Origin of the sequence: Xenorhabdus sp. BG5 (assembly GCF_015163665.1) — a bacterium.
GTDB lineage: Bacteria > Pseudomonadota > Gammaproteobacteria > Enterobacterales > Enterobacteriaceae > Xenorhabdus.
Map to the genome: position 1 here is coordinate 1 of NZ_JADEUG010000004.1, position 57,671 is coordinate 57,671.

Annotated in this window: 53 protein-coding genes, 1 tRNA gene and 2 pseudogenes (1 of these 56 running past the window's edge); 36 read left to right on the top strand and 20 right to left on the bottom strand. The window is 41.9% G+C overall.

Annotated elements, in window-relative coordinates; genetic code table 11:
* The first annotated feature begins 23 nt into the window (after nt 1-23).
* Together IQ209_RS03600 and IQ209_RS03605 are read left to right on the top strand one after the other, a co-directional pair.
* Nucleotides 24-100 (top strand) — tRNA-Asp (locus tag IQ209_RS03600).
* Between the two features lie 474 nt (nt 101-574).
* A complete protein-coding gene (locus IQ209_RS03605) occupies nt 575-1,405 on the top strand; it encodes an endonuclease/exonuclease/phosphatase family protein (RefSeq protein ID WP_339378898.1) in 831 nt (276 codons plus the stop codon).
* A gap of 101 nt (nt 1,406-1,506) precedes the next feature.
* Here IQ209_RS03605 and IQ209_RS03610 read toward each other — a convergent pair whose 3' ends face one another.
* Nucleotides 1,507-2,892, bottom strand: coding sequence for an amino acid permease (locus IQ209_RS03610; RefSeq protein WP_193849073.1), 1,386 nt, complete (start codon nt 2,890-2,892; stop codon nt 1,507-1,509).
* Nucleotides 2,893-3,059: 167 nt separating this feature from the next.
* Here IQ209_RS03610 and queE point away from each other — a divergent pair, with 167 nt between their 5' ends.
* The gene (gene queE, locus IQ209_RS03615; RefSeq protein WP_193849075.1) at nt 3,060-3,731 is read left to right on the top strand and encodes a 7-carboxy-7-deazaguanine synthase QueE; all 672 of its coding nucleotides are present in this window, start codon (nt 3,060-3,062) and stop codon (nt 3,729-3,731) included.
* Between the two features lie 34 nt (nt 3,732-3,765).
* Here the strand turns inward: queE and queD are convergent, their stop codons facing one another.
* Nucleotides 3,766-4,128: a 6-carboxytetrahydropterin synthase QueD gene (gene queD / locus IQ209_RS03620; RefSeq protein ID WP_193849077.1), complete on the bottom strand. Its 363-nt coding sequence runs from the start codon at nt 4,126-4,128 to the stop codon at nt 3,766-3,768.
* A gap of 276 nt (nt 4,129-4,404) precedes the next feature.
* Between queD and cysJ the strand changes: the two genes are divergently transcribed.
* From cysJ to IQ209_RS03655, 6 genes are all read left to right on the top strand, one after another.
* Nucleotides 4,405-6,213 carry an NADPH-dependent assimilatory sulfite reductase flavoprotein subunit gene (cysJ, locus tag IQ209_RS03625; protein WP_193849284.1) on the top strand — a complete coding sequence of 603 codons (1,809 nt, stop codon included), beginning with the start codon at nt 4,405-4,407 and terminating at the stop codon, nt 6,211-6,213.
* Between the two features lies 1 nt (nt 6,214).
* A complete protein-coding gene (gene cysI / locus IQ209_RS03630; RefSeq protein WP_228005703.1) occupies nt 6,215-7,954 on the top strand; it encodes an assimilatory sulfite reductase (NADPH) hemoprotein subunit in 1,740 nt (579 codons plus the stop codon).
* Nucleotides 7,951-8,685 carry a phosphoadenylyl-sulfate reductase gene (locus IQ209_RS03635; protein WP_193849079.1) on the top strand — a complete coding sequence of 245 codons (735 nt, stop codon included), beginning with the start codon at nt 7,951-7,953 and terminating at the stop codon, nt 8,683-8,685. The genes cysI and IQ209_RS03635 overlap by 4 nt, the downstream gene beginning before the upstream one ends.
* 235 nt (nt 8,686-8,920) lie before the next feature.
* Complete coding sequence (locus IQ209_RS03640; protein WP_193849081.1) at nt 8,921-9,784, top strand: hypothetical protein; 864 nt, start codon at nt 8,921-8,923, stop codon at nt 9,782-9,784.
* 49 nt (nt 9,785-9,833) lie between these two features.
* Nucleotides 9,834-10,235, top strand: a complete 402-nt coding sequence (locus IQ209_RS03645; RefSeq protein ID WP_339378896.1) for a DUF1240 domain-containing protein — start codon at nt 9,834-9,836, stop codon at nt 10,233-10,235.
* 183 nt (nt 10,236-10,418) lie between these two features.
* On the top strand, nt 10,419-10,565 hold the full coding sequence (locus IQ209_RS03655; RefSeq protein WP_193849085.1) for a DUF1240 domain-containing protein: 147 nt from the start codon (nt 10,419-10,421) through the stop codon (nt 10,563-10,565).
* A gap of 10 nt (nt 10,566-10,575) precedes the next feature.
* On the opposite strand, the gene IQ209_RS03660 is transcribed toward IQ209_RS03655, so the two are convergent.
* A complete protein-coding gene (locus IQ209_RS03660) occupies nt 10,576-11,055 on the bottom strand; it encodes an Hcp family type VI secretion system effector (protein ID WP_193849087.1) in 480 nt (159 codons plus the stop codon).
* A 370-nt stretch (nt 11,056-11,425) separates the two neighbouring features.
* Between IQ209_RS03660 and cysG the strand changes: the two genes are divergently transcribed.
* The 12 genes from cysG to rpoS all read left to right on the top strand — a co-directional run bounded on the left by cysG (nt 11,426) and on the right by rpoS (nt 22,372).
* Complete coding sequence (gene cysG, locus IQ209_RS03665; protein ID WP_193849089.1) at nt 11,426-12,847, top strand: siroheme synthase CysG; 1,422 nt, start codon at nt 11,426-11,428, stop codon at nt 12,845-12,847.
* 10 nt (nt 12,848-12,857) lie between these two features.
* On the top strand, nt 12,858-13,766 hold the full coding sequence (gene cysD / locus IQ209_RS03670) for a sulfate adenylyltransferase subunit CysD (RefSeq protein WP_193849091.1): 909 nt from the start codon (nt 12,858-12,860) through the stop codon (nt 13,764-13,766).
* Between the two features lie 11 nt (nt 13,767-13,777).
* Complete coding sequence (gene cysN / locus IQ209_RS03675; RefSeq protein WP_193849094.1) at nt 13,778-15,220, top strand: sulfate adenylyltransferase subunit CysN; 1,443 nt, start codon at nt 13,778-13,780, stop codon at nt 15,218-15,220.
* The gene (gene cysC / locus IQ209_RS03680) at nt 15,221-15,820 is read left to right on the top strand and encodes an adenylyl-sulfate kinase (RefSeq protein ID WP_193849096.1); all 600 of its coding nucleotides are present in this window, start codon (nt 15,221-15,223) and stop codon (nt 15,818-15,820) included. It abuts the gene before it with no gap.
* 211 nt (nt 15,821-16,031) lie between these two features.
* Nucleotides 16,032-16,325: a cell division protein FtsB gene (gene ftsB, locus IQ209_RS03685; RefSeq protein ID WP_099141990.1), complete on the top strand. Its 294-nt coding sequence runs from the start codon at nt 16,032-16,034 to the stop codon at nt 16,323-16,325.
* A gap of 32 nt (nt 16,326-16,357) precedes the next feature.
* The gene (gene ispD / locus IQ209_RS03690) at nt 16,358-17,152 is read left to right on the top strand and encodes a 2-C-methyl-D-erythritol 4-phosphate cytidylyltransferase (protein ID WP_193849098.1); all 795 of its coding nucleotides are present in this window, start codon (nt 16,358-16,360) and stop codon (nt 17,150-17,152) included.
* On the top strand, nt 17,149-17,622 hold the full coding sequence (gene ispF, locus IQ209_RS03695) for a 2-C-methyl-D-erythritol 2,4-cyclodiphosphate synthase (RefSeq protein WP_099113361.1): 474 nt from the start codon (nt 17,149-17,151) through the stop codon (nt 17,620-17,622). Before ispD ends, ispF begins: the two co-directional genes overlap by 4 nt.
* A 19-nt stretch (nt 17,623-17,641) precedes the next feature.
* Nucleotides 17,642-18,688 carry a tRNA pseudouridine(13) synthase TruD gene (truD, locus tag IQ209_RS03700; RefSeq protein WP_193849100.1) on the top strand — a complete coding sequence of 349 codons (1,047 nt, stop codon included), beginning with the start codon at nt 17,642-17,644 and terminating at the stop codon, nt 18,686-18,688.
* A gap of 108 nt (nt 18,689-18,796) precedes the next feature.
* Nucleotides 18,797-19,561 (top strand): 5'/3'-nucleotidase SurE, encoded by a 765-nt coding sequence (surE, locus tag IQ209_RS03705; protein ID WP_193849101.1) that lies wholly within the window; start codon nt 18,797-18,799, stop codon nt 19,559-19,561.
* Nucleotides 19,555-20,181, top strand: a complete 627-nt coding sequence (locus IQ209_RS03710; RefSeq protein WP_193849103.1) for a protein-L-isoaspartate(D-aspartate) O-methyltransferase — start codon at nt 19,555-19,557, stop codon at nt 20,179-20,181. The genes surE and IQ209_RS03710 overlap by 7 nt, the downstream gene beginning before the upstream one ends.
* A 151-nt stretch (nt 20,182-20,332) precedes the next feature.
* Nucleotides 20,333-21,322 (top strand): murein hydrolase activator NlpD, encoded by a 990-nt coding sequence (nlpD, locus tag IQ209_RS03715; protein WP_193849106.1) that lies wholly within the window; start codon nt 20,333-20,335, stop codon nt 21,320-21,322.
* Nucleotides 21,323-21,376: 54 nt separating this feature from the next.
* Nucleotides 21,377-22,372 carry an RNA polymerase sigma factor RpoS gene (gene rpoS, locus IQ209_RS03720; RefSeq protein WP_193849108.1) on the top strand — a complete coding sequence of 332 codons (996 nt, stop codon included), beginning with the start codon at nt 21,377-21,379 and terminating at the stop codon, nt 22,370-22,372.
* Between the two features lie 354 nt (nt 22,373-22,726).
* Here rpoS and miaE read toward each other — a convergent pair whose 3' ends face one another.
* Together miaE and mutS are read right to left on the bottom strand one after the other, a co-directional pair.
* On the bottom strand, nt 22,727-23,491 hold the full coding sequence (gene miaE, locus IQ209_RS03725; RefSeq protein WP_193849110.1) for a tRNA isopentenyl-2-thiomethyl-A-37 hydroxylase MiaE: 765 nt from the start codon (nt 23,489-23,491) through the stop codon (nt 22,727-22,729).
* A 32-nt stretch (nt 23,492-23,523) separates the two neighbouring features.
* The gene (gene mutS, locus IQ209_RS03730; RefSeq protein ID WP_193849289.1) at nt 23,524-26,085 is read right to left on the bottom strand and encodes a DNA mismatch repair protein MutS; all 2,562 of its coding nucleotides are present in this window, start codon (nt 26,083-26,085) and stop codon (nt 23,524-23,526) included.
* A 377-nt stretch (nt 26,086-26,462) separates the two neighbouring features.
* Between mutS and IQ209_RS03735 the strand changes: the two genes are divergently transcribed.
* The 6 genes from IQ209_RS03735 to yjiA all read left to right on the top strand — a co-directional run bounded on the left by IQ209_RS03735 (nt 26,463) and on the right by yjiA (nt 33,866).
* Nucleotides 26,463-27,464, top strand: coding sequence for a Fic family protein (locus IQ209_RS03735; RefSeq protein WP_193849112.1), 1,002 nt, complete (start codon nt 26,463-26,465; stop codon nt 27,462-27,464).
* A gap of 99 nt (nt 27,465-27,563) precedes the next feature.
* Nucleotides 27,564-28,373, top strand: a complete 810-nt coding sequence (map, locus tag IQ209_RS03740; RefSeq protein WP_193849114.1) for a type I methionyl aminopeptidase — start codon at nt 27,564-27,566, stop codon at nt 28,371-28,373.
* 206 nt (nt 28,374-28,579) lie between these two features.
* Nucleotides 28,580-30,088: a phosphoethanolamine transferase gene (locus tag IQ209_RS03745; RefSeq protein WP_193849116.1), complete on the top strand. Its 1,509-nt coding sequence runs from the start codon at nt 28,580-28,582 to the stop codon at nt 30,086-30,088.
* Nucleotides 30,089-30,390: 302 nt separating this feature from the next.
* Nucleotides 30,391-32,544, top strand: a complete 2,154-nt coding sequence (locus IQ209_RS03750; RefSeq protein ID WP_193849118.1) for a carbon starvation CstA family protein — start codon at nt 30,391-30,393, stop codon at nt 32,542-32,544.
* 136 nt (nt 32,545-32,680) lie between these two features.
* The gene (locus IQ209_RS03755; RefSeq protein WP_099118661.1) at nt 32,681-32,884 is read left to right on the top strand and encodes a YbdD/YjiX family protein; all 204 of its coding nucleotides are present in this window, start codon (nt 32,681-32,683) and stop codon (nt 32,882-32,884) included.
* A 19-nt stretch (nt 32,885-32,903) separates the two neighbouring features.
* Nucleotides 32,904-33,866 carry a GTPase gene (yjiA, locus tag IQ209_RS03760; protein ID WP_193849120.1) on the top strand — a complete coding sequence of 321 codons (963 nt, stop codon included), beginning with the start codon at nt 32,904-32,906 and terminating at the stop codon, nt 33,864-33,866.
* A gap of 349 nt (nt 33,867-34,215) precedes the next feature.
* Here yjiA and IQ209_RS03765 read toward each other — a convergent pair.
* Nucleotides 34,216-34,782: pseudogene (locus IQ209_RS03765) on the bottom strand (tyrosine-type DNA invertase); the annotation flags it as partial.
* Between the two features lie 852 nt (nt 34,783-35,634).
* Nucleotides 35,635-36,960 carry an amino acid permease gene (locus IQ209_RS03770; protein ID WP_193849290.1) on the bottom strand — a complete coding sequence of 442 codons (1,326 nt, stop codon included), beginning with the start codon at nt 36,958-36,960 and terminating at the stop codon, nt 35,635-35,637.
* A 628-nt stretch (nt 36,961-37,588) separates the two neighbouring features.
* Here IQ209_RS03770 and IQ209_RS03775 point away from each other — a divergent pair.
* From IQ209_RS03775 to IQ209_RS03785, 3 genes are all read left to right on the top strand, one after another.
* Nucleotides 37,589-38,260: a CsgG/HfaB family protein gene (locus tag IQ209_RS03775; RefSeq protein ID WP_193849124.1), complete on the top strand. Its 672-nt coding sequence runs from the start codon at nt 37,589-37,591 to the stop codon at nt 38,258-38,260.
* Between the two features lie 68 nt (nt 38,261-38,328).
* On the top strand, nt 38,329-38,685 hold the full coding sequence (locus IQ209_RS03780) for a DUF4810 domain-containing protein (protein ID WP_193849126.1): 357 nt from the start codon (nt 38,329-38,331) through the stop codon (nt 38,683-38,685).
* On the top strand, nt 38,685-39,350 hold the full coding sequence (locus tag IQ209_RS03785) for a DUF799 domain-containing protein (RefSeq protein WP_193849128.1): 666 nt from the start codon (nt 38,685-38,687) through the stop codon (nt 39,348-39,350). The genes IQ209_RS03780 and IQ209_RS03785 overlap by 1 nt, the downstream gene beginning before the upstream one ends.
* Before the next feature lie 62 nt (nt 39,351-39,412).
* Here the strand turns inward: IQ209_RS03785 and IQ209_RS03790 are convergent, their stop codons facing one another.
* Nucleotides 39,413-40,753, bottom strand: coding sequence for an MATE family efflux transporter (locus IQ209_RS03790; protein WP_193849130.1), 1,341 nt, complete (start codon nt 40,751-40,753; stop codon nt 39,413-39,415).
* Between the two features lie 1,012 nt (nt 40,754-41,765).
* On the opposite strand from IQ209_RS03790, the gene IQ209_RS03795 reads away from it, so the two are divergent.
* Both IQ209_RS03795 and IQ209_RS03800 read left to right on the top strand, forming a co-directional pair.
* Complete coding sequence (locus IQ209_RS03795) at nt 41,766-42,464, top strand: hypothetical protein (RefSeq protein ID WP_193849132.1); 699 nt, start codon at nt 41,766-41,768, stop codon at nt 42,462-42,464.
* 270 nt (nt 42,465-42,734) lie between these two features.
* Nucleotides 42,735-42,898: pseudogene (locus IQ209_RS03800) on the top strand (IS1 family transposase); the annotation flags it as partial.
* Between the two features lie 112 nt (nt 42,899-43,010).
* Here IQ209_RS03800 and uhpC read toward each other — a convergent pair.
* The 3 genes from uhpC to IQ209_RS03815 all read right to left on the bottom strand — a co-directional run bounded on the left by uhpC (nt 43,011) and on the right by IQ209_RS03815 (nt 46,586).
* Nucleotides 43,011-44,306 carry an MFS transporter family glucose-6-phosphate receptor UhpC gene (gene uhpC / locus IQ209_RS03805; protein WP_370588385.1) on the bottom strand — a complete coding sequence of 432 codons (1,296 nt, stop codon included), beginning with the start codon at nt 44,304-44,306 and terminating at the stop codon, nt 43,011-43,013.
* A 66-nt stretch (nt 44,307-44,372) separates the two neighbouring features.
* The gene (locus IQ209_RS03810; protein ID WP_193849136.1) at nt 44,373-45,950 is read right to left on the bottom strand and encodes an MASE1 domain-containing protein; all 1,578 of its coding nucleotides are present in this window, start codon (nt 45,948-45,950) and stop codon (nt 44,373-44,375) included.
* Nucleotides 45,951-45,953: 3 nt separating this feature from the next.
* On the bottom strand, nt 45,954-46,586 hold the full coding sequence (locus tag IQ209_RS03815; protein WP_193849138.1) for a response regulator transcription factor: 633 nt from the start codon (nt 46,584-46,586) through the stop codon (nt 45,954-45,956).
* 545 nt (nt 46,587-47,131) lie between these two features.
* On the opposite strand from IQ209_RS03815, the gene IQ209_RS03820 reads away from it, so the two are divergent.
* Nucleotides 47,132-47,680, top strand: a complete 549-nt coding sequence (locus IQ209_RS03820; protein ID WP_193849140.1) for a cysteine hydrolase family protein — start codon at nt 47,132-47,134, stop codon at nt 47,678-47,680.
* Nucleotides 47,681-47,761: 81 nt separating this feature from the next.
* Here IQ209_RS03820 and speD read toward each other — a convergent pair whose 3' ends face one another.
* From speD to IQ209_RS03835, 3 genes are all read right to left on the bottom strand, one after another.
* The gene (gene speD / locus IQ209_RS03825) at nt 47,762-48,556 is read right to left on the bottom strand and encodes an adenosylmethionine decarboxylase (protein WP_193849142.1); all 795 of its coding nucleotides are present in this window, start codon (nt 48,554-48,556) and stop codon (nt 47,762-47,764) included.
* Between the two features lie 28 nt (nt 48,557-48,584).
* Nucleotides 48,585-49,448, bottom strand: coding sequence for a polyamine aminopropyltransferase (gene speE, locus IQ209_RS03830; protein WP_193849144.1), 864 nt, complete (start codon nt 49,446-49,448; stop codon nt 48,585-48,587).
* 118 nt (nt 49,449-49,566) lie between these two features.
* Nucleotides 49,567-49,914, bottom strand: coding sequence for a YacC family pilotin-like protein (locus IQ209_RS03835; RefSeq protein ID WP_193849146.1), 348 nt, complete (start codon nt 49,912-49,914; stop codon nt 49,567-49,569).
* A gap of 274 nt (nt 49,915-50,188) precedes the next feature.
* Here IQ209_RS03835 and hpt point away from each other — a divergent pair, with 274 nt between their 5' ends.
* Nucleotides 50,189-50,728 (top strand): hypoxanthine phosphoribosyltransferase, encoded by a 540-nt coding sequence (hpt, locus tag IQ209_RS03840; RefSeq protein WP_193849148.1) that lies wholly within the window; start codon nt 50,189-50,191, stop codon nt 50,726-50,728.
* 97 nt (nt 50,729-50,825) lie between these two features.
* Here hpt and can read toward each other — a convergent pair whose 3' ends face one another.
* Complete coding sequence (gene can, locus IQ209_RS03845) at nt 50,826-51,479, bottom strand: carbonate dehydratase (protein ID WP_099131552.1); 654 nt, start codon at nt 51,477-51,479, stop codon at nt 50,826-50,828.
* A gap of 185 nt (nt 51,480-51,664) precedes the next feature.
* Between can and IQ209_RS03850 the strand changes: the two genes are divergently transcribed.
* Nucleotides 51,665-52,588 (top strand): ABC transporter ATP-binding protein, encoded by a 924-nt coding sequence (locus IQ209_RS03850; RefSeq protein ID WP_193849150.1) that lies wholly within the window; start codon nt 51,665-51,667, stop codon nt 52,586-52,588.
* Nucleotides 52,588-53,358 (top strand): ABC transporter permease, encoded by a 771-nt coding sequence (locus IQ209_RS03855; RefSeq protein ID WP_193849152.1) that lies wholly within the window; start codon nt 52,588-52,590, stop codon nt 53,356-53,358. The genes IQ209_RS03850 and IQ209_RS03855 overlap by 1 nt, the downstream gene beginning before the upstream one ends.
* Before the next feature lie 69 nt (nt 53,359-53,427).
* Here IQ209_RS03855 and panC read toward each other — a convergent pair whose 3' ends face one another.
* The 5 genes from panC to gluQRS form a co-directional block, all read right to left on the bottom strand.
* Nucleotides 53,428-54,285 carry a pantoate--beta-alanine ligase gene (panC, locus tag IQ209_RS03860; RefSeq protein WP_193849154.1) on the bottom strand — a complete coding sequence of 286 codons (858 nt, stop codon included), beginning with the start codon at nt 54,283-54,285 and terminating at the stop codon, nt 53,428-53,430.
* A 39-nt stretch (nt 54,286-54,324) separates the two neighbouring features.
* On the bottom strand, nt 54,325-55,116 hold the full coding sequence (gene panB / locus IQ209_RS03865; RefSeq protein WP_193849156.1) for a 3-methyl-2-oxobutanoate hydroxymethyltransferase: 792 nt from the start codon (nt 55,114-55,116) through the stop codon (nt 54,325-54,327).
* Between the two features lie 68 nt (nt 55,117-55,184).
* Entirely contained in the window at nt 55,185-55,667 is a 483-nt protein-coding gene (gene folK / locus IQ209_RS03870) for a 2-amino-4-hydroxy-6-hydroxymethyldihydropteridine diphosphokinase (protein ID WP_193849158.1), read from the bottom strand.
* Between the two features lies 1 nt (nt 55,668).
* On the bottom strand, nt 55,669-57,030 hold the full coding sequence (gene pcnB, locus IQ209_RS03875) for a polynucleotide adenylyltransferase PcnB (protein ID WP_228005705.1): 1,362 nt from the start codon (nt 57,028-57,030) through the stop codon (nt 55,669-55,671).
* Nucleotides 57,031-57,342: 312 nt separating this feature from the next.
* Nucleotides 57,343-57,671, bottom strand: the final stretch of a protein-coding gene (gene gluQRS, locus IQ209_RS03880; RefSeq protein WP_193849160.1) for a tRNA glutamyl-Q(34) synthetase GluQRS. The gene runs 550 nt beyond the window's last position; 329 of the gene's 879 nt are visible here — the last part of the coding sequence; its start codon lies off the right edge, out of view — the gene reads right to left on this strand; it ends in the stop codon at nt 57,343-57,345.

The window sequence follows — 57,671 nt, forward strand, 5'->3', positions numbered from 1 at the left end:
CAGCAAGGATAAAGAAATTCGGTGGTGCGGTAGTTCAGTTGGTTAGAATACCGGCCTGTCACGCCGGGGGTCGCGGGTTCGAGTCCCGTCCGCACCGCCACCGTATTTAGGAAAAACCCTGAGAGATATCTCTCAGGGTTTTTCCTATTGCTTAATCCACAACTTATTGCTTATATCTTTATCAATGATTTTAAATTCATATTTTTCATTTAGTTGATAAATGAGCTTTATTTACGTTTTATTTTATTCCACTAGAGCGATGATCTTTTAATATATAGTGGAATAATTACAGATTTTATAAATTAATCTTATCCTTATATGTCCTTACCCTAGAGAAATTTATTTCATAAATATAGTATTTTTTGATACTTATCAAATATATTAATATTTATTTTTTTAATATTAAATAAATCAATCTACTAATTTTAATGAGTAATTGTTTTACCAATATGTTGTGTTGTTATTGTATAATTGCATAATCATGTTGGTTTTTTAAGCGTTGGCGATTGAAATCAATGACCAAGATGTCATATTAGTGGAGATAAAGGTGTTGAGGTAAGCTGGGGGAAACTTGATCAGGAACAGTTATTTAAGAAAAAGCTGGGCAAGAAAAGATTACGTTCAAAAAAATTTTGCCATGAGATATGTTGCTGGACAGCCTGTGGAACGAGTTTTTCCCACTTCTAAGCAATTACTTGAGAATGCATCGTTACCACGAGGAGAACCGCTCCTTGAGCATAATCGTGAGCTTTCTGTTGCCATCTGGAATATCTATAAACAACAGCGCCCATCATGGCAACATGTTTTGGCTTCTTTGATTGAGAAGAGTGACCTTGTCTTGCTACAAGAAGCACAAACGACGCCAGCCTTATTGCGATTTATTACAGACAGCGGTTTGGTCGCGGATCAGGTTCCTGCATTTGCTCTCCCTCAACACCCATCAGGTGTGATGACATTAGCATCGTCTTCACCCGTTTATTGTTGCCCGCTACGTGAAAAAGAACCGATACTTAGACTATCTAAATCGTCATTAATTACAATTTATCCATTGCCAGATAAACGCCAGTTGATGGTGATAAATGTGCATGCCATTAACTTTAGCCTTGGTGTTGATGTTTATAGTCGACAACTCAATAACATTGGTATGCATATCAGCTTACATAATGGCCCTGTTATTTTTGCTGGGGATTTTAATGCATGGAGTCGGCAGAGATTAAAAATATTGGAACGTTTTGCTCGCCGTATGCAATTGAAAGAAGTACATTTTAATGACGATCATAGGACGATTGTTTTTGGCAAGCCGTTAGATTTTGTTTTCTATCGTGAATTAAAAGTTTCCCGTGCAGCAGTTGTCATGACCGGTGCTTCTGATCATAACCCATTGATGGTGAACTTCTCTTTATGACGATTTCTCTGTGTGGTGATAAGCGACTTATTGATCTTGCAGAGAAAAGATAAAAAAAGCGTCGGAGATTACCGACGCTTTTTGAAACATACTTGAATAGTTTACTGGTTAGAAGTGCGTTTTGTGGAGAGTTTCTTCTTCACACCGAAGAAATAGGCTAGAGTCAGAATAAATACCCAACCCAGACCAACATATAGCGCGTCTCTTGTTTGCTCAAAATAGCCCAGCAATACGATGATACTGACCATGAAGACGAGTGTGATTGCAGGAGCGATAGGCCACATTGGGATTGGAAATTTCAATGTCTTAACTTCTTCCACACTCATTTGGCGACGCATGGCAACTTGCGAAATTAAAATCATCAACCATACCCAGACGGTTGCAAATGTGGCGACAGAAGCGATAAGAATGAAGATCTCGTCAGGGATCAGATAATTTAGCACTACGCCAAGTAACAGAACGGCAGTCATGACAAGAACCGTCATCCATGGCACGCCATTACGAGTTAATTTTTTGAATGATTCGGGCGCTTGTCCTTCTTGCGCCATGCCATACATCATCCTGCCAGCACCAAAAATATCACTATTGATAGCGGAAATCGCCGCGGTAATCACGACCACATTCAGAATATTTGCCGCTGAATTAATTCCCAAATTAGAAAAAATCTGTACAAATGGGCTGCCATCCTGACCAATTTGATTCCATGGATAGATGCTCATCAGGATACACAGAGTCAAAACATAGAAGATCAAGATACGAAACGGGACTGCATTAATTGCCTGAGGGATCGTTTTTTCTGGATTTTTCGCTTCACTGGCAGTGATACCAATGACTTCTATGCCACCAAAAGCGAACATAACAATGGCGAATGAAGCTATCACGCCACTGATACCATTTGGCATAAAACCGCCATGCTCCCATAAATTGGACAGACCGGTCGCATGCTCAGTTGCTTGTCCGAAACCGTAAAACATAATGGCAAGACCGCCGATAATCATGGCAATAATGGCAGTGACTTTAATGATTGAAAGCCAAAACTCCATTTCACCAAAGATTTTTACGTGACACAGATTCAAGGCACCAATAAAACAGACAATCCCTAAAACCCAAATCCACTGATCAACATGTGGGAACCAGAGCTTCATATACGTGCCGAATGCAGTAACATCAGCCAGGCAAACAAACAGCATTTCAAGAATATAGATCCAACCAGTTAAAAAACCGGCCAAAGGTCCCAGATAATGGCTGGCATATTGCGAAAAAGAACCCGAGACAGGATGGTGAACGGCCATTTCGCCGAGTGCTCTCATTACGATAAATACGGCAGCTCCGCCGAGTAAATAGGCCAGTAATACAGCAGGGCCAGCTTGCTGTATTGCTGCTGCTGAGCCATAAAACAGCCCCGTGCCTATTGCAGAGCCTAAAGCCATAAAGCGGATATGCCGCACGCTTAGACCCTGTTTAAGCTGATTTTCATTATTTTGCATTCGTTATTCCCATCTATCCTTTCAGCCTGAGAGTATTTAGGCATACGATGCTCTGTCTGGCGTGAGATGCCAGCAAAAGCAACCTGGTACAATACCATAAAGATGGATGTTCGCGGGATAGATATCTGTAATAATAACGGGCAGTTTATTAAGGCCAGAGTTTTTTTATGATTTACCCAATAAATGAAATCTTCCAAACTTTACAGGGAGAAGGCGTGTTTACCGGTGTCCCTTCGGTTTTCATTCGATTGCAAGGATGTCCGGTAGGGTGCAGTTGGTGCGATACCAAACATACGTGGGAAAAAGAGGCTGATAAACAGCAGCCGATGGAAAATATCTTGCTGAAATCGCAAGACAGCGATTTGTGGGGCGTTGCTAGTGCAAGGCAATTGTTGAGTATATTTACTCGCCAAGGTTACAGTGCGAAGCATATTGTCATTACCGGGGGAGAACCGTGCCTATATGATTTGCGTCCTTTGACTGAAACACTGGAAAGTGAAGGCTATCAATGCCAGATAGAGACGAGTGGTACACATGCGATTCAGTGCTCTGATAAAACGTGGGTGACGGTTTCTCCGAAAGTGAAAATGCGCGGAGGCTATCGGGTTTTGCCTGAGGCGATTAAACGTGCGAATGAAATTAAGCACCCTGTCGGGCGGCAGCGCGATATTGAAGCATTGGATGAATTATTGACTATGCTTGATGGAAAGCCTGTGCCGGTTATTGCCTTACAGCCGATCAGCCAGAAAGAAGAGGCTACCCGCCTGTGCATCGAAACGTGTATTGCCCGTAATTGGCGTTTTTCGATGCAAACCCATAAATACTTAAATATCGCTTAAATCTCATTCAGCACCAGGCTCTGGTGCTGAATCCTTATTCTCCCCGATAGATACAACCTGCGCTACAAGTCTCTTTAACCATAACAGCACTGAGTTGAGGCAACGTCGGTTTTAACTTCTCCCAGATCCACTTGGCCAACACTTCGCTGGTTGGGTTTTCAAGCCCAGGAATCTCATTGAGATAGTGGTGATCGAGCTGTTCCCAGACAGGTTTAAAGGCCGCTTTAACATCGGCAAAATCCATGAGCCAGCCACTAAACGGATCGACATCTCCGGTGACCTCCAGACGTACCATAAATGAATGCCCATGCAAACGCCCACATTTGTGCCCTTCCGGTACGTGTGGAAGGTGATGTGCTGCTTCGAATTGAAAATCTTTAAAGATGGTTGTACTCATTGTGCTTTCCCCTGATTTAAAAAGGTCGGCTATTCTACCTGAACTTTGCAAGCTTAACGTGATTTTTCTGGAAGTAAAAAGCACAACGCTTAACGACTTTATTGATATATTAAATCTGTAAATAAAGTTAGGCGTTTTGGTTATGAGATATTGCGATCCTTTCTTTAAATACAGCTCCCATTCTGGGATAACCTTAATCAATTCATGTTCATGACTGGATTGATTCCTGCATCTTGTACAACATGGATACTGGCTATAGCAAAAGGCACTGGGACAATGACCGCAAAACCACCTTCAATCGCATTACTACCTGTTTCTCCAGAACAATTATCACGCTTGCAGTCTGCAATTAGCGATTTTTCTCCCCATCAATTAGCCTGGTTGTCTGGTTACTTTTGGGGAATGGTGAATCATCAGCCACAAATGGGGGCGGAGGCACCTGCCGTTTCCGCACAGGAAACCGTAACTTTGCTTTCCGCATCGCAAACAGGCAATGCCCGTCGTTTGGCTGAACAGCTAAGAGATTCACTATTAGCTGAAAATATCAATGTAAACTTAATTAATGCGGGTGACTATAAATTTAAACAAATTTCCCAGGAACGTGTATTGATTATTATTGCTTCAACACAAGGTGAAGGTGAACCTGCTGAGGAAGCTGTAGCACTCCATAAGTATCTCTATGCCAAAAAAGCGCCCTCAATGAAAGAGACGGTATACGCCGTATTTGGTCTTGGGGATACGTCGTATGAAAACTTCTGTCAGGCAGGGAAAGATTTTGACAGTCGTCTGCATGAGCTTGGTGCTCAGCGTTTACTGGATCGTGTTGATGCTGATGTGGAATATCAAGCACAAGCTACCCAGTGGCGTCAGCAACTTACGGATATCTTAAAGCAACGTTTGTCAGTACAAGCAAATACTGTTACTTCTCCTGCCACTTCATCTACTATTTCAACGCATATCCAGGAACCTCAAATGTACACCAAAGAAAGCCCTTTAACGGCCTCTTTGTTGACTAACCAAAAAATAACGGGACGTGGTTCTGACAAAGATGTTCGCCATATTGAGATTGATTTAGGGGATTCAGGGCTGCGTTATCAACCAGGGGATGTTCTTGGCGTTTGGTTTGAAAACGATCCGGCTTTAGTGGATGAATTAATAGCCCTGCTTTGGTTGGAAGGTTCAGAGCAGGTCAATGTGCATGGAAAATCACTCCCATTGCGTGAGGCGCTGATTAACCATATAGAGTTGACCCAAAATACCGGTGTGATTGTTGGGAAATATGCAGCGTTGGCGAAAGATGAAAAACTGTTATCGCTAGCCGCTAACAAACAAGCCTTGCAGCAATATGCCCAGACAACGCCTATTGTCGATATGGTCAGGGCTGCTGCTTCACAGCCAGAAGCCCAACAATTTATTGATTTATTGCGCCCACTGACACCACGTCTCTATTCCATTTCCTCTTCACAATCTGAGGTGGAAAACGAAGTTCATATTACTGTTGGCGTTGTTCGTTATGACATTGAAGGGCGTGCCCGTACAGGTGGAGCGTCAGGTTATCTGGCGGATCGCTTGCAGGAAGATGACAACATCCGCGTGTTTATCGAACAGAACAACAATTTCCGTTTACCGGCCGATCCCAATACACCAATCATCATGATTGGGCCGGGAACGGGGGTTGCTCCATTTAGGGCATTTTTGCAGCACCGTGACAGTCAGGGAGCTGAAGGTAAAAACTGGCTGTTTTTTGGTAACCCCCATTTTGTGGAAGATTTTCTTTATCAGGTTGAATTCCAGCGCTATGTGAAAGAAGGCTTATTGACCCACATTGATCTGGCATGGTCAAGGGATCAGCAGCATAAAGTGTATGTACAAGACAAACTGCGTGAACAGGGAGGAGAAGTCTGGCGCTGGATTCAGGATGGTGCCCATCTGTATATTTGTGGCGATGCGAATCGCATGGCAAAAGACGTAGAACAAGCCCTATTGGACATTATTTCACAACATGGTGGCATGGATGCTGAACAGGCTGATGAATTTTTGAGTGAATTGCGCCTTGAGCGCCGTTATCAGAGAGATGTTTACTAATATGAGCAATGTGAGCAAAGAAAAAACAGGTCCTTTGATCGTTGAAGGCAAACTTGCAGACAGTGAACGTATGAAGTTGGACAGCAATTATCTGCGAGGAACGATTAGCGAAGATTTAAAAAATGGGCTGACAGGTGGATTTGAGGGGGATAATTTCCTCCTTATCCGCTTTCATGGTATGTATCAGCAAGATGACCGTGATATTCGGGCAGAACGTACAGAACAAAAACTCGAACCGCGTCATGCCATGATGTTGCGTTGTCGCCTGCCGGGAGGGATTATTACCCCAAAACAGTGGCTAGGCATTGATCGGTTTGCGACAGAAAATACGCAGTATGGCAGTATTAGATTGACTAACCGACAGACATTCCAGTTTCATGGGATCTTAAAAAATAATCTCAAACCCGCACATCAATTATTAGCACATATGGGCTTGGATTCACTGGCTACCGCCAACGACGTCAATCGTAACGTGTTGTGTACGTCCAATCCGGTGCAATCTGCTTTACACCAACAGGCTTATGAGTGGGCGAAAAAGATATCGGAACATCTGCTGCCTCGTACCAATGCGTATGCTGAAATCTGGTTAGATAAAGAAAAAGTTGCAACAACCGATGAAGAGCCGATTCTTGGCACCACTTATCTGCCCCGTAAATTCAAAACATCGGTAGTGATCCCGCCACAAAATGATGTGGATCTCCATGCCAACGATATGAACTTTGTTGCCATTGCGGAAAATGATCAATTAATTGGCTTTAACGTATTGGTGGGTGGGGGATTAGCCATGACCCACGGCGACAAAAAAACCTTCCCACGGCTGGCGACTGAATTTGGTTTTATTGCTCAGGAGCACACACTGGCCATTGCAGAGGCGATAGTGACCACCCAACGTGATTGGGGTAACCGGACTGACCGTAAGAATGCGAAAACCAAATATACCCTTGAACGTGTGGGTATCGAAACCTTCAAACAAGAGGTTGAAAAACGTGCTGGCGTGAAATTCGAAGCAATTCGGCCATATAAATTCACGGGTCGGGGCGATCAAATTGGTTGGCTAAAAGGTATCGATGGTCAATGGCACCTGACCTTATTTATTGAAAATGGCCGTTTGTTGGATTATTCCAACAAGCCATTAAAAACCGGGATTGCAGAAATTGCGAAAATCCATAAAGGCGATTTTCGTCTGACAGCTAACCAAAACCTGATTGTGGCAGGGGTGCCGGAGAGTGAAAAATCGCGGATTGAAGACATTGCCCGTGCTCATGGCTTAATTGACGATAACGTGACAACCTTACGTCACCACGCTATGGCCTGTGTTTCATTTCCTACCTGCCCATTAGCGATGGCTGAAGCAGAACGTTTCCTGCCGACTTTTGTCGATTATGTTGATGCGTTAATGGAAAAGCATGGCGTTGGTGATGAAGAGATCATATTGCGTGTTACAGGCTGTCCGAATGGATGTGGCAGGGCGATGCTGGCAGAAATTGGGCTGGTGGGTAAAGCACTTGATCGTTACAACCTGCATCTTGGTGGAAATCGTATCGGTGATCGAATTCCTCGTATGTACAGGGAAAATATCACCTCAGCAGAGATCCTTGAGATACTGGATGAATTAATTGGTTGTTGGGCATCGGAACGTCATGCCGATGAATGTTTCGGAGATTTCCTGATCCGCACCGATATCATCAAGCCAGTATTGAATTCAGCTGTCGATTTTTATGATTGGCAGGAGGCCGTATGAGCCGACTGAATTTATCGGAGCTGGTGGCACTGGCTCCAGAGCAGCAAATCGCGTCATTGGCAGACATCAATCAACAACTGGAGAAGCTGGATGCCCATGAACGTGTGAAATGGGCGTTGGAGCATCTGTCTGGTGAATTTGTGCTTTCTTCCAGTTTTGGTATTCAGGCCGCTGTTTGTTTACATCTTGTAACACGGGAATACCCTGATATTCCCGTCGTTCTTACCGATACGGGATACTTATTTCCTGAAACGTATCAATTTATTGATAAACTGACCGAAAAACTCAACCTAAACTTGAAAATTTTTCGTGCAAAACATTCTCCGGCCTGGCAAGAAGCACGTTATGGCAAATTATGGGAACAGGGGATAAAGGGAATTGAGCGTTATAACCAAATCAACAAAGTTGCGCCGATGAACCAGGCATTAAAAACGCTGCAAGCGCAAAGTTGGTTTGCGGGTTTGCGTCGCCAGCAATCGGAAAGCCGAACTAATTTGCCTGTGCTGGCAATTCAACGGGGAGTGTTCAAAATCCTGCCTATTATTGATTGGGATAATAGGCAGGTTCACCAATACTTGACCAAGCATAGCCTTGAATACCATCCATTATGGGAACAGGGCTACCTTTCTGTCGGGGATACACATACCACCCAAAAATGGGAACCCGGTATGAGTGAAGAACAAACGCGTTTTTTTGGCTTGAAACGTGAGTGTGGTTTGCACGAAGGTTAATTACCCCCGGCTTTATTTGAAAATTACAATTATTCCTTATGGATGAATTGGGAGTAATTTTATGCTTTTTTTAATGCATTATTGTTATGTAATTGATGTGGCGATTTTTTATATGAAAATGCTATATTCTAACTCTTCGTTAAGAATAGAATTTGAGTCAGGTAATTTAACACATTAAAGCCTTTTAGTTTCAGTGTGTGATTAATTACTTATGTGATTTTATAAGGAAATGGGTATGAAGAGAATTTCAGATGAATTTGTTGATGGTATGGTTGTATTTGATGATGGAAAATTAAAGCCGTTTTCACAGCAAGAAAAATACAGAAAGAAAAAAATTGCTGATCTTGAAAAGGAATTGAGTGAGAATGAAGATCTTTATGTTTTATTAACATTTGAAGAAGCTGCCCGTATAGTAAAAAACGCATGTGGACCTAACCCAAATTCATCATGGAAAGAAGCGGGTTTTTTATGTTTAGATGTTGCTACATCATTTACAGGGAATATCATTGATACCTATGGTTTGGGCCGATTGGCAAATGAACTTAGTAGTAATTTTAGCGTTAAAGTTACTGAGTTTGTTGATAGGTATGGTAATCGAAGCATCAAGTTAACCGGTCGAACGGGGATTAGGAAATTTTTGACAGCGGCAAAATATAGTGTGGGTAACTGGAAAATGATAGACATGGGAATAGGAACGCAAGGAATGCAACATGCGGCTATTGATGGAGCTAGGAAAGTTGTTTTTGTGGCCGCTGCTTATAGATTATTAGAGTTGGCATTTAGAGATGAATATGATGTTTATAATTTTTTTGGCAATATAACTATGGATGCTGCCAAAACAGCCGTTGGAGTTTTGGCGGGTATAGGGGTTAGTGCTCTTGCTGGAATGATCTTAACCACAGGTACCTATGCACTTGCTGTAGCTGTTGGAGTTGTTCTTGCAGGAGTTCTTGTTGCTAGTTTATTATATTATCTTGATAGTAAATTTGAAGTAAGTAAAGCTCTGATAGAGTATATGCGAAAAAAAGAGCTAAGTGTAGCCAATAAATTAGATTATCGTAAACAGCCATTTGTCTATCCTTATCCACGGATAAAATAGCAGTTTTATTTATTTTTATAAGGTTTAATTTAATATGAAAGGGGATATTGTGGATAATAAAAATAGAATTATTGTTATAATAAGCTCTGTGTCTTTTATTTTGATGTCGTTTTTACTTTATTTTTTTATTTTTGATGATATTGTGTCATTCATTAAAATGAAAGATGAAATAATTTTTTCTTGGAAGTTGTTTTTATTTTTCTTTGCATCCCCTCTTCTTTTGTATATGTGTGTTTGTACTTTTTATTATAGTGTTGCATCAAAACCGATGAAAATTAATAATAAAATAATGAAGGTTCTCACTATCAACTTTTTTGTTTTCTTAGCTCTGAGTTTCCCTGTATCCTGGTATTTAGATATAAAACTGAAGGGAGAGGGATATACTGTTTGTGAGAGATTGTCAGTTGGCTCACCGAATAAATATGTTAAATATCCGAAAACATGTCGATGATGATATTGTTTCTATTATTAAAGTGAGGGGTGAAATAATTTCCTATTGGAAATTCATTGCTATTTTATTCATGTTACCTCTTTTTATTTATATGTTCTCATGCGATTTTTATTATAGTGTTACATCAAAAACTATGAAACTTAATAATGAGCTAGTAAAGATACTTACTATCATTTTTTTGTTTTGAGTTTCCCTATATTCTGGTATTTAGATGCAAAACTGAGGGGGAAAGGATATACTGTTTGTGAGCGATTGTCAGTTGGCTCACCCAATAAATATGTTAAAGACCCCAAATTATGTTGCCAAGCATATAATTTAATATATGCTTAGCTTTTTTTCCTTAGTAAACCCGATCTTCCCATATGCTATATGCAGATGTACCTGCTGTTACGTGGTTCCATGAAATGGACTTATAATTGAGGGTAACTTTTTCATATGGCATTACATCATGATCATTTATAGAATGTGGGTAGACACAGGAAATATCCGCAATAGTTGCTTCCGTAATTTTCACTTCATAAAACAATTCTAACTGTCCTGTCTGGCTTGTCCGGTAGAAAATAAATGCACCATTGAGTGATTCGTTAGAATCTATCGTCATGGCTAATAGTGGCGAAGATTTGTCTATCGGTTTGACAAACTGTATAGGCTGATGAGAAACATTCTGTTGGCGAGATATTGCATGATTTAAACTGAGTACCTGTATTTGATCTTCATGCCCTTTTTGGTATCGATTCCCTATAGAGTCGAGCGTTGAACATCCTGCTGAAATTAAGCCTTGTTTTTTACCATTTAACGTTAGATATATCATATACGACATAAAAATTACCGCCTTAGTTTTTATTCAAATAATGTCGGCTACAGTGTGTAGGCCAGAGAAAGTTAATTTAACATATTAAAAAAACTTGTTATAGGCGCTTCAAGGCAAAAAAGATCTGCTTGAAAACCTTTTTGTCAGACGTAATGCACTGGGGCGAACGGTCTTTTTATGCATCGTTTAGGTGAAATAAGGGATCGAAGTTTTTAGCTTATGCGATTCAGGAACAAATAATTACTTTTTGTCATTTCATAACCTGATCACGGCCTCATATATTCATCTTCTGGTTATCATAATAATTAAGAGCTATATCCTTTGTGACTATGAAATCCATAGGGTAGAACATGAACAGGCTCTAACGCGGGATGGTATCGTGGATTATTTACCTTTATTTATTGAGCTCAAAGCCCGATCGGTACTGCTGGTTGGGGGCGGAGAAATCGCCTCTCGCAAAGCAGACTTATTACTTCGTACTGGTGCAGCGTTAACGGTTGTTGCTCCTGAATTACATGCAGACCTGCAACAACGCCATCAAACAGGAGAATTTGAATGGTTACAAGGAACGTTTAAAACAGAATATCTTGATGGTGTATTTTTAGTGATTGCCGCCACAGACGATCACAACCTCAATCAACATATTTTTGCCGAAGCCAATAAGCGCGCTATCTTGACCAACGTCGTGGATAACCAACCTCTCTGTTCGGCCATTTTCCCATCAATTATTGATCGCTCCCCGATTATCGTGGCGATCTCATCGGCTGGAAAATCTCCGGTATTAACCCGATTATTGCGAGAAAAGCTGGAGTCTTTACTTCCATTTAGCTTGGGTACGATGGCAAATATGGCGGGGCGCTGGCGCGAGCGCGTGAAACAACGTCTTACTTCCATACGTCAACGACGTCATTTTTGGGAAAAGGCGTTTAATGGGCGTTTTGCCACATTGATCGCCAATGGGCAATTACAGCAAGCAGAAGAGCAACTTGAACAGCAGTTGACACAAGGTGACTCTCATTCCCAAGGAGAACTTGCTCTGGTAGGCGCTGGGCCAGGTGATCCAGGGTTATTGACCTTAAAAGGCTTGCAAGTGATCCAGCAGGCTGACGTCATTCTTTATGACCATTTAGTGAGCGCAGAAATTCTGGAATTAGTTCGCCGTGATGCAGACAAAATCTGTGTTGGAAAAAGAGCGGGTAATCACTCCGTGGCGCAGGAAGAAACTAACCAACTTATCATCAACTTAGCGAATCAGGGGAAAAAAGTGGTTCGCTTAAAAGGAGGCGATCCCTTTATTTTTGGTCGTGGTGGGGAGGAATTACAGATTGCAGCAGCAGCGCGAATTCCTTTTCAAGTCGTGCCCGGCATTACGGCAGCAGTGGGCGCTTCTGCTTACGCAGGTATCCCATTGACTCACAGAGAACACGCGCAAAGCGTCACCTTTATTACCGGACATTGCCGTGAAAATGGCAATGAATTGGATTGGCCTGCACTCGCGCGAGGTAATCAAACATTAGCCATTTATATGGGGCTCATGAAAGCAGCCTTGATCAGCCAAAAGCTGATTTCACACGGTCGGGATAGCCATACCCCCGTTGCCGTGATTGGTTGTGGCACTCGTCCAGAACAGCAAGTATTGACCGGGACATTATCCGAATTGGAGCGATTGGCACAAGAAGCCCCATCACCCGCCTTGCTGGTCATCGGAGAGGTGGCTCAACTCCACCATCAGATAGGCTGGTTTGAACGCAGAAACGCTGTTGATCAAGTAAATCGCCCTGCTGTGATTGATTTAGTATAAGGAGTGCCCAATGGACAAAAAAAGACTGACACACTTACAGCAGCTTGAAGCTGAAAGTATCCATATCATTCGGGAAGTGGCGGCTGAATTTGCCAACCCCGTCATGCTCTATTCGATTGGTAAAGATTCCTCTGTGATGCTGCATCTCGCGCGTAAAGCATTTTATCCGGGAAAACTGCCTTTCCCCTTATTGCACGTAGATACCGGCTGGAAATTTCAGAACATGTACGACTTCCGTGATCGCACAGCGGAAAAATATGGTTTTGAGTTACTGGTTTACCGCAATCCACGAGGAGAGGCGTTGGGAATTAACCCTTTTATTCATGGCAGTGCCAAACATACCGATATCATGAAAACCGAAGGATTGAAGCAAGCACTGGATAAATACGGCTTTGATGCAGCATTTGGCGGAGCGCGGCGTGATGAAGAAAAATCGCGAGCCAAAGAACGAATTTACTCATTCCGTGACCGCTCCCATCGTTGGGACCCTAAAAACCAGCGCCCTGAACTTTGGCGCAACTATAACGGCCAGATTAACAAAGGGGAAAGTATCCGCGTCTTCCCGTTATCCAACTGGACAGAGTTGGATATCTGGCAATACATCTATTTGGAGCATATCGATATCGTCCCCCTTTATTTTGCTAAATTTCGTCCGGTTGTTCAGCGTGAGGGAACATTAATTATGGTTGACGATGATCGAATCGACCTGAAAGCCGGGGAAGTCATTAGCCAGCGTAAAGTGCGTTTTAGAACACTTGGCTGCTGGCCGCTGACAGGAGCAGTGGAATCAGAAGCAGAAACGTTGCCGGAAATTATCGAAGAAATGCTGATATCGACCACTAGCGAACGGCAAGGGCGGCTGATTGACAGTGATCAGTCAGGTTCTATGGAGCTGAAAAAGCGTCAGGGTTATTTTTAAGGAGTCCAGATATGCCAGCACTTGCATATAATGAAACTATTGCTAGTCAGATCAAGCAACAAGGCGGAGTTGAAGCCTATCTTCGGACGCAGCAGGAAAAAGGATTACTGCGTTTTTTAACCTGCGGTAGCGTGGATGATGGTAAAAGTACCTTAATTGGACGTTTACTGCATGACACTCGTCAAATTTATGAGGATCAACTCGCAACTTTACAAAGCGATAGCAAACGAATCGGGACACAGGGAGAAAAGCTCGATCTGGCCTTATTGGTTGATGGATTGGCGGCTGAACGGGAACAGGGCATCACCATTGACGTAGCATACCGCTATTTTTCCACGGAAAAGCGTAAATTCATTATTGCAGACACACCAGGGCATGAACAATATACCCGCAATATGGCGACAGGCGCTTCAACCAGTAATCTTTCCATTTTATTGATCGATGCACGCAAAGGTGTTCAGGAACAAACTCGTCGCCACAGTTTTATCAGCACCTTGCTGGGTATTCGTCACTTGGTGGTGGCAGTCAATAAAATGGATTTGGTTGGATATCAGCAAGAGATATTTGAACAGATCAAGCAAGATTATTTGCATTTCGCAGCACAATTACCGACTGACCTCACCCTCTATTTCGTCCCAATTTCGGCGTTGGAAGGGGATAACATTGTCACCCGCAGTGAAAAAATGGCGTGGCATACGGAAAAAGCGCTCCTGGATATCCTGGAGTCCGTGGACGTAAAAACAAAAGCGACAGAACAGCCCTTGCGTTTCCCCGTACAGTATGTCAACCGCCCTGATCTTGATTTTCGTGGATATAGCGGCACATTGTCATCAGGGATTTTATGGCAAGGCCAGCAAATAAAAGTGATGCCATCTGGTGTGATTTCTACGGTAGAAAGGATCGTCACGTTTAATGGCGATTTCACATTTGCCGTACCCGGAGAGGCTATTACCCTCGTATTAAAAGATGAAATAGATATTAGCCGTGGTGACTTATTGATTGCTGTTGACGATCAAATGAGCGTAACCCGCCACGCTTTGGTTGATATCGTCTGGATGTCAGAACAGCCACTGATTCAAGGGCAAAGTTTGGATATCAAAGTCGCGGGTAAAAAAAGCCGTGGCAAAGTCGATAATGTTCAATATCAAGTGGATATTAATAACCTGACACAGAAAGTCGCAGTTGAGTTACCCCTCAATGCCATTGGGCGGGTGGAATTTTCATTTGATGAACCTTTATTGCTCGACTGTTATGCGCAAAATGCAGATACCGGTGGCATTATCCTGATTGATCGTCTGACCAATGTGACCGTAGGCGCGGGATTGGTGCGTGAAATCCAGGCAGATGTTTATGAAGAGCCTAAAGAATACAGTGAGTTTGAACTGGAACTTAACCAATTAGTTCGTCGCCACTTCCCGCATTGGGGTGTCCGTGATCTATTGGGAGGAAAATAAGTGGCTCAGGATAATATTGTCTGGCATTCACATGTTTTGGATAGGGCACAGCGGGAAAGTGCAAATGGACATCCTGCACGGGTGATTTGGTTCACAGGGCTGTCTGGCTCAGGAAAATCCACGCTTGCAGGGGCCTTGGAGCAGGCATTGTTTGCACAAGGGATCAAAACGTATTTACTGGATGGCGATAATGTCCGTCATGGCCTGTGCCGTGATTTGGGCTTTTCTGAAATAGATCGGCAGGAAAATATCCGACGAGTCGGTGAAGTCGCAAAATTGATGGTTGATGCGGGGCTGGTTGTCCTGACTGCATTTATTTCCCCCCATAGAGCAGAACGGCAAAAAATACGTGAACTCATGGAAGAGGGGCGATTTATTGAGGTGTATGTCGATACGCCACTGGCGGTCTGTGAGGCCCGTGATCCCAAGGGACTATATAAAAAAGCACGAGCGGGAGAATTACGTAATTTCACCGGAATTGATGCTGCTTATGAAGCTCCCGAACAGCCAGAAGTCTATTTGGATGGTTCACAGTCTGTAGAATCTTCGATTGAAAAACTGCTTTTTGTCCTGAAAAGCGACAATATCTTGCCAACTTAACGACCAAACCCACCAAACTGTCATGAAACACATTATTATTGTCAGTGAAATAATGTGTTTCTACACTCATTGAATGCAATGCATTTCTATTATGTCGTGCAATCCTGTTTTGCAAGTGGTTTTTTGCGAATGGTTTTGTAAATGGTTTTGTGAGAGTCAGTGGCGTCACGCTTTCAGTTGTGGGATGATTAGCGGGTTTTCAGGGGGGGAGATGGGCAAACTAACGCTACTATTATTGGTTCTTCTGGGTTGGTTACAGTATTCGCTATGGTTCGGCAAAAACGGCATTCACGATTATGTGCGGGTTAAGGCTGAAGTTGATAAACAAGAGGTTGATAACCTAAAACTAAAAGCACGTAACGACCAGCTGTTTGCTGAAATTAAGGATCTTAAAGGGGGTCAGGAAGCGATTGAAGAACGCGCTCGTAATGAATTGGGCATGATTAAACCGGGAGAGTCTTTTTATCGTATGGTGCCTGATACCTCAAAACATAATGCGCAATAACCTTTAAATCAAAACAGTAAATAATAACCGAAATGAATAAGTCACAACTTCATTCCCCTGCTGGTGTTTCTCTTGCTGAAATTATCGCCTTGATCCCTGCTGCGGGTATTGGTAGCAGGATGAAATCAGATTGCCCAAAACAGTATCTGAGAGTTGCCGGAAAAACGATTCTTGAACATACCCTGGCAGCGCTGTTTGAGCATCCTCGTATACAACGCGTTATTATTGCGTTGAATCCTGCTGATACCCAATTTGCGCAATTGCCTATCGCTTCTGATCCCAGAATTACGACAGTTATTGGCGGTGAAGAGCGAGCTGATTCGGTTCTGGCTGGGTTAGATTATCTGGCTGGTTTGCCTACAGACAGGACAATCTGGGTTTTAGTGCATGATGCAGCCCGTCCTTGTCTTCATCGAAATGATCTCGATAGCCTGCTGCGGATTATTGATCACAATGCAGGATCTCCTGACATATGCGGTGGATTGTTGGCATCACCGGTGAGGGATACGATGAAACGCATGGTATCGTTGCCCGTCGCAGAGTCATCCACAATTAACCACACATTGATTGCGCATACCGTTGATCGTAACGGACTGTGGCATGCTTTGACGCCACAATTATTCCCTTTGCAGTTGTTGCGTGACTGTTTGATCAAGGCACTTGCAGATCAAGCCTGTATCACCGATGAATCTTCGGCACTTGAGTATTGTGGTTATCGTCCCGTGCTGATTAATGGACGAGCGGACAATATAAAAGTAACCCAACCTGAAGATTTGGCATTGGCTGAATTTTACCTATCCCAAAAAGCTAAGGAATCTATCGTATGAGAATTGGACATGGTTTTGATGTGCATAAATTTGGCGGAGAAGGGCCATTGATCATTGGCGGTGTCCGCATTCCTTATGAACAAGGATTAATTGCCCATTCCGATGGTGATGTTGCCTTGCACGCTGCTACAGACGCCCTATTGGGAGCGGCAGCATTGGGAGATATTGGCAAATTATTTCCCGATACCGATCCTGCTTTCAAGGGCGCAGATAGCCGTGAGCTACTGAAAGAAGCTTACCGCCGTATCCGTGCGAAGGGCTATCGGATAGGGAATCTGGATATCACCATCATTGCACAGGCACCGAAAATGTTGCCGCATATTCCCCAGATGCGAGTTAACCTGGCGGAAGATCTTGAATGCCACATGGATGATATTAACGTTAAAGCGACAACAACAGAAAAACTGGGGTTTGTTGGTCGTAAAGAAGGTATTGCCTGCGAAGCGGTTGCTTTGTTGGTAAAAGAATAAGTGGGTAAAAGAAATAAATATGACATTGAGTGAATTACATTGGCTTTATGGCCGACCGGAAGCGACCGGTATCGTTAAAGCCACACCAGAAGATTTTATTGTTCGCGAAGATTTGGGATTTTCTCCTGATGGAGAAGGTGAGCACTTAATGGTCCATATCCGTAAAACAGGATGTAACACCCAATTTGTCGCGGATCATCTTGCCCGTTTTGCCAAAATACCGGCTCGTTCTGTCAGCTATGCGGGGTTGAAAGATCGCAACGCAGTGACGGAACAGTGGTTCTGCTTACACTTACCGGGGAAACAAGATCCGGATTTAGCGGCATTTCAACTTGAAGGCTGTGAAGTGCTGGCAATTTCCCGCCAGAAACGCAAGCTACGAATTGGCGCATTGAAAGGCAATGATTTCACTTTGGTATTAAGAGATATTTCTGACCGACAATCGGTGGAAAAACGCTTGCAGCAGATAGCGCAAATTGGTGTTCCAAATTACTTTGGTGAACAGCGTTTCGGGCGGGAGGGACAAAATTTAGTTCAGGCTCAACGTTGGGCAGCTAATGAAATCTATGTCAAAGAACGCAACCGCCGCAGTTTTTATCTTTCTGCCTGTCGTAGCGCGATGTTTAATGCCATTGCCAGCCGACGTATTGCCCAAGGTGAACATCAAGAGGTAAAAAAGGGCGATGCATTACAATTAACAGGGCGGAGTAGCTGGTTTGTCGCTGATGAATCTGAATTGTCGGTATTGCAGCAGCGAGTTATGGGTGGAGAATTACAGATAACGGCTCCTTTACCGGGTGACAAGGCATTAGGAACACAGTATCAAGCCCTGGATTTCGAACAACAATGCTTATTGGATTACGAAGTGCTTTGGGCATTAGCCAAACGTGAACGCGTGGAGAGTGCCCGTCGGGCAATATTGGTGAAACCGCTGAACTTGCGTTGGGAATGGCAAAATGACCAAACTGTCATTCTGCATTTCTCTTTGCCATCTGGTAGCTTTGCGACCAGTGTTGTCAGAGAACTGATCAATCAGGATCTCGTCTCTTCCCTTGATGTGGCTTGAATGCAAAGCACTCTACAAAACTGTCAACGTCATGCTAAGATCAAACACACACAGGGTAATTTACATTATTAACCTATTTATTTTTAGTTAAATCAATGAGATATATCAATGCTGCGGATATTGCTGAGTAACGATGATGGTGTCACCGCACCGGGAATTCAAACCTTAGCGGCTACATTGCGGAAACACTATCATGTTCAGGTAGTTGCACCTGACCGTAACCGTAGTGGTGCATCGAATGCCTTAACGCTGGATCGTCCTTTGCGTATCAACACACTGAACAATGGTGATATTTCTGTTCAGGAAGGTACACCGACGGATTGTGTTTATTTGGGCGTGAATAATCTGGTACGTCCTCGTCCTGACATTGTCGTTTCTGGTATCAACTGTGGCCCTAACCTTGGTGATGACGTGATTTACTCTGGCACGGTCGCCGCTGCAATGGAAGGACGTCACTTAGGCTTACCCGCATTGGCGGTATCACTCAATGGTGACCAACATTACGAAACAGCGGCAGAAGTGACCGTGCGTTTATTAGCTTTACTGCAAAAATCCCCATTGAGAGCGGGCAATATTTTGAATGTTAATGTCCCTGATATTCCCATTGAACAAATCAAGGGATTTCGGGTGACGCGATGCGGTCGCCGTAGTGCGGCTGAGCAGGTTTATGCGATGGAAGATCCCAAAGGTAATATGCTCTATTGGCTAGGTCCTCCGGGAGAAAAAAGTGATTTTGGGCCTGAAACAGATTTTGCTGCGGTAGAAGAAGGATTTGTCTCCATTACCCCTTTGCAAGTGGACTTAACAGCTTATAAAGCCCAGGAGCTGGTAAGTGATTGGTTGGCAAAAGTCGGGGATATTGGGGAATGTTAAACCGATCAATGAAAAATTTGCTGGCGCAACTGCGTCAGCAAGGAATTCACAATGAGCCCCTGTTGGAGGTTATTGGCAAAGTACCTCGAGAATGTTTTGTTGATGAAGCTCTCGCACATAAGGCATATGAAAATACCGCACTGCCTATTGGTCACGGGCAAACGATATCCCAACCCTATATTGTTGCTCGCATGACTGAGCTGCTGAATTTAACCCCGGCATCCAATGTATTGGAAATTGGAACAGGCTCAGGTTATCAAACAGCAATCCTTGCCCACTTAGCCAAACGCGTTTTCTCTGTGGAGCGGATTAAAGGATTGCAGTGGCAGGCTAAGCGCAGATTGAAGCAACTCGACCTACATAATATCTCAACCCGTCACGGTGATGGCTGGAATGGCTGGCCATCAAAAGGGCCCTTTGACGCAATTATTGTCACAGCCGCGCCCCCAGAAATTCCACAGGCATTACTCCATCAACTTGCTGATGGAAGCGTAATGGTTTTACCTGTCGGTGAGCGAAATCAGTTACTGAAAGTAGTACATCGTTATGGGAATGATTTTCATAGCGACGTTATCGAACCTGTCCGTTTTGTACCCCTAATTCAAGGCGAACTAACATAATCAGCTAATTTATTTGAAGGGGGAGTTTCCAAATTAGCTGTTATTTTTTCTGAAATTAAGCAAAATGTTTCGCTTTAAATCTTTTGTAATCCTAAATTTTTATAAATCATTATTATTTTCACTTATATTTGCCTTTATGGGGGAATAAAGTATGAATCTAGAAAAACCAGTGAAAAAAATAAAGTGGATAATCGCCAGTACTGTCATGGGCGTTGTATTGATAGGTTGCAGTAATACACCAAATCGTCCAGCCCCAATTGTGAATATCGATACCAATCGTGTTTCAGATAATCATGCTATTAAAAATCGTCAGCTAGTGAATAGTGCTGCTAATAGCAGTTCATTTCAAGGGCGAATTATTTATCGCCGTAACTACGAAAATATTCCCAAGGGAAGCTACAACGGAAGCACTTATACGGTTAAACATGGAGACACTTTGTTTTATATAGCCTGGATTACAGGCAGTGATTTCCGTGATCTGTCTCTCAGAAATAATATTTCAGAGCCTTATAGCTTAAATGTTGGTCAGGTCCTGAGAATAGGTAATTCAACCTCCAAAAATGGTGTATTAATAGCATCAAATAGTACAGAATCAGAAATTAGTCAGGTTGATTTTCAAAAAATTAATGCGTATCCTGCAAATATTGATAAACCAAGGTCAGGAAAAATGTTGCCAAAGGCAACCATTTCTGATGACGATAATTCTGCCCCAAAAGTATCTATGGCAACAGGTACAGGGGTAAATAATGCTATTAATGGTACTGATACTATTAATAGCTGGAGATGGCCGGCAGAAGGAAAAATTCTTGAAGGCTTCTCTGATTCTCAGGGAGGAAATAAGGGCATTGATATTGCGGGGAATCGTGGCCAACCTGTATTTGCTACAGCCCGAGGAAAAGTGGTTTATGCCGGAAACGCATTACGTGGCTATGGAAATCTAATAATAATAAAACATAACGATGACTACCTAAGTGCTTATGCGCACAACGACACAATGTTGGTTCGTGAGCAACAGGACGTTCAAGCAGGGCAAAAAATTGCCACTATGGGTAGCACCGGAACAAGTTCAGTAAGATTACATTTTGAAATTCGCTATAAGGGAAAATCCGTAAACCCGCTGCGTTATCTTCCGCAGCGATAAACCGGGGCAGGGATCTGAAATTCCTGCCCGCATTATCATGGGTAGGAGCAGCTGATGAGCCAAAGTACGCTTAAAGTTAATGAGTTGTATGATGATGCGAATTTAGACGAAAATAGCATGGAAGCTGATGACTTTGATGAAGCGTTGCTGAAAGATGAGGATGATATAACTGGTCTTGATGAAGATTTGGATTTGTTGCAAGGAGTCAACCAACGGGTTCTTGATGCAACACAGCTTTATCTTGGAGAGATTGGTTTCTCACCTCTGCTGACGGCAGAGGAAGAGGTTCTTTTCGCCAGACGAGCACTACGAGGGGATATTGCTGCACGCCAACGCATGATTGAAAGTAACTTGCGATTGGTTGTAAAAATATCCCGCCGATATGGCAATCGTGGATTAGCACTGCTGGATTTGATTGAAGAAGGTAACCTTGGGCTTATTCGTGCAGTGGAAAAATTTGATCCTGAAAGAGGTTTTCGTTTTTCCACATATGCGACATGGTGGATCCGTCAAACTATTGAACGTGCCATTATGAATCAAACTCGCACAATTCGCCTGCCTATTCATATAGTCAAAGAATTGAATGTCTATTTACGTACCGCAAGAGAACTGGCACATAAATTGGATCATGAACCGAGTATCGAAGAAATTGCGGAAAAACTGGATAAACCGATTGAAGACGTAAGCCGTATGATGCGGCTGAACGAACGCATTACTTCTGTCGATACACCACTTGGTGGTGATTCAGATAAGGCATTATTGGATATTTTATCTGATGAAAATGATTCGGGGCCAGAAACAACTATTCAAGATGATGATATGAAACAGAGTATCGTGAAATGGTTGTTTGAACTGAATGCAAAACAGCGTGAAGTTTTAGCTCGCCGTTTCGGTTTGCTTGGATATGAAGCTGAAACATTGGAAGATGTTGGGCGAGAAATTGGTTTAACAAGAGAGAGAGTTCGTCAGATTCAAGTTGAGGGATTGCGTCGTCTTAGAGACATATTGCATACCCAAGGTTTGAATATAGAATCATTATTCCGTACTTAATTCTTTATTCCTGAGAACGTATACCTAAGAAATTTCAAATTGCAGCGTTAGTGGAAAATAGACGAATTTCCCAAAACAAAGATAATTAGACAACTTGGTTGATGGCAAGAGCGGAAGTAATTCCAAAAGTGACAATTGAAAAGATAAAGATATATACGCATTAAACTTCAAGTTGCAATTTACAACACGCTATGAAACGTGATTTCTCCCCGCGAAGTGGGGAGAAATCACACGCATCTTGAAGTTAGATTGGTATAGAGAAGATAGGCGGTAATCCTAAGGTGGGCTTATTTAGCCCACCTTTTATTTACTCATTTATATTTTCATTACCCTTTGGTGTGACATTTATCAATTTTAGATAATCGGAACACCACTATGAAATTTAAAATCATGATCGGGAGTTTGAATAAGTTCTGCTTCAACCTGGCCGAAATAATTCACTCTTTCTGTAATATCCTCTTTAGATATTGACTGAGCGAGCATCAAATAATCTTGGAAATGGCGAGCTTCTGAACGCAGCAGAGAAATATAAAACTTACCCAAATCCTCATCCAGATGAGGAGCCAATTTTGCGAAGCGTTCGCATGAGCGTGCTTCAATATAAGCACCAATAATCAATTTATCGACCAACGTATAAGGTTCATGATTGGTAACATGCTGAAATAGGGATTTAGCATAGCGGCTAGCATTGATACTGTCATAGCTTACCCCTCTGGCATCCATGATTTCTAATACTTGATAAAAATGATGCAACTCTTCCTTAATCAATAACACCATCTTATCGATGAGATCTTGACTATAAGGTGCTTTTGCCCGCGCGGTAATTTGCTTGGTGGCCTGATTTTTTCCTTTCAATAAATGAATATCGCCAATTTTTTTATAGGCAAAATCCTCATAGGGCTGAAACCAGGCCAACAGAGAATCAGCACTCTCAGGAGCAACGGCATATTTACGAATTAAGAACATAGCACTTTGTGCCGCTTTCAATTCACATAGCAGATGATCGCGCAATAAAATTGGCAAATTCTCAGGCAGCCGTGCCTTTTCTACCCATTGGTCGGGAGTTTCGCACTGTAAAAATTGATAAATGGGCGCTAACAGATTAGTATCAAACTTCATTGTTGTTCCATTCATGGCTGTTTCATTCATTGTTAAACCATATCTTTCAGACGATAAATCCACTCTAATGCCTGACGTGGTGTCAAGGTATCTGGATTAAGGTTTTCCAATGCTTCAACTACCGGAGATGTCTCTTCTGTCAGCAGGGTTAACTGTGGTGTATCGACATGGCCTGCTGTTGCATTATTGGAGAGTGATTCCAGCTCTTTCAATTTTTGGCGCGCACGTTTAATGACATCGCGTGGAACACCTGCCAGCGAAGCAACGGCTAGCCCATAACTCTTGCTTGCGGCCCCTTCTTGCACACTGTGCATGAAAGCAATGGTATCGCCATGCTCGACAGCATCAAGATGAATATTGACGACGCCTTCCAGTTTCTCAGGCAGTGTTGTCAGTTCGAAATAGTGAGTCGCAAACAGGGTCATTGCTTTGATGCGATTAGCTAAATTTTCAGCACAGGCCCACGCCAGGGATAAACCATCATAGGTTGATGTACCACGGCCGATCTCATCCATCAAAACCAGACTGTGTTCAGTCGCGTTATGTAAGATATTGGCAGTTTCGGTCATTTCCACCATAAAGGTAGAGCGTCCTGATGCCAGGTCATCGGATGCACCGACACGAGTAAAGATACGATCTACAGGGCCAATAACCGCTTTTTCGGCAGGAACAAAGCTTCCAATATAAGCCATCAACGTAATCAAAGCCGTTTGACGCATATAGGTACTTTTGCCCCCCATATTCGGCCCTGTAATAATCAGCAAACGGCGCTGTGACGAGAGCGTCAATGGGTTAGAAATAAACGGTTCGCTTAATACTTGTTCGACAACCGGATGCCGACCACCAGTGATCTGAATACCCACTTTATCGGTTAGTATTGGGCGGGTGTAATTTAGGGTTTCAGCACGTTCGGCGAGGTTTGCCAGTACATCCAGCTCTGACAGCGCTTCGGCACAGGTTTGCAAATCGGCCAGATGAGGCAACAATAGATCGAACAACTCTTCGTACAGGGCTTTTTCGATGGCAAGTGCTTTGCCTTTGGAAGTCAGCACCTTGTCTTCATATTCCTTTAATTCAGGAATGATATAGCGTTCTGCGTTTTTCAGCGTTTGGCGACGAACGTAATGGATAGGGACTAAATGGCTTTGTCCACGGCTGACCTGAATATAGTAACCATGTACCGCATTAAAGCCTACTTTCAGGGTATCAATGCCAAGTTTCTCGCGTTCGCGGATCTCCAGTTTATCCAGATAATCACTGGCGCCATCGGCTAGTGCCCGCCATTCATCCAATTCAGCATTATAGCCCGTAGCAATGACGCCACCGTCACGCACCAGAACAGGAGGCGTTTCGACAACCGCATTTTCGAGCAGAGTCTGCAATTCATCAAAATGTCCCACACGCTGCTGTAGCGTTTGGATATAAGGGGCATCTGAGGATGCTAGGATCTGATGAATATCAGGCAATTGCTGGAAAGCATGGCGCATTCTGGCCAGATCACGAGGGCGGGCAGAGCGGAGAGCAAGACGGGCAAGCACTCGCTCTAAGTCACCGACCTGCCGCAAAAATGGCTGTAATTCATAACCGATTTCTTGTAATGCGGAAATGGCTTGATGGCGATTTCCCAGCCTATCTTTATTACGGGTTGGTGCATGCAGCCAGCGTTTCAGCATTCGGCTGCCCATCGGTGTCACACATTGATCGAGTACCGCCGCCAGCGTATTCTCAGTGCCACCGGATAAATTTTGTGTTATCTCCAGATTACGACGGGTGGCGGCATCCATAATAACCGTTTCCTGCTGGCGTTCCATCGTCATGCTGCGAATATGGGGTAAAGTGGTGCGTTGAGTATCTTTGACATATTGCAGCAAACAGCCTGCTGCACGCAGGGCGAGCGTCGCTTTTTCCACTCCGAAGCCAATCAAGTCACGGGTGCCAAATTGCAAATTAAGTTGCTGTCTTGCTGTATCCAGCTCAAATTCCCACATTGGGCGTCGGCGCAAGCCATGACAACGTTCAATTAACGCCATATGCTCAAAGGCTTCAGGATAAAGTAATTCCGCGGGACGAGTGCGTTGTAATTCTGCGGCAATATTATCTTGATCGGACATTTCAGAAACGCGGAAACGGCCAGAAGTGATATCCAGCGTCGCGTAACCAAATCCCTGATTATCATGCCAGATAGCGGCGAGCAGATTATCCTGACGTTCTTGTAATAAAGCTTCATCAGTGACGGTGCCAGGAGTGACAATACGCACAACTTTGCGTTCAACAGGGCCTTTACTGGTTGCAGGATCACCAACTTGTTCACAGATCGCCGCAGATTCACCAAGTTGTACCAGTTTTGCCAGATAGTTTTCGATTGCATGATAAGGAACACCCGCCATCGGAATAGGTTGACCAGCTGATTGCCCGCGCTTGGTTAGGGAGATATCCAGTAACTTCGCTGCCTTTTTGGCATCGTCATAGAATAACTCGTAAAAATCCCCCATTCTATACAGCAGCATAATATCGGGGTGCTGTGCTTTCAGACGCAGATACTGCTGCATCATGGGAGTATGGCTATCTATATCCTTTGCTGGAGATTCTTTCATATTGACTTGATTCAATTCTATTATTCCTGTTGACTCAGTTGGGCCAGCGACGCTCAGTCAACCCATCTAAATGACAAAACCTAAATATAATCAGCTAAGGATGGAACGTTAATAGACCTCATCCTGGGCGAAAACGCTATCTTATCACTGATAATCTGTGTGATTCATCTGTGGATGCGATTAGAAGATTTAAATAGTAGGTTAGCAGGATTACTCACAGGAATGTATCAGATTTTTTCACAATTCAGCAGGATTGCGAAGCGGCTCGATTGTTGTTTGGCTTAAGCCATGCTATCAAATAATAAGAAAGCAGATAACATAAAGCACTTGAATGCTATAAGAGATATCAAGAATTGACGGACTTAGAGGAAATTATCGTGGCTATTTACCAACCCCCATACACTATTACCCCGGATATACTTAATCAAGTAGTAGAAATTGGTGAGCTATTAGGGCGTTGGTCAATGCAAGCGGAAACTTCTTCGCCTGTATTACGTAAAGAAAATCGCATTCGTACCATACAGGCATCATTAGCAATTGAACATAATAGCTTATCTACGGAACAGGTGACGGCAATTATTAATGGAAAGCGCGTGTTGGCACCAGCAAGGGATATTCAGGAAGTGCGCAATGCCATATTGACCTATGAAAAATTATCGGACTGGCATAGCTCCCGTGTAACGGATTTATTGGCTGCACATCGGCTACTGATGACTGGATTGGTTGATCGCCCAGGGCAATTACGTGGAGGAGATGTGGGAATTTATCAAGAAAAACAGTTAATCCATATGGCTCCTCCTGCTAGTCAAGTACCACGGTTAGTGGACGAATTGCTGACATGGCTGAAACAGACGGATATTCACCCATTGATCGCCAGTTCAATATTTCATTATGAGTTTGAATTTATTCATCCATTTACTGATGGTAATGGTCGAATGGGGCGCTTGTGGCAAACATTGATTTTGAGCGAATGGCGTCCTGAATTAGCGTGGTTACCGGTAGAAACGTTAATTCATTATCAACAACAGGACTATTATCGGGTGTTTAGGGAGTGTGACCGTACTAGCGACTGTACGCTATTTATTAATTTTATGCTGGAAAAATTAGCCGAAACGCTTAGAGAAAACCTGGATCTGCAAAAACAGAACTCTGTCGCAATGTCGGTAGAAATGTCGGTAGAAAATCCACAACCACTAAAGGCTATTGCACAAAAAATCTTATCGGTTATTACTGCTCGTCCTGCCATCACTATAATCCAATTAGCGGATGAATTGGGAGTAAGCCGGCGCACAATAGAACGAAATATTAAGATATTACAGGATAGCGGGCGTTTGATTCGTATTGGGGCGAAGAAAGGAGGCTATTGGCGTATTGGATAGTTCAGTAAATTTTAGATCAATGTTAGCTTGAATTATTCACTATTGCGGATGCATGATTAAAAAGGAACCTACAAACTTGTATTAAGAGAAAAAAATAATATGACGAGAAGCAGCGGAATACTAATAAAAAATAAGGACGAAATAGAGAAGATGGAAATAGCGGGGCGCTTGACTGGTCAAGTACTTGAAGCTGTCCGTCCTATTATTGTGCCTGGTGTTACGACTCTTGAAATTGATTCATTTTGCCATGATTACATTATCAATACCCTTGATGCGATACCGGGTAGCTTAGGACAATATGGTTTTCCTTATACAGTCAATACCTCAGTTAATCATGTTGTTTGTCATGGTTGGCCTTCAGAAAAGAAGCTGAAAAATGGGGATATTGTTAATGTGGATGTTACCGTCAAAAAAGAGGGATATTACGGCGATAGCAGCATCACATTTTATGTCGGGGATGTGCCGTCCCATGCCAAACGTCTGGTTAATGTGACTCAAGAGTGCTTATATAAGGCAATTAAGATCGTCAAACCGGGTATCACTCTGGGAGATATTGGTCATACAATACAGCAACATGCCGAAGCAAATAATTACACGGTGGTACGTGAATATTGTGGGCACGGTATTGGCTGTAATATGCATGAGGAACCACAAGTTCTGCATTATGGCGAGGCGGGAGACGGTATTATCTTGGAAGAGGGAATGACGTTCACCATCGAGCCTATGATCAACCAAGGCAAAAAGGATATAAAACTGCATAAAGATGGTTGGACAGTAACAACTAAAGATCGTCGGTTATCGGCTCAGTTTGAGCATACGATCTTGGTAACCCGTGATGGTTTTAACGTGTTGACGCTGCGGGATGAAGAACGCGACGTTTTTGCACGTTACCTGTCGATCATTCAATAAATTACAATTTATTATGTGATAGTTTTCCCAATACTGCATTGTGCAGTGTTGGGTTTTATTTGGCTAAAATAGCGCCATGTTGGGTTTATAGAAATTTAACTACGGCTATGTGAAATTACAGGGTGATTATGTCTTGGCTTTATAAAAACAAGAATCTCTCTTGTTTTATTGTTCTCTTTTTTCTTATTTTTCTGATACATAAATGTTTGGGGTATCAATTAAAACTAATATATGTCTTCAGTGCTTTTGCACTCTTTTTATTTTTGGCTGCTATCAGTAGACGAATATATATCTTTTTGATTGCTTTTTTTTCCTTGATAGGAGTGCTCTATACACCAATTGGCCTCAATTACGGCTATCCAGATATCAATGCTGTAGGATCATTAATCTATACCAATAGAAACGAAACAGTGGAATATATTAGTGGCCTTTCTGTTTCAACTTATTTAACTGCTATAGCTATTTTTGTTTTGATGATATTTTCACTTAAGCTAAATGTCAGCGTATCAGGCAAAAGTAAAAAGTGGTTGTTTACTCTGTTCTTTATTTCAGCGTTCTGGTCACCAGCCAAAGGATATATAAAATCGGGTTTTGAAGATAGCTCGGAACTTTTAAATACCAGTTTACCGGAAGTGCGCTTTTTTAGTGATGTCTATCAGAGTTACAAGCAAGTCATGTCAGAAAATCACCGATTTGCCAAGATTATTAAATATCGGGATGACTGGCAGCCAGTGGTGAAAGAAGATAAATACGACACCTATATCATGGTGATTGGTGAGAGCGTCCGAAGCGATTTTATGAGTGTCTATGGGTTCCCGGATAAAAATACCCCTTGGTTGGATAACGCGAATGCCACCGTGTTAACCCACTATATTTCTGCGGCACCATCGACACAGTTATCGTTGACTAACTCTCTGGCAGTTCGTGAAGCAAATGAAATTCAACTGAACAACAGTCTTGTTTCACTGGCGAAAAAAGCGGGATTTGAAACTTACTGGTTGTCCAACCAGGGAATGAAGGGAGGGTTTGATTCTCCTGTAGCACTGATTGGGCAGCAGGCCAATCATTATGCTTTTCTAAAAGAAGGTCATTCAGATGATCGTAGTTATATGCCGGATGAAAATTTATTACCTTATATTCGCAAAGCATTAATGAAGAATGAGCAGAAAAAGAAACTGATTATTATTCACTTAATGGGATCGCATCTACAACCTTGCACCAGAACGAATGATAAATACGGCACCTATTTTCATTCCAAAAATATTTCATGCTATCTTCAGAGTATTCATAATACGGACAGCCTGCTAGCTGACATTGAAAGTATTGCCAATAAAAATCAATTGCACTGGACAATGCTTTACTTTGCGGATCATGGTTTGTCACTTGTGAATAAGAACACCGATAGCGAGAATCTGACCCATAACGATAGTAATAAGCAGAATTATCAAGTTCCCTTTATTATTACCGGTTATGACTATATCATTAAAAATGCTAACAAGAACACCGCCAGCAAAAATATCATAGATGCTCCCCGCAGCGGTTTGAATCTACTGTCTATGTTATCCACATGGTTGGGAATTGAAGAACCTCGCCTGGTATCCAAATGTGCTTGGTTTTCCAACCAAGTGTGTCCAAACCAACATACAGTGATTTCATTCAGTAACGAATATAAAGACTTTAATCACCTAAAGGATGACGCCATTAACTTCGATTGATGAAGATACCTTCGTCTTGCAATTTATTGAGGAAGTGAGTTACCTCACAAAACTTGGTTCATGCTTTATGTGTATGAACCACTGATTGGGGGATTTTGACCGCTTAATGTTGGTATTCAACCGCTGAGTAAGATCCTCTCCCTCTTATCAGGGAGAGTTTTATATCATAGTGCAGTGTGACGAGGAGTATATACCTTTTATGGGTATCGCTTCCTGCCGGCTGTAGATGGTCGGTTTATGGAGAAGGAAGTAAAAATTAAATAATGACTTGCTGTTCGTCTTACTGTGGAAAAGGAAGTTTTATGAAGAATAATAAATTGTTAAAACATATCCCCTGGATGATATTGGGGATAATTGGCGCATTCTGTCTTGGAGTCGTTGCGCTGCGTCGGGGAGAACACGTGAGTGCTTTGTGGATCATTGTCGCTTCCGTAGCCGTTTACTTGGTTGCTTATCGGTATTACAGCCTGTATATCGCCACGAAGGTGATGAGGCTGGATGCCACGCGAGCAACCCCCGCTGTTGTCAATAATGATGGTTTGAACTATGTTCCCACCAACAAAAATGTCCTGTTTGGACACCATTTTGCCGCTATTGCGGGGGCAGGTCCGTTAGTAGGGCCAGTATTGGCGGCACAGGTCGGTTATTTGCCAGGAACATTGTGGTTGTTAGCAGGGGTAGTGCTTGCTGGCGCGGTGCAGGACTTTATGGTGCTGTTTATCTCTTCCCGTCGCAATGGGGCATCATTGGGTGAGATCATCAAGGAAGAAATGGGGCGAGTGCCAGGCACAATAGCTCTATTTGGTTGCTTCTTAATCATGATCATCATTCTGGCGGTACTAGCCTTAATCGTCGTGAAAGCACTGGCAGAAAGCCCGTGGGGCGTATTTACTGTTTGTTCGACAGTGCCCATTGCGCTTTTCATGGGGATCTATATGCGATATATCCGTCCGGGACGTGTGGGTGAAGTCTCCGTGATCGGTATTATCCTGCTGATTGCCGCTATTTGGTTTGGTGGGGTTGTTGCCGCAGATCCTTACTGGGGACCCGCGTTGACGTTTAAAGATACCACCATCACTTATGCACTGATCGGGTATGCATTTATCTCTGCATTATTGCCAGTTTGGCTTATTTTGGCGCCGCGTGACTATCTGGCAACCTTCCTGAAAATTGGGGTTATTGTTGGCCTTGCGATTGGGATTATCATACTGAACCCTGAACTGAAAATGCCAGCCGTCACACAATATATTGACGGTACTGGGCCAGTTTGGAAAGGAACGCTATTCCCATTCTTGTTCATTACTATTGCTTGTGGTGCGGTGTCTGGTTTCCACGCCCTGATCTCTTCGGGGACGACGCCTAAGCTGTTGGCAAATGAAAAAGATGCCCGTTTCATTGGTTATGGTGCGATGTTGATGGAATCGTTTGTGGCGATCATGGCATTGGTTGCTGCATCCATCATTGAGCCAGGACTGTATTTTGCTATGAATACCCCTCCGGCAGCGCTGGGCATTACCATGCCTGACTTGCATAACTTGGGTACTGCCGAAGCACCAATGATTATGGCCTCTTTAAAAGAAGTAACAAGCCATGCGGCAGCGACTGTCAGTTCTTGGGGTTTTGTTATTTCACCCGATCAAATTTTGCAAACAGCAAAAGACATTGGTGAGCCATCCGTTCTGAACCGTGCCGGGGGCGCACCAACCTTGGCTGTGGGTATTGCTCATGTATTCCATCAGATCATCCCTGCGGCAGACATGGGCTTCTGGTATCACTTTGGTATTCTGTTTGAAGCTCTGTTTATCCTAACGGCGCTGGATGCCGGTACACGCTCTGGCCGTTTCATGTTGCAGGATCTTTTGGGTAACTTTGTGCCATTCCTGAAAAAAACGGACTCTCTGATTGCGGGCATCATTGGTACAGCCGGTTGTGTTGGCTTATGGGGTTATTTGCTGTATCAAGGTGTGGTTGATCCATTGGGCGGCGTCAAGAGCTTATGGCCGCTATTTGGTATCTCTAACCAGATGTTGGCCGCCGTTGCGTTGGTATTGGGCACGGTTGTCTTGATCAAGATGAAACGTACCCGATATATCTGGGTAACGGTTATTCCTGCGGTTTGGTTGTTGATTTGTACCACATGGGCGCTGGGGCTGAAATTATTCAGTGATGACCCACGGCTTGAGGGCTTCTTCTTCCTGGCGAAAGAATATAAGCAGCGAATTGCTGAAGGTGGTGCAGAATTGACGGCTGGGCAAATCAGTAACATGAATCACATTGTTGTGAATAACTACACCAATGCAGGTTTAAGCATTCTGTTCCTGATAGTGGTGTACAGCATTATCATCTATGGTATCAAAACCGCGATCAAAGCAAGCAAAAATCCGGAGCGTACCGATAATGAAACGCCTTATGTTCCGGTTCCTGAAGGTGGGGTGAAAGTCTCTTCTACGCACTGATGCGATATTCAAGCTGATACCGGCCAAATTATTGTGTATCAGTAACCGCTATACCCCACATAATTGACTTTGTATTATGTGGGGTATTTTTTATTGGGAAGCTATTCCTTATAGAACAAGCCTCGGAGAACAATTTATGTTTGGTAATCTTGGTCGGGCAGGCAAGTATTTGGGGCAGGCAGCCCGAATGTTGGTGGGCGTTCCCGACTATGACACATATGTACAGCACATGAAGGAAAACCACCCAGATAAGCCTTATATGTCTTATGAAGAATTTTTTCGCGAACGACAGAATGCTCGCTATGGTGGCGATGGCAAAGGCGGAATGCGCTGCTGTTAGTAAAAATCAGGAAACGAAAATGCAACCAATATCAGTCACGATCCTGAGCGGTTTTTTGGGATCAGGTAAAACGACGCTGCTGCGTTATATCCTTAATGCCAATCATGGTTATAAAATCGCCGTCATTGAAAATGAATTTGGTGAAGTCCCTATTGATGATGAATTGCTTGGTGATCGCGCAACCCAAATTAAGACATTAAGCAACGGATGTATCTGCTGTAGTCGTTCGAATGAGCTGGAAGATGCATTATTGGACTTGCTGGATAGCCAGGATAAAGGGCTGATCAACTTTAACCGCCTGATTATCGAATGTACAGGTATGGCTGATCCCGGTCCGATCACGCAAACTTTCTTTTCCCATGAAATTTTGTGCCAGCGTTTTTTGCTTGATGGCATTATTACGCTGGTGGATGCCGTTCATGCGGAGCAGCAGTTAGATCGTTTTTCTATTGCACAGGCACAGGTGGGATATGCAGACAAAATTCTTTTAACCAAAACAGATGTTGCTCCGGTTCATGATGTCTTGGTTGAACGTTTGCAGCGAATCAATGCCAGAGCGCCTATCCATAAGGTTATTCAAGGTGAAGCAGATTTAGACTTACTGTTCGATATCGAAGGTTTTATGTTGAATGACAAACTGACGATTTCGACACCCATTTTTCGATTTATCCCCAAACAACAAAACTCGGTTCAGTCGATAGTCATTAACTTAGTGCACCCCGTTGAACTGCCAGAAGTTTCTAACCTGATGGAAGAGCTATTACTGAGTTTCGCGGATAATCTCCTGCGGTACAAAGGCATTCTTGCTATCAAAGAAGAACCATGTCGGTTACTGTTTCAAGGGGTTCAGCGTCTGTATAGCGCAGACTGGGATAGAGAATGGCGCGATAATGAAGTACGTGAAAGTGTGCTGGTTTTTATTGGTATAGATCTACCAGAACAGAAAATCCGTGAAAAATTTGCGGAATTGCTTGAAGAATAATTGATTGAGTAATAATTTTCTGTGGAATTTTAATTGTTCATTTTTATTTCTTATTGAGCAGTGAAATTGTTCATATAAATTCGCTGCTCAAGTTTAAATAAAAATTTATATATTTATCTTGTAGACTTAAATTTTTTTAAAGAATTAATTTTTCGCATTAACAAATACAATACAATGACAACAAAATCTATTTACAAATTGAGTTTGTCATACGTAAAAAAAACAGTCATTTATCGTAGATTTTCATGGTATTGTCTATTTTATCTGCCGGCAATCTCCACAAATTAATGAGTGGAGATTGTTACAATAACAAATCATGTTAGTGAAAACAGCAGAAAAAATAACACAACTATTTAGAGTGAGACTCCCAAATTCTGGAAAAACGTTTCACATTACTGGCGGTGTAAATTACAGTATGTGAAATATTACGGTGTCCGAGATAGTCTTGAATCAAGCGGGTATCTCGACCGAGATCAGCTAATGCATAACCACAAGCGTGCCTTAACATATGCGGATGTGGAGAAACACTGACAGACGCCTGTTTTCCATAACGCTTTAATAAACCATAAACTTGTTGGCGTGAAACAGGGCCCGATTTTTGAGAGAGAAATACCCACGGAGAATCGGCATCGCGCCATTTTTGGCGAATATCTAGCCATTTATTTAACGCTTCAATTTCTTCTGGAATTAAAGGATGTGTGGTTGAAAGCCCACCTTTTAACCGTCTGATATGAATGATCGCTGAATTCAAATCGAGATCAGATAGGCATAGATTACATAACTCACTTACCCTAAAGCCGTGAATAAAACACATTAACAGCATGCAATAATCCCGCTCTGCGTGACGTCCTTGTTTTGTTGCTGCCAAAATTGCGTCTATTTCGTATCGGGTTAAAAATTTACGTTGTTTCATGAAATTATCATTCCTATGAAATCAGAGAGATAAATTGTGAATAGCAAGGTATTTAAGTTAATCGAATACAACAAAACATTAGTATTTTTTAAACATGATTAGCTAAATACCAGATTAATTTAATTGGAATAGCGCAAATAAAAAATTGCTGCTTATTTTTGTCTTATTTTTAATGAAAATGCTAATTGAAATCGTATAAATACGTGCTATGTGATTCTGATACACAGAATGAGGCAATCATAAATAGAATTCCATATATAAAAACAACTCTATTGAACTTTACAACTAATCATTTGGCTCGGTTTGTTTTTTAGTTTTTTATTCTTTTAAAAATCCCTTTAAGTGTATTGGGTTTGTATTTTTACTGCATTTAGTGGAAAAAGTAAATGATTTATCTAAGTTGTTTGGATAACGCCTTATTATTGATTGAAATTTAACTTTTACTTGGAGTATTTGAAACAATGTTTCATATTTTTGTTTGTTATTGGATTTTTATTCTGAACAAATGCGTTTTTTGGCTGAAAAAGGAGAAATCCCAAGGGAGAACAAGGAGTAATGTTTGTAATAACATAAGGTTAAAGGAAGGGGGGGAGTTAATTTGATAACAGTAGTTATAGTTTCTATTGTTTATTATATCTTTATTTGGATTGAACTGGCTGGTTGTTTTTTGTTCTGTTTGTGAAATTTAATTAAATAGATATTTTCCATGATTAATTAAGTATAGAGCTATCATTAAAAGGATTGTTTAATGGATAAATGCAGTAAATTTTGTAGGGAGTTGGTGAGTTAAATGCGCCTTATATCCTCTAACAGAAAGACGAGAATTTAGGGCGCACTGGGGAATAAGCCCTTATATCAGGAGAAGGCCAGGAAAGGAGAAATACATAGTAAGATTCCAGTAAAGATGATCAAGATAAGCGATATCCCTTTGTAATAGCGTAAGCCAGGAACTTTGTAGACCAAATAAGCCGGAATAAGGCAGCCAACGATGCCAAATATTGGGCTACAAATAGAAGTAAAACTTAATACTGGGGCATTCAGGAGGATCGCGCTCCATGCCAACAAGATGGCAAAAACCATGATGCCTTTTTGTACCCACTTTTCACTGATCTTTTCAGCAGGCATCAGGCGACTAAGAATATTTATGGCAATGCCTTGGCTGGCTTCGCGAAATCCAAGGTAAACACCAAAAAACGCAGTCATCACGGCAAAGACATTGAGCATAATACTGACGGCAATAACCCAACCGCCGGGAAAGAATTGGGCGGCAATGGCTAATGCTGAAATATTCTGTTCATAGGCTTTGAGTGCTTCGTCATGTCCCATTGCCAGCGTAAAAGAGATGGCATAGAAAAATACCGTACAAAACAGGATACCAAAGGCAATGTTCATAGCTCGCAGTGCCTTATGACGGGCAACCTCACGGTTTTTTTCCCGATTGCGATAAGAAATCACCATTGGACTAAGTGTTTGGATAAACAGGATGGACGTGAGCGTAAAAGGTAACGTGATGATGGCTTGTTTGATCAATAGTTCCAGGGGAGGCAATGCCCCGATATTGTAAAGATGCCACATACCGATCATGGAAAATCCTAATGCTGCGATAACAAATAACTTGGTTATGACCATTAGGCTGGATATTTTGAACAGTAATTGTTCACCGCGGGAAGAGATAGCGACTAATACACAGATTAAGACCAATCCATAAAGCGGATTTTTCGACATTAATTCATCGGTGACCCCAAATGTTTGCAGGTAAGAAGCACTATCATTGGTTATCGCAGTGGAATAAACAAACATCCAGATCACCAGCATAATGAAGTAGAGGACGCCTAATACAATGCCCCAATTTTTACCAAGGTATCCACTGATAACACTAGGATAATCTTTGCATTCTGGTGACTCGGCAAGGGTATTGATGAAGAGCCGCTGAAAGAGATACATGGCAGGATAACCAATAATGGAAGAGAGCAGGAAAACCCACAATCCCATCAATCCAACCTGCACAGGCAAGAAGACAATTCCGGCCCCGATTGCCATGCCGATACTCATAATGACCCACCCAGTATCGGTATGGTCGAATTTTATTGCTTTTTTCCACTCTTCCTCCGTCATGTTGGCGCGTTTGGCTGATGGAGATAATTGTGGCGTGATATCATTGTTTTTTGTTGCTGTTTTCATATCTTTTAGTAAGTGAATTATCGTGTGCTGATAGTCAATGATTTCAAGGAGAACAACTTCTTCATGAAGAAGAAATTGCAAAGGGAAACTGCGCAAAAAAGAAAATTGTCGAAAACACTTTGTCAGGATTAAATCCTTTTTATCGTTAATATTATGCTGTAGATCAGGGGATTAATCTAGATTTTTTTACTAATGAAAGGGGATGATACACAGTTTAATCCTGATTCAACATGAAAAATGATGCAAAATCAATATATAATTGGCTAACCTTTTTTAGTTAGTGGTTTTTGGGTAATAAAAACGAATGAAACAGTGTCATTGATAAAATTAAATAATATTCCATTAAAATGTGCCAGATTAAAAATAAATAAAAATATTGGATTATGATTATCTGAAATTAAGCGATCTAAATGGTTTGGTGGAATAAAAATTATTTATGCATGATGATGAAAAACTAAATATGGAAATAGCCCCATTTTTTACTAAAATTTTACAGGGGTATTGTGGTTAATTAAATGGACTTTTGCTGTAACAAAATTTATCATTCTCCCGTTTTTTATATTAGCTATATGCACTGTATAAAATACAGAACTCATTTATTTGAACCGTCATCAGGAATGATATAATAATGAAAAGCAAACTCACATTAACCTCACTTTGCCTGGCTTCTCTTATGTTGATCGGCTGTGCAACGGAATCTTCATCGACACTTCCAGTCCAAAAAGTCACTTCTTATAAAACAACCTATGCCGGTATGCGTAGCCCGATTGCAGTGGGTAAATTTGAAAACCGCTCAAGTTACCAAAATGGCATTTTCTCTGATGGCATTGATCGTTTAGGCAACCAATCAAAAACCATCTTGGTCACTCACTTGCAACAAACTGGTCGTTTTAACGTATTGGAACGCACCAATTTGTCTGAATTGAAGATGGAAACGGATATACAGGGCAAAGCCCAGAAATTGAAAGGAGCTAATTACATTATTACGGGTTCCGTGACTGAATTTGGTCGCAAAGAAGTGGGCGATCATCAATTATGGGGCATTTTGGGACGTGGTAAGTCACAAGTTGCTTATGCAAAAGTGATGCTGAATGTTGTGAATACTGAAACATCTGAAGTTGTTTTCTCCTCAGCAGGAGCCGGGGAATATAAACTTTCCAGCCGGGAAATTATCGGATTTGGTGGTACTTCCAGCTATGACTCGACTCTAAACGGCAAAGTGTTAGATCTGGCGATTCGTGAAGCCATTAATGACCTCATCGCTGGTATTGAAAATGGTGCATGGAAACCAACTCATTAACCACTTATTTAAATATAAATATTTTCTTAAGTATTAAGTGTGAGATATTTTTTAAGGAAGATTGCTATATGTTTTTGATTAAAAAGACGGGAATATTGCTGGGGGCATTATTATTGACGGGATGTGTAACTGCACCTAAGACCTTATATGAGTGGGGGAATTATCAACCCACTCTGTATGAATATTACCAGCAGGATGAAACGGGGCCGCAGGAACAGCTCCAAGCATTGCAAAAAGTTGTTGAGCAAGCCAAAGCCAAAGATAAACCTGTTCCGCCAGGTCTGCACGCGCAAATGGGGTTGCTTTACAGTAAAATCGGCAATATTGAGAAAGCCTTCCGGCAGTTTGAAATAGAGAAAAACCTGTTTCCTGAGTCAGCACCTTATATGGATTTTCTGTTAAGCAAGAATAAGGGAGTGAAATAATGAAGCGTTTTCTAGGGGGGATTGGTGCTTTACTATTGCTGGTATTAGCAGGGTGTGCCAACAATGAACCGTATGATTATTCCGCATTGAGAGAAAGTAAACCTAAGTCTATTTTGATTTTGCCTGCCATCAATAAATCCGTGGAAGTGCAAGCTTCTGGCAGCTTTCTCTCTCAAGTGACTTATCCGTTGGCAGAATCCGGCTATTATGTTTATCCCGTTGCGGTGGTTGAAGAAACCTTCCGCCAAAATGGCGTAACAGAAGCGCAGGATATTCATAATATCAGCTACAAAAAGCTGCATGAGATATTTGGCGCAGATTCCGCCCTTTACCTGAATATCACGCAATACGGTACACAATACCAAATTATTAACAGTGATACCCGCGTCAGTGCGACAGCCCGTTTGGTGGATTTACGCACAGGTAGACAACTATGGAGTGGTGTTGCGACCGCATCTTCCATAGAAAATGATAATCACTCCAGCGGTGGTCTGATCGGTATGCTGGTATCGGCCGCTATCTCCCAGATAGCGAATACGGTTATGGACAGAGGCCATGAGATCGCAGGCATTACCAGTAATCGCTTGTTAAGTGCGGGCGGCTATGGATATGGCCACTTGCTGTATGGCCCGCGTTCAGAATTCTATGGCAAAGAAAAATTATAATATTTGCTTGAAATTAAAATGCCGCAGACAGTTTTGCGGCATTTTTTGCTGTTATTTTTTAATTAGACATCCAATCGCTTGGTTTGCCATCTTTTAGACTTCCAACGCCAGGCGTTCATTAACCCGCGGATCCACTCGTCGCAGAAGAATCCTATCCAGATCCCCAAGATCCCCATACCCATGGTAATTCCCAAAAAATAACCGACGGGAATAGATATTCCCCACATACAAATCAACGCGGTATAGAGAGGAAAACGGGCATCACCAGAAGCACGCAGAGCATTGACCATCACAATGTTGAAAGTGCGTCCTGGCTCCAAAAAGACCGAGAGCAGGAACAACGGTAACAGAAGTTCAACAATCTTCTGATCTTCCGTCATGACATAGAGAAGCGGTTCCCTGAAAATCCAGAACATTAAGACGATGCCTACTGTAACAATCACGCCAATTTTTAGGCTTTTCAGTCCTCGAAGATAGGCGTCTTCAAAACGCTTTGCCCCAACAAGGTGACCAACCATAATCTCATTGCCAATGCTGATAGAGATACCAAACAACATAATGAACAGAGATAGCTGGAAGTACAGCGTTTGCGCGGCCAGAGATATTTCACCCATCAGGCCGATAAACGCCTGTGCCGTCATATATTGCAGGATCCACACCAAATTTTCACCCGCGGCGGGTAAGCCGATATGCAGGATTTTGCTCAACATATTCTTAGACCAGTTCACGAGCAATTTAGGCTCAAACTTGATCTTCAAACCACAAAACAGTAATCCGCAGAGCAAAATAACAGCGACAGTACGACCAAATACCGTAGACCACGCCACGCCTTCGAGTCCATATTGAGGCAATCCAAAGAATCCATACAGCACAATCATATTGCCGACAATAGTAAGCAGGTTGGCAATCAACGTAATATACATGGCCGATTTCGATTTTCCATAAACCCGTATACAGGCCGCCAGAATAATCGAAATTGCTTCGGGTATCAGACAGATACCAAGGACATGCAGATAAGCGAACCCATCTTTTATCAGATTTTCGGGCAGGTTCATGATATGCAGGATCTTATAACCGAAGAACACCGTGATCAGAGCACAACTGAAACCCAGCACAAAATTAAAAGCAATAGAAATGTGAATAGCCTGACTCGCCTTATCGCGTTTTCCTGATCCCAGATATTGTGCAATGACAACACTGCAACCTACGCTGATAAAGTTAAAAATTGTAATAAAGAGATCAAAAACATGATTACCCACTCCCATTGCAGCAAGATAAGCAGAAGAAATATGGCTGACCATGTACGTATTGATTAATAACGTCGCCATATGCAGAAAGATATCAATGAAAATCGGCCAACTTAACGAAAAAAGAGAGCGATTAATAACATCAGACTGATGCATCAGTAAAACCTATTTATTAGAAGTGAAATGAATGGTCTTTTGCGGTGTGACATATCCAGAAAGCATAGATGATTTTACAGGGTTTATTGATGATTTGATAGGCAGAACAAGCGATTGTTTCACTGTCACACTTAAGTTTTTTCCCTGAGCGCCTGAATGATGACTGATATGCCTGATGATATTGACCAATTGAAAGCCCTCATCTACCAGCTTCAGACCGATATTCAGGGAAAAGATCGTCAGATTCAGGCGTAGGCCGAATCGCTGGCTGAGCTGCGTACCCAAATTAAACGGCTACTTGAACAGCTCAACCTTAGCAAATTTTTTTACGGAACTGGAACCTCCCCAAACGCTATTACGACGATCCCCTGCATGATCTGCTCCCGTGGAACGTGAATATTGGCGACAGCGTATAAAATACACTGCTTAATTAGGTGCTTACGGTATGAATGTAATTCAGAACCCGACTCACAACATGGCGTGGTTAGTGACACGACGTGGGTTTTATTCCAAATCCTGAACGTGAAAAACAGGCTGCTTAGCTTAAATTTATGAATGGGTAAACTATGTTGACAACAGGACGGGATTCCACTTTGCTTTTAATTTAATCAAAAATAAGTTGATTGCGAAATTTCTCTGACCATATTGCTCTTCGACGTTTAGCGACATGACTATCTTTTATACTGGTATTTTTTTAATACCAATCGCCTTTCAAGATGCGTCTTATATCTCCCCGCGTAGCGGGGAGATATAAACAATCACATTGATTTGCAAGCTGTAACTTGAAGTTGGATTGGTAAATGATATTTAACGCAATCCGGTTAAAAAGTGCCATTTGTGCTGCTCGATCGGGAGCTTTCAGCGAGATAGCATCGTTAATATTGTGAGATCTCGCCCTGATAAATTTATTTTCTTCTGCCCATTGACAATTGCTGATATGGTCAAATAGTATACTCTTTTATGGTATCATACTTTCCCTTTTAAGAATGAATTTAGTAGTGAGTGTAAAAACATGCCATTTAAAGAGCCTTTTACCCGCAAATTGATTATTGGTGATTTAGTTTACGGATTACACAGTGAAAGAGAAAGGTATCTTCGTGAATATCAGCCTTTCAAAGGAAGTACTGCTGCTACGAAGATTCTTTCTAGCTCTCCTAGCTCTCAAGTTCTGTTTATAGATCAATTTATAACCCCTCCAGAACTATACTTTCGAAATGAGTTAATCCGAAAGCAGGTGGAAGAACAGTATAAATACATACACACGACGAAAAGACTTCCCTATCAGAAGAGTTTTATGTTACATCTTGAAAATCATCCTAAATATCATACCGCATTGGAAAGTGCAGACAAACTATTCTCAAGGAAATGTAAAGGAGGATTATCTTGGGTAACTACAAGCAATGGGAATACTTATCTGCTTGAGAATAATAATATACATTTTATTCTTGATGGCATCGATATGAAATATGTAGTAAATAAAAGAAAATATCCAATGGCTAGGACTGATATAACTTCACATGAATTGAGATGGGTCTATAGAAACAGGAATAATCCTAACGTACAAAGAAAAATTCAATTTTGGTTAGATGGTAAACCGACTTCTCCACCTTGGGAAAGTGTTGAAGGAAAGAGCATATGGAAATTATACACTCCACAGTCTGAAATTACGAGCGCCTTTAATTCTGGTTTGCCGATAGATTTATATTTTTAATATATACGTAATTTGTATAATAAGGAAATATTAATAAATAGAGGTAAATTAAAATTCATAATAATATTAAATAAAAGTAAAAACATTAATTTATTATGTTTGTAATGGCATCAAATAGTGCGAAATTTTTTATCCATAATAATATACTCGACAAACTTCAAGTTGTAATCCGCAAGACGATATGAAGCCTTATATTTCCCTACCGTGCGGGGAAATATAACACGCATCTTGAAGTTGGATGGGTATAAATGATGTACCATTAAAGATTAGAGAAGGGTGACAACGCTTCTTCTGGATAATGTGGAAATTCAATTTATCTACGAAGTTGATGAGATCGGGTCTTTTGTCGGGAACAAAAACAGCAACGTTAGTTAGGGTATGCATGGGAATCCCCCCGCTTGAAGCGTATCATCGCTCATACTTTCGGAAAACGGTTTACACAACATCCCCTAAAATGCATGACAAAATGATCGGCACTTTCATCGAAAGAAAATGTTATGTTTAAGACCAATCAATACCTTGAATACATCACCGGTAATTCTGTTATCAGTCTGTTTTATACTCTTTACTGACGTCAGCCATTAACATTGGCATCAGTAATAATCCCATCACAGCGGCTGCAAGAGTCAGTAAGGCAAACATGCCTGTCCAATCATAGTGGTCAATGATTTGGCTTAATGGCCAACCAGCAATTGCGGCACCATAATAGGCATACAATCCTAAATATCCTGTTACCGTACCTGCCGCTTTTTTGTGGCAGTGTTCAGTTGCTGAAAGACCAATTAACATTTGAGGACCAAATACAAAAAAACCAATACTAAAAATACAGATAGATAATAATACGTAATTATTTATAGGAATTAACCAGAGTGCGGCCATAGAAAAGAAAAGGCCAAGAGAAAATAGTAGAATTACGGGTGTACGTTGACTGCGAAATAATAAATCAGAACTCCATCCAGAACAAAGAGCACCTAATAACCCCCCCAGTTCAAATAGCGACAGTGTGGCATTGGCATTCAGTAAGTTAGCTCCATGTTTTTCTAATAACCATAAATTACCCCAGTCATTAATTGCGATCCTAATGAAATAGACGAGAATATAAGAAAAACCAAGGAGCCAGATGGTACGGTTGAATAAAATGGTTTCCTTAAAGATTTTTATCATAGGCATGGGTAAAGACAACCGTTCTTGTCGTAGCTCCATGGTATCTTGTCGCCAATCCCCTACGCTAGGTAAACCATGTTCCTCTGGAGTTCCCCGCATTCTCCGGCATAACCAAATTCCAAGCACAATGCTAATAAGTCCAGAAACAAATAATGCAGCGCGCCAGCCATAATAATTGGCTAAAAATGCAGACAATAGTGGCAGAAAAATACCACTTATATTGATGGATATATTCCAACAGCCCCACCAGAAACCTCGCTCATTACGAGAATACCAGTGAGTGAGAAGTCGAGCGCATGTTGGCCATCCCCATCCTTGAAAAAAGCCATTCAGCGTCCAGACAAATAATAGGGAAGGCAATGATGAGCAGAAGGTAAAAATAATGTTCAGTACGCCTGTCATTAATAGCCCTACCCCCATGAACCAGCGATAACCAGTATGATCATGGAAAATGCCGGAAAAGAATTTTGAACTGCCATAAGCAAGGTAAAACAAACTGATTATCCATCCAATATCATTTTTATTAAGAGCCAATTCCAGTTGCATGGCGGGCATAACGATATTCAAACTTTTGCGAGTTAGGTAGAATGCGGCATAGCCTATAATCATTGATATGAGCAAATGGCTTCGCCAATAACGATAATGTTGTGATATTTGCTCATGGCTGGTGCCTTGCATAAGTGCCTCCATAAAAAAGATACGAATAGTCGTTGTTGCTTTAGCTGTCCTAAAGAGGATATTTTGTTATTCAGTATTACTGCCTGAATCTACTGGTAAATATATATTGACATGGGTTCCTTGTTGGATTTTGAGTCTCCAATGGCCTCCAAGCGCTCGGACACGCTCTTCAATTCCCTTAAGCCCAAATCCTGTATTTTTTTTATCATCAATAATACCAATACCGTTATCGTCAACCTGAAGCACGATTAAATTTCTTTTTTGCTTTAATGTAATGTTTATTTGGTCAGCGTTAGCATGTTTACTAATATTGTTCAGTAATTCTTGAATCAGCCTATAAAGCGTCAGAGTGATCGTGTTATCACTGGGAGTATGTGGTAACTGATAATCAAAATGGCAACAAATGTTTTGTTCTTCGAAAGCAAATTCATTTATTAAATGATGAATTGATTGTTCAAGAGACATTTCGTCAAGTGCCGGTGGGCGAAGCTCACGCAGCAGTTGACGTGTTGTTTGATGTATTTGTTGGGAGAGGTGATTAATCTGTTCGGCAGATTTCTGAGCTAATGCCAACGTTGAAGTCCGTTTTATTAGCATAGATTGGATTTGAATGGCCGTTATATTTTGTCCGATGGCATCATGAAGTTCTCTGGCAATATTTTTACGAATATCTTCTTCTGTATGTACTAATTTTTGCATCAAGATATGGCGTGTTGCTAACTCTTTTTCTAGTCGTTCACGATAACGGTTTAAATTATTTGCCAATTGTTTTTGATAGGTTAGGCTACCTGCTAATTGTTGCTGGCGACTGATGGCAATGCCAAGCCCTATCCCTAATAAAGCTTGCGTGGTTAAAAAAATCTCCAATTCCTGTAATTCACTGAATGAACCATTGAATTGACGGGCAGAAGTGACGAGTAAACTTCCTAATAATGCGGAGAGAACACCACCTTGCCAACCATAATGATAAGCCATAAATATATTAGGAATAAAGACTAAAATTGACAGTAACCACTCTATTTCCGAGGATAGAAGATATTGGCCACTTATTCCCAGCAAACTAAACAGGAAACACCACATCAGCAAAGATGTTCTTAATTGTGGATCGGCTATATCAGCTTTAGTATGCTGATTCTTCCAATATTTCTCATATAAATAAACATAAATCAGATAAATGAATGGAGAGAGTAAAAATCCGCCAGTTAAGGAAGAGAGAAAAATAAAGCTGATTTGATCAGGTAACGAAAAGCTTAAAAATAAAATTTGTAAAAGGCTATTAATGATAACGCCCGCTAATAAAATAGAAAGCTGTTGCCAATAAAGAGAATAATTCCACCATATTTTTTGAATAATGAGTGCAGGGATCAAGCTAATAAATGGGGAAAGTAAAATGATTGGATATATAATAAGTTGTTCGCTTTTTAGCCACAGTAATATACTAATTTCACTCATCAGCAGAATTGGAAGATAACGTCGCCCCAGTAAGGTCATAAATACTAAACGTATCCCTTGGGGTAAAAATAGTGTCGCCTGTAGTCCACTATTGTGAAAATAAAAACTAATTACCCATAATGAAATCCAAATCAGTGAATAAAATAGACAGAGGAATAGTGATTGTAAAATGAAGAGAAATTTTTCATTCATTGTTTAACTCGTCGTAATGATTTGATTCTTGAGGGCATAATGAACTAGATCAATAGTGGTATTACATTGTAATTTATCTAAAATTCTGGCTCGATGGACATGAACTGTGTTGTGGCTAAGTTCAAGTTGCTCAGCAATTACTTTTACACTGCTCCCATCGACTAATAAGGTAAAAATTTCTCTTTCTCTTGGTGTCAGAGCGTGTAGTGCTGTAATTTCTTGAGGTTTTTGGCGAAGTGCTTTCAGTGCATGAGCACAAAGATAAATGTTTCCTTGATGGACTAACCGGACGGCTTGTACTAATTCCTCTGGCCCACAGCATTTCGTCAAATAACCGCGTGCACCTGAATCTAGTGCACTTTGCACAAGCGCAGCGGTGTCATAAATGCTTAACATGATCGTACGAAAATTTGGGCTGGTGGGACGAAGCCGAGTCAGAAGCTGTAGGCCACTTTCGTTGGGCATGGAGATATCCATGATGACGATATCAATCGTTTTTCTTTGTAAATCCGGCCATGCTTCATCGGCACTGCTGTATTGACCAACGATTATAATATCATCTTCAAGTGTCAATAATTGGGCAAAACCTGAACGGACAACAACATGATCATCAATGAGAGCAATTTTTATCGTCATTTTTATTGTATGTCGTAGGGAGTTTTATTATAAATCATTTAGATATCATAATGTTCATAAAATAAAATTCATGCAAATAAATAAACTAAATTTGTTAGTTAGATAACAAAATTTATTTTAAGGCAGATAAATTATATTGATTTCAGTTGGTTATTATTATTTTTTATTGTCGTTCCTATACCTCCATATAGTAATAATGAATTCTATTTTTATTGATTTTCCATAAAAAACAAAAGCATTCATTAATATTAAATGGTGTTTTTTGCTTTATTAAATGAAACTGGTGAATTTAATGAAAAAATTACACTGTGATTGTGTGTATTTTCATTATTATATTTCATATGTTATTTTATGGTAACTGGAATGAAAAAAATTTACCATAATCCCTTTATAGGGGCTAGCTATGCCAGATTCTCCTATAAAATTTTTTTGGATATTTTTTCTCTATGGGAGGCAATATTATTACATCATCAGGTACGCTTTATTGTTTTTCCATTGTTATTTTTCGGAAAAATTACGTATAACACACAAAAAAGGTCTTAAAGATGAAAGCACTTATCATAATTGACATGTTGAATGACTTCGTAACAGGTGTTCTCGCCAATGAAAAGAAGGCAATAGAAATTATCCCAGTGATCCAACGAACGATTAATTATGCAAGAAATAGGCTGGATTGGTTAGTGATATATGCTAATGATGCCCATCATGCAGATGATCGAGAAATAGATATTTGGGGAAAGCATGCTATGGAAGGAGCGTGGGGAGCTGAAGTTGTCGATGCACTGGCCCCCATTGGCTCAGAACGTGAAATTATTTCCCCCAAACGTTTTTATAGTGCCTTTGATGATACCGTTCTGGAAGATGTTTTCAGACAATATGGTGTTACAGAAGTTGTGTTGACAGGGCAGCATACAAATTGCTGTGTCCGTCATACCGCCTATGGTGCATTTACTCGAGGTTATAACATCACCGTATTGTCCGATGCAGTCTGTGTTTTTCCAGGGGTTGATCATGGTGCCGCTCTTGATTATTTAAAAACCTTTTATGGTGCCAAAATTATCACAAGTACCGAGTTAGGTATGCTATTAAAATGAAGAGTGCTATGTTTGATAAAAAATGAATGACTGGCAGTTTGATATTCTGCCAGTCAAATAGATCAGGCTGAATTCAATTAGTTATAGATCGGGTAAATTTCGACCATAATAGATTTCTTGTATCTCTTTCTTAAGTAAACGGATGATTTCCCTCTTTTCCGTTTCATTCAGGTCTTCAGCTGTGGTATTGAACAAATATTCATTCAGATCAAATTCTTTCAACATCATTTTAGTATGGAAGAGATTTTCCTGAAAAATATTTACGTCAATCATATGGTACTGAGATTGGATCTCTTCTGTCACATAATTCTGGATGGAGCTAATTTCATGGTCGATATAGTGTTTTACGCCATTAATATCTCGGGTAAAACCACGAACACGATAATCCATTGTCACAATGTCAGATTCCAATTTATAAATCAGATAATTCAGAGCATTAAGAGGAGAAATAACACCACAGGTTGAGACTTCAATATCTGCCCTGAAGGTACATATACCACCATCTGGATGGCTTTCTGGATAGGTATGCACACAAATATGGCTCTTGTCCAAGTGGGCGACGACAGCATCAGGGAGTAGGACAGGATTTTCCATATTATCCACCCGCTTGGGGGCAATGGGTTCTTCACTAATCAAAATGGTAACGCTCGCTCCTTTTGGGTCATAGTCTTGGCGAGCAATATTAAGAATGTTTGCACCAATGATTGAACAGGTTTCACTGAGAATTTCAGTTAGGCGGGTCGCATTATACTGTTCATCAATGTACGCGATATAACTGTCGCGATCGGCTTTCGTTTTTGCATAACAGATGTCATAGATACAGAAACTCAAGCTTTTTGTTAGATTATTAAAGCCGTGCAATTTCAGTTTGCGCAATTTAGTTCACCTCCCGGTTAATGGGTGATTATTGGTTTCCAGATAGGGCATTTAGTAAGTATTGCGGCAGTGCAAAACTTCCTGCATGTACGGCGGGTGTGTAGTAACGGCAGGTTATGGCCGCATCTTCAAAGCGTTGTTGTAGCGTTGTCAGAGGTACCTGACGCAAGGCAGAATTCTGGGTTGCCCATGCAAATGTCATGATCCCACCGTAATAGGTTGGAATGGCGGCCTGATAAAAACTGCTGTCAGTAAAATAGTGGCTTAACTTTTTATGGCTGTTAACGGCTTCATTCTGCTGAAAGAAACAGACACCGTTTTGGGCGACAAAAATACCACCTTCGTTTAAGCAACCAGCACAGCCTGCATAGAAGTCAGAAGTAAACAGGCTTTCACCTGGCCCATTAGGATCGGTACAATCAGAAATGATAACATCAAATTTTTCAGATGTGGTTTTGACAAAATTAACACCGTCGTCAATCACCAGCTTGAAACGGGGATCGTTATAGGCTCCAGCGTTATGGTTTGGCAAATATTGGCGACAGAATTCGACTACACCAGCATCAATTTCTACCATTGTAATATTATCGAGATAGTGATGACGGCAAACTTCACGCAGCATCCCGCCATCACCACCGCCAATGATCAACACTTTTTGGGCTTGGCCATGAGCAAATAGTGGTACATGGGCCATCATTTCATGATAGATAAACTCATCGCACTCTGTGGTTTGAACCACACCATCAAGTGCCATGATGCGACCTAGTTCTGTATTTTCAAAAATGATGAGATCTTGATGTTCTGTTTTATCGTGATAAAGCACGTTTTCAACTGCGAAATACTGACCGAAATGGGGATGTAACGTTTCATACCAAATTTCTTTTTGTGACATGTTTCGCCATTCCTCCATTGTGATATTCATCGGCATTGGGTGCACATAGTAGCCAATAACTCACATAGCTGTCACTTAGTTTCAACATGAAATTAATCTTGGAAGTATCCAAAAGGAATTATTTTATATAAGAGAGCAGGCTGAGGGAGTTCTTTGCAAGAGAACGGCATTTAACCTCACGTGGCAGGTTGATTCCCCTTAAGTCGTTGTAACCTAATTGATTTAATTCTTGCATTAACTGACTATTATAGTTACTGAGATCCCATTTGTTACGTTGGGCAAAATAGATAATTGTACGCTTAATTTGAAAATCTGGGATTTGGTTATAGCCGCAGTCATGTTTTAGATAGATATAGACGGCTGTCAGATCGGCGAGATCTTCAGCTTCATTCTCAGACAGCGCTGTTGCTGGTTGAGCAAAACTAAACAGAGCCAGAATGTACGCGAATAAGGCAATTTTTTGCATAATTTCTATTATACTGATTTTCTACCATTTTACTTAAATTAACATATTAATATCTTTGTTAGCCAAACTTTATTTGCTTCATTTTAATAAAATTACCGTTTTTTCTGCCAGTGAGAAAATCGGGTTGTATGTTAACGAACAGGTTTGTTCTGATGGCAGAGAGTGTTATTTTATGCGCTCGGTGAGCTTATGCTATTGAGCGGTATGTAAATAGTCACATTCATTTTTGGGTTTGACTTGTGATTATTTTGAATAAAATCAACTGGTTATATTAATGAAGAAACATATTGTAGAAGTAATGATCTCCGAACAGGAGGTTAAGCAACGTATTGCTGAGCTGGGGCAACAGATTACAGAGCACTATCGTAATAGCGATCGTGAATTAGTGTTGGTTGGCCTGTTGAGAGGGTCGTTTATCTTTATGGCAGATTTATGCCGTGAAATTCAGGTTCCCCATGAAGTGGATTTTATGACGGCATCCAGCTATGGCAATGAGATGAGTTCTACCCGCGATGTGAAAATCCTCAAGGATCTGGATGAAGACATTCGTGGTAAAGATGTGTTGATCGTTGAAGATATTATCGACTCAGGCAATACACTGAACAAAATCCGCGAGATTCTGGCGCTGCGTGAGCCTAATTCACTGGCGATTTGTACTTTGTTGAACAAACCCTCTCGTCGCGAAGTCGATGTTCCCGTTGAGTGGATTGGCTATTCCATTGAAGATAAATTTGTTGTCGGTTACGGCATTGACTATGCACAGCATTATCGCCATCTGCCTTATATCGGGCATGTCACCTTGCTGGAAGATTAATATTTGCGATAAGCAGAAATAATCAATACGGTATAAGTAAATGGCAGCTTTTTTGCTGCCATTTACTTTTCTAATTAATAGATTGTCTTTCGAACGATTATTTTGTTTGGGATAACTTGGAAATAGCCTGACGGTAATTGAGTTCCAGTTTTTCACGGCTGTCAGCGGTAATATCCAGATCATGTAACTCACCATCCTTCAATCCATATACCCAACCGTGGATCATCACTTTCTGCCCGCGTTTCCATGCGGATTGCATAATGGTTGAATGGCCAAGGTTGTAAACCTGTTCAATGACATTCAATTCACACAGGCGATTTAGCCTGTCGTTAGGAGGCAACTCACCAAGCATGGAGCTGTGTTTGTACCACAAATCACGGATATGGAGCAGCCAGTTATTGATTAAGCCCAATTCAGTGCCATCCACGGCAGCTTCAATACCACCACAACCGTAGTGACCACAGATGATGATGTGTTCAACCTGCAAAACATCTACGGCATATTGTACAACAGATAAACAGTTTAAATCGGTATGGATAACGAGGTTAGCGACGTTTCGATGAACAAAAAGATCGCCGGGGGCTGCATCAATCAATTTTTCGGCAGGTACGCGGCTATCAGAACAGCCTATCCACAGAAAATGAGGTTTTTGCGCTTTTGATAATTCCTTGAAAAAAACTGGGTTTTCTTCGTTTACGGACTTTGACCACTGTTTGTTCCTGGCAAACAGCTCTTCAATTTTTCTCATCATAACGAATAGCCTGATAACATTTTTGAGATAGAATCATATACAACATTAATTGAGAATTTAATATTTAATTGAAGAATGTTTTTTATTTTACCCCCTACCATTGCTAAGAAATAGGGGGAAAATAATGGCATAATTTCTATTTTTCAGCAGTCAGAAATAGCAAATAATAAAGGTATTTTTTACTTATGGCTTACGCATTGGAATTGAGGCAGCTCACGAAAGTCTATGAGAGTGGAGTAAAAGCGCTGCGGGGAATTGATTTGTGTGTAGAAGCAGGCGATTTCTACGCGCTTTTAGGGCCAAATGGCGCGGGGAAATCCACCACGATAGGTATTATTAGTTCCTTGGTTAATAAAAGTGGGGGTAAGGTCAAGGTCTTTGGTTACGATATTGATACGGCTCTCGTTAATGCTAAACGGCAACTCGGCCTTGTTCCACAGGAATTTAATTTCAACCCATTCGAGACGGTGATCCAAATTGTATTAAACCAGGCGGGGTATTATGGTGTTCCGCGCAATGTGGCACAGGAAAGGGCAGAGACCTACCTTACTCAATTGGATCTATGGGAAAAACGTAACGAGCGGGCAATTCGTTTATCTGGTGGTATGAAACGGCGTTTAATGATCGCCCGTGCCTTAATGCACCAGCCAAAATTGTTGATTCTTGATGAACCTACAGCGGGAGTAGATATTGAACTGCGCCGATCTATGTGGGAATTTTTGAAAGAATTGAATGCGCAGGGAACCACGATCATCTTGACGACCCACTATCTTGAAGAAGCTGAGATGCTGTGCCGTAACATCGGTATTATCCAACATGGTGAGCTGGTGGAAAATACAAGCATGAAAAACCTGCTTAGCCAACTTGAAAGTGAAACATTCTTGCTGGATTTATTACCAAAAGAAGCAAAGCCTGTTGTTGAAGGCTACGACTACCGTCTGATTGATGCAGCAACACTGGAAGTGGATGTAAAACGTGGGCAGGGATTAAATGATGTTTTCTCCCAGTTAAGTACACAGGGCATACAAATCAGTAGCATGCGTAATAAAGCGAATCGTCTGGAAGAGCTGTTTGTCGGATTAACCAATAATAATCAAGGAGATAGGTAATGATCCAACTATATTGGGTGGCTCTGAAAACTATTTGGATTAAAGAGGTCACCCGTTTTGGTCGTATTTGGGTACAAACATTACTGCCGCCAGTGATCACTATGTCCCTTTATTTCGTTATCTTCGGCAATCTGGTCGGTTCCCGCATTGGTGAAATGGGGGGAGTGGGTTATATGCAGTTTATTGTGCCTGGATTGATCATGATGTCAGTGATCACCAACTCTTACGCTAACGTTTCTTCATCTTTCTTTGGTGCTAAGTTCCAGCGCAGCATTGAAGAAGTGCTGGTTGCTCCGGTTCCAACCCATGTCATCATTGCTGGATTTATTGGGGGAGGGGTAGCTCGTGGGGTATGCGTTGGTATTCTGGTGACATTGGTTTCCCTATTATTCGTACCGTTGCAGATACATTCATGGGGAATGGTGGTGATCACTTTACTGGCAACGTCAATCTTATTTTCGTTGGCGGGGCTATTGAATGCCATTTTTGCGAAAACATTCGATGATATTAGTATCATCCCAACATTTGTTCTGACACCGTTGACCTATTTGGGGGGCGTATTCTATTCCCTTACCCTGTTGCCTACTTTTTGGCAGATAGTGTCAAAGCTTAACCCGATCGTCTATATGATCAGTGGCTTCCGTTATGGTTTTCTCGGTATTATGGATGTTTCTCTGGCGATGACATTAGGTATGTTGGGGATCTTCATTGTTGGATTTTATCTATTGGCCTGGTATCTCATTGAGTCAGGGCGAGGGCTAAGAACTTAAGCTAAAATTTAATACACTCCGCCGTTGATGGCGGCGGAGTGGCGATATACACATATCCCACAATTAAAATCAGTCAGCCAAATCAACCTGCTGATTATCAATCAGTCGTGTTTGTCCCAACCATGCAGCCATCAGGATCACCGCTTTTTTACTTTGTGCCGTTAATGGCATCAGGTTTTCTGCATCACGGATAAATAATTCATCTGGCATAAAGCCTTCTTCCCGCAAATGTGCAGAGGCCAGTTCAATGAGTCGTTCAGTATCGCGTTCGCCATTTTTCAGCCTTTCTGTCATACATTGCATAACCTTATTCAGCAAGGGCGCAATTTTTTTCTCTTCAGCGGACAGAAGGCTGTTACGTGAACTTAGTGCTAACCCATTTTTATCACGGACGATAGGTACGGAAACCAATGTAATATCGTAAGCCATATCTGCAATCATCTTGCGGATAATCTGTAATTGCTGGAAGTCTTTTTCGCCGAAATAAACCAGATCGGGCTGGATCAGGTTAAACAATTTGCTGACAACGGTAGTGACGCCACGGAAATGTCCTGGTCGGCTGGCACCTTCAAGGATATAAGAAAGTTCGGGTACTTCGACAAAAGTTTGGTTGCCGTTTAAACCATGTGGGTACATCTCGTTAGCATTAGGGGCGAATACCAATTCGACATTGCGACGGCTCAGTTTTTCGCAATCTTCCTGCAAGGTGCGAGGATAATTGACCAGATCGTCTTCTCGATCAAATTGCATCGGGTTGACGAAAATGCTGACGATCACAACGTCAGCCTGTGCTTTGGCGGTATCAACTAACGCCATATGACCATCATGCAGGTTTCCCATCGTAGGGACGAAGGCAATACGTTTGCCCGCTTGGCGCCAGCGACGGATTTCCCGGCGTAAAATAGGGATCGTTTCTATAATCAGCATTGCTGTACTCCTTTAATTAGTCGTCATGCTGGAGAATAATCAGTTGAATGAGTGTGCCTGGTCGGGATAGGCGCCGTTTTCTACTTGTTCAATGTATAGGCGGATGGCATCTCTTATATTGCCAGTTTCTTTGAGGAAGTCTTTGGCAAATTTGGGGGGTCTTGCGGTGATACCCAAGGCATCATGCATAACCAGAATTTGACCGTCAGTCATATTGCCTGCCCCAATGCCAATAACCGGAATTTCCAGCGATTCGGTGATACGTTGCGCCAGTGCAGTCGGAACACATTCTAACACCAGCAGTTGCATACCTGCTTTTTCCAAAGCAATAGCATCGTCAAATAGCTTTTGGGCTGAAGATTCATCGCGTCCCTGAACTTTATAGCCACCGAGTACATTGACTGATTGTGGTGTCAGACCTAAATGGCCGCAAACGGGGACAGCTCTTTCGGTCAGCATTTTGACGGTATCACATAGCCAATCTCCACCTTCAATTTTGACCATATTGGCACCAGAACGCATTAGTGCAGCCGCATTGTCAAAACTTTGTTCGGGGGTTGCGTAGCTCATGAAAGGCATATCCGCGATGAGAAAAGTATGAGAGGCGCCAGAGCGAACACTTCGGGTGTGGTAAGAGATATCTTCAACGGTAACAGGCAGGGTAGAGTCAAATCCCTGTATGGTCATGCCAAGTGAATCACCAATGAGCATGACGTTAATGCCTTGTTCAGCGAAAAGGTGGGCGAAACTGGCATCGTAAGCGGTGATGGTTGCAAATTTGCGCTTTTCTTTTTTTAACTGACTGAGATCAGCCAGGGTTGTTGGTTTCATCATTTTCTCCTGAATATCTCCTGAATAGTTGTACCCTCTGTTTTTCAAGTCGCTTCTTTAACTACAAGCTACAACCAAAGCGTCAGGCCATTTTCTGGCACTTTTTTTAATTGCTCTGCCAGCGTTTCTCCATCGGGAAACACAAGGTCTGGTGCAATTTCTGCAAGTGGATAAAGCATGAATTCACGCTGTTTTAACCCATAATGGGGAACCGTCAAGCGTTCGGTGTTGATGATGTGATTACCAAACAGCATGATATCCAAATCCAGTGTTCTTGGCCCCCAGCGTTCGTCCTTACGAACGCGTCCTTGTTCCAGTTCGATCGCTTGGGTGTGATCAAGCAATATTTCTGGTGATAACTGGGTTTCCAATGCGACGGCAAGGTTGAGGTAATCGCCTTGATCCTGGGGTCCCATTGGTTTGGTTCGGTAGAAAGATGATCGAACAATAAAAGTGGTATCAGGGATCTTTTTCAGGGCAGCAAGTGCATTATTGACTTGCTGCAAAGGGTCGGCCAGATTACTGCCAATGGCGATATAGGCTTGAGTCATATTAATAACCGTTGTTCCTGTTCTGGCGAACGCGTCCACCACGGTGGGGGCGTGTCCTGCGGCGAATGGGTTCGCTGCCCAGGTCGGATATCATTTCGCGCTGTTGTGAGGATGTTGACTGTTGGAATTCAGTCCACCACTGTACCAGCTCTCTCAGTTCATGGCGTGGTTCAATGCTGGCGCGCAATTCCAGTAAATCATATGCAGCACGGAACTTCGGATGTTCCATTAATTTATTCGCTCGTTTTCCTTGACGACGCGGCAAGCGAAGCTGAAGCAACCAGATATCGCGCATGGTTGTAGTATGGCGTTTCGGGATCGCAATGGAGCGGCACTGTTCATCAAGAATATCATTCATTGCTAACGCAAAGGCGTCGTAATACTGTAACCCGCCTTCCTGTGTCAGTTTTTCCGCATGTTCAATCAATGGATACCATAACATAGCCGCAAATAAGAAAGCGGGATTCACTCTCTTGTCACTTTGTAAGCGAAAATCAGTATTTTTCAGCACTTGTATTAACAGCTTTTCCATTGATGAATCACCACGTTGGGTGAAACACGGTTGAATAAGCGGAAACAGTGGCTGGAACAGATGATATTCGCGCAGCAGTTTATAAGTCTTGTAACCCTGTCCTGTCTGTAACAGTTTCAGAGATTCTTCGAACAGACGTGCCGCTGGAATATCTTTCAACAGAAATGCCAGGCGCGGAATAGGCTCAGCGGTAGCTGGCTCGATAGTCATATCCAGTTTGCTGGCAAAACGGACAGCCCGTAGCATACGCACGGGATCTTCCCGATAGCGCGTTTCTGGATCACCAATCAGGCGAATGATACTTGCGTTCAAGTCGGCCATGCCACCAACGTAATCTCGCAGTGCGAAATCTTCAATGCCGTAATAGAGGCTATTGATCGTGAAATCGCGACGAACCGCATCTTCTTCTACTGAACCAAAAATATTATCCCGCAGTAACATGCCACTTTGAGCTTTATGTGACTGGCTCCGGTCATTGTTTTCAATTTGATCATGTGGCCCACGGAAGGTGGCAACTTCAATCACATCAGGGCCAAACATGATATGGGCAAGGCGAAAACGACGACCGACAAGGCGACAGTTACGGAACAGTTGGCGAACTTGTTCAGGTGTAGCGTTGGTTGCTATATCAAAATCTTTGGGTTTTTTGTGCAGCAATAGATCACGAACTCCGCCTCCGACCAGATAAGCTTCAAAACCTGATTTATTTAGGCGATACAGAACCTTCAAGGCATTATCACTGATGTCCTTGCGTGAAATAGGGTGCTGGTCGCGTGGGATCACCGTGATCGGGGAGTCCGAAGGCATTGCCCTTACAGATTTTTTCTTCATTTTGTCGTTTTCGGCATGTGATGAAGATGAATGATTCCCTCTGCTGCGTTTACGCGGAGGACTGCTCTCTGTTTGAGCAGAATGGTCAGATACAGTGACTGGCCTTTCACTGACTGCCGGTGCAACGCGCTTTGTTCTGTGATCGCGGATTAATAAATTACGGCAGAAAGTTGCTACTCGGTTAAAAATGGTACACCTCGGTAGTGACTGATCAATTAAAACAAAAAACAGCCGCCAATCATAACTTACTGGACATTTTTTGAGAATGCTTACAGTATCAATAGAAAGAGTTTATTTAACTTAGTCTATTAGCTAGGTTTTTTTTGGCGGAACCGCGTTTATATTCCAACCGACGATAGCTTGCTGTAGCAATTGATCTGTTGTGAGATCCTGCCAGCCTGCGATAGTGGGCTGATTTAAAAATGATAACGCATCAATAAGCAATGGTCTTGGGTCGCTCAATGGGATCGGCTGGGCATGATTTTGCTTAGACAGTTTATTTCCCTCTTTATTTAACACGAGAGGTAAATGCACATAATCTGGTGTTGCAAAATTCAAATGCTGATACAGAGACAGCTGGCGAACCGTGGGTTCAATTAAATCAGCTCCTCTGACAATTTCAGTGACACCTTGATAGTTAT

Bases quoted from the DNA above. Each gene is read 5' to 3' on its own strand.
- IQ209_RS03785 (WP_193849128.1), top strand. From the start codon at position 38,685: ATGAAGCGTTTTCTAGGGGGGATTGGTGCTTTACTATTGCTGGTATTA.
- IQ209_RS03750 (WP_193849118.1), top strand. From the start codon at position 30,391: ATGAAGAATAATAAATTGTTAAAACATATCCCCTGGATGATATTGGGG.
- panC (WP_193849154.1), bottom strand. From the start codon at position 54,285: ATGCTGATTATAGAAACGATCCCTATTTTACGCCGGGAAATCCGTCGC.
- cysI (WP_228005703.1), top strand. From the start codon at position 6,215: ATGAGCAATGTGAGCAAAGAAAAAACAGGTCCTTTGATCGTTGAAGGC.
- IQ209_RS03815 (WP_193849138.1), bottom strand. From the start codon at position 46,586: ATGACGATAAAAATTGCTCTCATTGATGATCATGTTGTTGTCCGTTCA.
- IQ209_RS03795 (WP_193849132.1), top strand. From the start codon at position 41,766: ATGCCATTTAAAGAGCCTTTTACCCGCAAATTGATTATTGGTGATTTA.
- speE (WP_193849144.1), bottom strand. From the start codon at position 49,448: ATGTCACAAAAAGAAATTTGGTATGAAACGTTACATCCCCATTTCGGT.
- cysD (WP_193849091.1), top strand. From the start codon at position 12,858: ATGGACAAAAAAAGACTGACACACTTACAGCAGCTTGAAGCTGAAAGT.
- cysN (WP_193849094.1), top strand. From the start codon at position 13,778: ATGCCAGCACTTGCATATAATGAAACTATTGCTAGTCAGATCAAGCAA.
- IQ209_RS03810 (WP_193849136.1), bottom strand. From the start codon at position 45,950: ATGAATGAAAAATTTCTCTTCATTTTACAATCACTATTCCTCTGTCTA.
- truD (WP_193849100.1), top strand. From the start codon at position 17,642: ATGACATTGAGTGAATTACATTGGCTTTATGGCCGACCGGAAGCGACC.
- map (WP_193849114.1), top strand. From the start codon at position 27,564: ATGACGAGAAGCAGCGGAATACTAATAAAAAATAAGGACGAAATAGAG.
- cysJ (WP_193849284.1), top strand. From the start codon at position 4,405: ATGACCGCAAAACCACCTTCAATCGCATTACTACCTGTTTCTCCAGAA.
- IQ209_RS03780 (WP_193849126.1), top strand. From the start codon at position 38,329: ATGTTTTTGATTAAAAAGACGGGAATATTGCTGGGGGCATTATTATTG.
- IQ209_RS03820 (WP_193849140.1), top strand. From the start codon at position 47,132: ATGAAAGCACTTATCATAATTGACATGTTGAATGACTTCGTAACAGGT.
- IQ209_RS03850 (WP_193849150.1), top strand. From the start codon at position 51,665: ATGGCTTACGCATTGGAATTGAGGCAGCTCACGAAAGTCTATGAGAGT.
- queE (WP_193849075.1), top strand. From the start codon at position 3,060: ATGATTTACCCAATAAATGAAATCTTCCAAACTTTACAGGGAGAAGGC.
- can (WP_099131552.1), bottom strand. From the start codon at position 51,479: ATGATGAGAAAAATTGAAGAGCTGTTTGCCAGGAACAAACAGTGGTCA.
- IQ209_RS03775 (WP_193849124.1), top strand. From the start codon at position 37,589: ATGAAAAGCAAACTCACATTAACCTCACTTTGCCTGGCTTCTCTTATG.
- IQ209_RS03835 (WP_193849146.1), bottom strand. From the start codon at position 49,914: ATGCAAAAAATTGCCTTATTCGCGTACATTCTGGCTCTGTTTAGTTTT.
- yjiA (WP_193849120.1), top strand. From the start codon at position 32,904: ATGCAACCAATATCAGTCACGATCCTGAGCGGTTTTTTGGGATCAGGT.
- ftsB (WP_099141990.1), top strand. From the start codon at position 16,032: ATGGGCAAACTAACGCTACTATTATTGGTTCTTCTGGGTTGGTTACAG.
- IQ209_RS03855 (WP_193849152.1), top strand. From the start codon at position 52,588: ATGATCCAACTATATTGGGTGGCTCTGAAAACTATTTGGATTAAAGAG.
- IQ209_RS03755 (WP_099118661.1), top strand. From the start codon at position 32,681: ATGTTTGGTAATCTTGGTCGGGCAGGCAAGTATTTGGGGCAGGCAGCC.
- nlpD (WP_193849106.1), top strand. From the start codon at position 20,333: ATGAATCTAGAAAAACCAGTGAAAAAAATAAAGTGGATAATCGCCAGT.
- ispD (WP_193849098.1), top strand. From the start codon at position 16,358: ATGAATAAGTCACAACTTCATTCCCCTGCTGGTGTTTCTCTTGCTGAA.
- IQ209_RS03640 (WP_193849081.1), top strand. From the start codon at position 8,921: ATGAAGAGAATTTCAGATGAATTTGTTGATGGTATGGTTGTATTTGAT.
- IQ209_RS03710 (WP_193849103.1), top strand. From the start codon at position 19,555: ATGTTAAACCGATCAATGAAAAATTTGCTGGCGCAACTGCGTCAGCAA.
- IQ209_RS03790 (WP_193849130.1), bottom strand. From the start codon at position 40,753: ATGCATCAGTCTGATGTTATTAATCGCTCTCTTTTTTCGTTAAGTTGG.
- miaE (WP_193849110.1), bottom strand. From the start codon at position 23,491: ATGAAGTTTGATACTAATCTGTTAGCGCCCATTTATCAATTTTTACAG.
- mutS (WP_193849289.1), bottom strand. From the start codon at position 26,085: ATGAAAGAATCTCCAGCAAAGGATATAGATAGCCATACTCCCATGATG.
- ispF (WP_099113361.1), top strand. From the start codon at position 17,149: ATGAGAATTGGACATGGTTTTGATGTGCATAAATTTGGCGGAGAAGGG.
- hpt (WP_193849148.1), top strand. From the start codon at position 50,189: ATGAAGAAACATATTGTAGAAGTAATGATCTCCGAACAGGAGGTTAAG.
- IQ209_RS03610 (WP_193849073.1), bottom strand. From the start codon at position 2,892: ATGCAAAATAATGAAAATCAGCTTAAACAGGGTCTAAGCGTGCGGCAT.
- queD (WP_193849077.1), bottom strand. From the start codon at position 4,128: ATGAGTACAACCATCTTTAAAGATTTTCAATTCGAAGCAGCACATCAC.
- IQ209_RS03660 (WP_193849087.1), bottom strand. From the start codon at position 11,055: ATGTCGTATATGATATATCTAACGTTAAATGGTAAAAAACAAGGCTTA.
- IQ209_RS03770 (WP_193849290.1), bottom strand. From the start codon at position 36,960: ATGAAAACAGCAACAAAAAACAATGATATCACGCCACAATTATCTCCA.
- rpoS (WP_193849108.1), top strand. From the start codon at position 21,377: ATGAGCCAAAGTACGCTTAAAGTTAATGAGTTGTATGATGATGCGAAT.
- surE (WP_193849101.1), top strand. From the start codon at position 18,797: ATGCTGCGGATATTGCTGAGTAACGATGATGGTGTCACCGCACCGGGA.
- IQ209_RS03635 (WP_193849079.1), top strand. From the start codon at position 7,951: ATGAGCCGACTGAATTTATCGGAGCTGGTGGCACTGGCTCCAGAGCAG.
- uhpC (WP_370588385.1), bottom strand. From the start codon at position 44,306: ATGCAAGGCACCAGCCATGAGCAAATATCACAACATTATCGTTATTGG.
- folK (WP_193849158.1), bottom strand. From the start codon at position 55,667: ATGACTCAAGCCTATATCGCCATTGGCAGTAATCTGGCCGACCCTTTG.
- pcnB (WP_228005705.1), bottom strand. From the start codon at position 57,030: ATGAAGAAAAAATCTGTAAGGGCAATGCCTTCGGACTCCCCGATCACG.
- panB (WP_193849156.1), bottom strand. From the start codon at position 55,116: ATGAAACCAACAACCCTGGCTGATCTCAGTCAGTTAAAAAAAGAAAAG.